The following is a 57671-nucleotide window of genomic DNA, read 5'->3' on the forward strand; positions in this document are numbered from 1 at the left end:
TGTTGGAACGCCTGGTGGCGCATGGCAAGAAACCGGAGTTCACCTATTTTCACAAGTGGCGTGAAGGCGACATGGTGCTGTGGGACAACTGGCGAGCCATGCACTGCACAACGGGCACCAAACCCGGCATCAAGCGTGTCATTAACCGCACCACGATCGAAGGTGATATTACCCTGGGCCGTTCCCTCACCTCAGAATGAAATAGTCATCGGTCGCCAGCCAGCCCTGAGGGAGAGGCAAATGCTCTCCGGGGCGTGACTGGCTCGGGATTCAGAAGCGCCGGACCATCACCCGCACTTGGAGTCGCCGCAGTTCAGGCAGGTCAGGCAGCCGTCCATCATGATGGCAGCCTTCACACTGCATTTGCGGCACAGTTCAGAGCTGGCGGGGAATTCGGCGCCGGCGCCGTCATCACCTGTCTTGGCGGCATACTCGGCCTTCTTTTCTTCCAGGATCTTCTTCTGGTGATCGGTCAGCCCCGGCTGTTCCAGCAGGCCGATATTCTGCAGGTGATCCTCGATGGCCCAGCCAATTTCGGCCACCAGTGACGGCATGAAGCGGCCGCCGGACTTGAAATAGCCGCCCTGCGGGTCAAATACCGCTTTCATCTCTTCCACCAGGAAGGTGCAGTCGCCGCCCTTGCGGAACACCGCCGAGATCACCCGCGTCAGGGCCACAATCCACTGGAAGTGGTCCATGTTCTTGGAGTTGATGAAAATCTCGAAGGGGCGACGCAACTCGTGGTCGGTGCCCGGGTTGAGAATGATATCGTTGATCGTCACGTACAGGGCGTGATCCGACAGCGGCGTCTTGATCTTGTAGGTGGCGCCCGCCAGTTGCTCGGGGCGAGACACCTTCTCGTGCATCTGCACGATGTTGCTTTCTATTTCCGCCTGTTTCTCTTCTTCGGTCTTCACCTGGAAGCCGACGATTTTTTTATCGATTTTCTTGCTCATTGCATTTTACCTGTCACTTCATGTCATTCCCGCCGGGGGCGGGAACTCAAAAATCCCTGGGTTCTGGCTGCAAGTTCACTGGATTCCGCGATGGCGGACCACCGCCCACGCGGGCATGACGCCGGCACGGCGTGCAACCAGTATCAGAACTTGCCGTAGTACCCCTCCTTCAGCGCGTCGAACAGGTTCGCCGCAGTGTGCTTCTCGCCGTCGTACTCCACTTCCTCGTTACCTTTCAGCTCGATGGTGGATCCGTCTTCCAGCGTAAACACGTAATTGGTGTTTTCCAGGTCCTCTTCCTTCACCAGCACACCCTGGAACGCCTCGGGGTTGAAACGGAAGGTGGTGCAGCCTTTCAAGCCCTGCGCGGCGGCATAGAGGTAAGTGTCCTTGAACTCGTCGTAGGCGAAGTCCGTGGGCACGTTGATGGTCTTGGAAATCGAGGAATCCACCCACTTCTGGGCCGCAGCCTGCACGTCCACGTGCTGCTTCGGGGTCACTGTGTCGGCGGCGATGAAGTAATCCGGCAGCGCCTCGCCCTCCTCCTGGGAGAACGGCATCGCCCGCGGGTTGATCAGTTCGCGATAGGCCAGCAGCTCATAGGAGAACACATCCACTTTCTCCTTCGACTTCTTGCCCTCGCGGATCACGTTGCGGCTGTAGTGGTGCGCGAAGCTGGGCTCGATGCCGTTACTGGCGTTGTTGGCCAGCGACAGGGAAATCGTTCCCGTTGGCGCAATCGAGGAATGGTGGGTGAAGCGCGCGCCTTCCTGGATAATCGAGTTCACCAGCTCCGGTTCTTCCTGCGCCAGCGTCTGCATGTAGTGGCTGTACTTGGCGTGCAGGACGCGCCCGGCAATTTTGTCACCGACCTTGATGCCATCGGCGGCCATCTCGGGACGGCGGCGCAGCATCTCGCCGGTCACTTCAAACTCTTCGTCCATGATCGGCGCCGGGCCTTTCTCACGCGCCAGCTCCAGGCCAACTTTCCAGCCGGATACCGCCATTTCCCTGGCCACCTGCTCGGTAAACTGCAGTGAGTCTTTTTCACCGTACTTCATACGCAGCATGGCCATGGTGGAACCGAGGCCAAGGAAGCCCATGCCGTGACGGCGCTTGCGGGTGATCTCACCGCGCTGCTGCTCCAGCGGCAGGCCGTTGATCTCCACCACGTTGTCCAGCATGCGGGTGAACACGGCCACCACCTCGCGGTACTCTTCCCAGTCGAAGTGGGCGTTCTCGGTGAAGGGCTCGCGCACGAAACGGGTCAGGTTGACGGAACCCAGCAGGCAGCTGCCATAGGGCGGCAGCGGCTGTTCGCCACAGGGGTTGGTGGCGCGGACGTTCTCGCAGAACCAGTTGTTGTTCTTCTCATTGACCTCGTCGATGAGGATGAATCCCGGCTCGGCGTAGTCGTAGGTGGAGCTCATGATCGCGTTCCACAGCTTGGTGGCGCGAATGCGCTGGTACACCCGGCAGGCCACGCGGCCCTTGTCGTCTGCGACGTAACCGTCGGTCACCGGGAACGGACGCCAGATGATTTCCATCTCCGGGTCCAGGTCACGGTTGCCGTATTCTTTTGGCGTTACCGGGAACGACAGCGGCCACTCGGCGTCTTCGCGCACGGCCTTGATGAAGTCCTCGGTGATCAGCAGCGACAGGTTGAACTGGCGCAGGCGGCCGTCTTCGCGCTTGGCTTTCACAAAGTCGAACACGTCCGGGTGATGCACATCGAAAGTCGCCATCTGTGCGCCGCGACGCCCGCCCGCAGACGACACCGTGAAGCACATCTTGTCGAAGATATCCATGAACGACATGGGGCCGGAAGTATAGGCGCCGGCGCCGGACACAAACGCACCACGGGGCCGCAGGGTGGAAAACTCGTAGCCAATGCCACAGCCCGCCTTGAGGGTGAGGCCCGCCTCGAGGTTGCGCTGCAGGATGCCATCCATGGAGTCGGCAATCGTGCCGGAGACCGTACAGTTGATGGTGGAGGTGGAGGGCTTGTGCGCCTGGGCGCCTGCGTTGGAAACGATGCGACCGGCCGGGATGGCACCGCGCTTGAGGGCCCAGACAAAACGCTGTTCCCATTCCTGGCGCTTGCTTTCATCCTCGACTTCAGCGAGCGCGCGCGCCACACGGTAATAGGTGCCGTCGATATCGGCATCCACCGCGTTCCCCTGGCCGTCTTTGAGTCGGTATTTTTTATCCCAGATGTCCAGGGATGCACCCTGAAATTCGATATTGATGCCGCGAACAGCGGTCTCCTGCTTGGCTGCTGGTTCCAAAATGTGCCCCTTGTACGTCAGAAATGCGACCGAAAGTCGGTCGCGAAGCTTGTTGTTAGACCCAGTATTTATACCTACATATCGGCGCGATAACAACGCTGAGGCACAATATATTGTGAATTTTTTCGTTTAGAGCCCAAATGATCCGACGCCGCTGCGGGTTCCGACGGGCCCTGAAATTCACCCCTGGTGATTGACCACCGCAACACAATTGGCACACGGGGTAATTGAGTACTTACCAGCGTGGCATCTGGAAGCGGCAGCCGCCGGCACATGTTGACGCCGTCACTTTCTGGCGGCGGATCGCTCCCGCTACAACAGGGCGATAGTCACCACCACCATCGCGGCAAACCCCAGCACCAGGACCAGCGCGTAGCTGATATAGACCAGCAAGGCCTTGCCCACGGCACCCCACCAGCCGGAGCCATAGCAGCGGCGAAACGCCAGGGGCAGGTAGACCAGCAGACCAATCATCAGCAGGTCCTCAACTTTCACGCCGGACACCTCCAGTACCGCCGTGAACAGGTAGAACAGGTAGGCGAAGGAATGGTAATGCAGTGCGAACACCAGGTGCTGCAGGTAGTGAAAGGGCGACAGCAGGTACACCAGTTGCACCAGCAGCGCGAACACCGGCAGCAGCAGGAACATCACCTGGGGCAGGTATTCCACCACGGTCGCGACGAAGTCCGCCGGGTCTTTTAGCAGCCTGCCGGTGTTGCTCTCCAGGCGCTGCTCCAGGTCCTTGAGCCACTGCGGGCTGTCCTCTTGGGCAAGACCAATCTGCAGGTCCAGGTCATTGGGATCGACGGCGCTGTCCTCGGCGTCCGCGGAATCTGTATCGATGGTAACCACCACGGCCTCATCCCCATTCGCGGCCTTGTCATCGCTGAGTCTGATGGTGTCGGGGATAAACAGCGACAACACCAGGAAGGTGATGAAACTGATCACCAGGTAGAGGCGCAGGGGCGGCAGGTAGCGGGCGCGCCGGCCGGCAATAAATTCGGCGGTCAGGAACCCGGGGCGGAACAGCAGGAACAACAGCGTGCGCCAGAGCCGGGAATCAAAATCCAGCAGGTCGCCGGTCAGTTCCCCCGCCAGATCGAAGAAACGCCGGTCCGAGCGGCCCTCGCGCTGCCCACAGTGGCCACAGTACTCCCCGGTGAGGGGGTGATAGCAGTTGCGGCAGTGGCGGCGACCCTGGCTCATGGCGCTTTCCGTTGCGGTTAAATCCTGAGCATATACACTCACTACAGGCGGGGCCACTCTTTGCGCCCGAGAGCAGCACCACAGCAGCGAGAACAGTTTGAAACTTTCCAACTTCGGCCAGAAATTCGCAGGCACATCCGGCATCGTCGAATTGATGGACGACCTCGGCAGCGCGCTGAACGAGAATCCGGACATGATTTTCATGGGCGGAGGCAATCCCGGGCGCCTGCTGGAGGTAGAGGCGGTGTTCCAGCAGCGGCTGGAAGCCATCATGGCAGACCCCGCCCAGCGCCATAGCCTGTTCGGCATCTACCAGTCACCGCAGGGTGACCGCGAGTTCCGCCAGCGGGTGGCGCGCTATTTACAGCAACAGTTCGGCTGGCCGCTCAGCGAACGCAACATCGCGGTGAGCAACGGCAGCCAGTCGGCCTTCTTCGTGCTGTTCAATATGCTCGCCGGCGACATGCCTGACGGCAGCACCCGGCAGATACACCTGCCGCTGGCACCGGAATACATCGGTTACGCCGATGCCGGCCTGCGCGACAACTTTTTCAGCGCCACCCGGCCCAGCATCGAGCGACTGGACGAGCACCTGTTCAAATACCACGTGGATTTCTCGCACCTGGACCCGGGTGCGGAGACGGCCGCCCTGTGCATCTCCCGGCCCACCAATCCCACCGGCAATGTGCTGACCGACGACGAGGTCGCGCACCTGGACGAGATTGCCCGCGCAGTGGACGTACCGCTGATCATCGACGGCGCCTACGGCCTGCCCTTCCCCAATATCCTGTTCACCCCCGCCACGCCGCACTGGAACAGCAATACCATCCTGGTGCTGAGCCTGTCCAAACTGGGCCTGCCGGGCGTGCGCACCGGGATACTCGTCGCCGGGGAGGAGGTCATCGAGGCCTTTACCAATGCCAATACCATCGTCAGCCTGGCCTGCGGCACCCTGGGCCCGGCCCTGGCCAAAGCACTCTTCGACAGCGGCGAGATCGCCAGTATCACCCGCGACTACGTGACCCCGTTTTACCGTGAGCGCTCGCTGCAGGCGGTCGCCTGGTTCAGCGAGGCGCTGGGCGACCTGCCCTGGCATGTGCACAAACCGGAAGGCGCCATATTCCTGTGGCTGTGGTTCGACGGCCTGCCTATCAGCAGCCGGGCGCTTTACCAGCGCCTGAAACAGCGCGGCGTGCTGGTGGTGCCGGGCGAGCACTTCTTTGTTGGCGTGACCGATGACTGGCGCCACCGGCAGGAATGTATCCGCGTGTCCTACGCACAGGACAGCGCCAAAGTGCGTGAAGGCATCGGCATTATTGCCGAGGAAGTCAGGCGCGCGTACAACGAGGCGTGAACAGCCGACAGAACCTGTTCTATGCTTTCAGGTCATACACTGTGATCCCATATAGATATACCAAGGAAAGACCATGCCCCGCTTGCTGCTCTATATCATCGCTGTACCGCTGGTGCTCATCATTGCGGCGGCCATCCTTGTCCCCCTGCTGCTGGATGAGGAAAAAATCCTCGCGCTCGCGGCCAGCCAGGTAAAACAACAGACCGGCGCCACACTGAGCGTTACCGGGGCTAGCAGCATCAGCCTGCTGCCGCGCCTCGGCGTCAGCCTGGAGCAGGTGTCACTGACCATGCCGGATGAAACACAGGGAGCTATCCAGGCGGCGGCACTGAACATCGGCGTGCAGGTATTACCCTTGCTGCGGGGCAACGTCGCCATCGACAACATCGCCCTGCGCGGGGTGGTGGCCAGGATTGTCACCGAACCGGCGGAGCCACCGGTTGATACCACCACCATGAGCAAAGCCGAGCTGGAGGCGTTTTATGCGCGCCGGCAGGCGAAGCGGGACAAGGACGGTGCTGCCGCCGGCGCCGATGCGGCGCTGGCAGTCCCGCTTGCCCTGGAGGTCGCCAGCCTGAGCATCACCGATTCACGCCTCGAGATCGGCGAGGCGGGCAGCGAACCGGATGTGATCACTATCGTTGCCCTCAAGGGCAAGCACCTCAACCTCGATGGCCGCCCCATGCCGCTGCAGGCGACCCTGGTGCTGCCCGGGGAACCACCTGTGGAGATCGATCTGGACGGCACGGTCACGCTGAGCCAGCAGACACAAAAACTGGGCATTACCGAACTGGCGGTCACGGCTACCGGGGTGCTCGAAAGTGCCATCAAGCTGTCCACCTCGGGTGAGGTCGACATCAGCCGGCAGATCGCCGACCTGCAGTTGCTGGCCGATATCGGCAGTGCGCGCGCCGAGGGGCAATTGCGCTACGCCAGCCATGAGAGCCCACAAATCGATGCCACCCTGCAGCTCAACCAGTTCACCCCTGCCCTGCTCGCGCTGGCGGGACCGGACGCGGCCGCCAGTGAGCCCGCTGGCGGCGTTGACGCGGGCGACGGGGAGGCGGAGGACGTTACCCTGCCCCTCAATGCACTGCGCGCCATGGATACCCGGGCCACGCTCAATATTGACGAGGTACTGTGGGGCGCGCACCGCGTAACCGGCCTGGAGGCGAAGTTACGCGTGGTTGATGGCGCCGCCATCCTGCCCCGTGTCACCGGCACGGTACACGGTGGCAAACTGTCTATGAAGGCCAACCTGAATGCCAGGCAACCGGTGGCAAGGCTGAATACCCAGGGCAGCCTCGAGGGTGTGGATATCAGCGCGGCCCTGGCCGCCGCCGAGGTGGACCCGATCCTTGCCGGCACCGCCTCACTGACCTGGAAACTGCACGGGCAGGGCAACACCAGCAACCGCCTGGTCAACACCCTGCGCGGCCCCATCGACCTGCAGACCGAGAACGCGGTACTGCAGGACATGGGTGTGGAAAAGATGCTGTGCGAAGCCGTGGCGCTGGTCAACCAGGAGGCGCTGAGCAGCGAATTCCCCGAGGACAGCGCCTTCGAGGCGCTGTCGGTCAACATTGAAATGGGCCAGGGCAAGGCCACGCTGAAACCCCTGCGCGCCAAACTTGCTGACATGCGCTTGCTCGGCAAGGGAGCGCTGGACATCAACAGTATGGATTTCGACGTCACTTTTACCGCGAAACTGCTACCCGGCCTGGCCAAACGCGACCCGGCCTGCCGCGTCAACGAGCGCATCATGGCGATCGACTGGCCGGTGTCCTGCAAGGGTAATGTGACCGGCGAGCCCGGTGACTGGTGCGCCGTCGACAGCGGTGACATCGTCGAGGACCTGGCCGAATACGAACTCAAGCGCAAGGCGCAGAAAGAGGTCGAGGAGAAGTTCGGCGAGGAAGCCGGCGAGGTGCTGAAGAAACTGCTGGGGAACTAGGCCTTTGCGAACTGCCCGAGGCCATGCCTTCAGTGCAAGGCCTTGAGCGACTTGCGGTAAGCGGCCGGCGCGAGCCCCGTCTCCCTGCGAAAGGCGCGGGCAAAATTGGAATCGTCGGTGTAGGCCAACTCCGCCGCGAGTTCCGCCACAGATATTTCCGAGTTAGCCAGCCAATCTCGCGCGTGCCGCATCCGCAGCGCGGTCAGGAGGCTCGAGAAACTCGTCCCCGACTCAGCCAGTCGCCGCTGGAACTGGCGTCGGCTCATGCCCGCCGCTTCAGCGGCAATATCGATGCTGGTGATACCTTCCCCAAGCAATGCCTCAAGCAGACGCTCCGCCGAGCCGGCAAAGCTCGTCGGAAACAGCGGCGGCGGAGCGCCAACTGTGCCGGCAGCTTGCCCTGGCCGCGTGATGGATGCGGCATTGGGTAAGCAAAGGGTTTCTCGCGGCAGCGTAAAATAGGAATGGGGCAGACCGTAGCGCACCCGGCCCGGAAACTGTGCAGCGCGGCTACCTAACAATGCGTCCGTGCCCCGGCGCAGGCCGATTTCATCTGGCCACCAGTCCGCGCCGAGCATTTTCTGCAACGTGCCAATGGTCACCATCAGCACGTAGCTATCGGCCACCGCCCCACCAATCCCCGCGCATTCAGCCAGCACCTGGTTGACCCGTATCGACGTGCCTTCTGAGGCCAGCCAGATACTGAGGCCCTGGTTCTCCATGGTGGTGACGCGACTGGCACCGGTGACCAGGTACTCGCGCACCGTGGCGGCGAGCTGCAGGGTCTGGCCGTAGCCACCCAGGCTGAACGATGTTACACGGGCCGCTGCCTGGGGACCGAGATCGGACATATCCTCATGTCGTGCGACCAGTTCCAGGAAGCGATAAGTGGACGGCAGACTGATAAGCCCTGCGGGCTTTGCCAACTCACGCTGGGGCACTCGCGCGCGATCCAGCCATCGCCCCGTCTGCACCCCGGCATGATCGAGAAAACCCAGAATGGGTTGTAGCGACCCTGCGCGCATCAAGGGTATCGGTGGCGATAGCACACGCTTTCGGGCGAAGCCCCTGTCTGTTTTTTGAGCCAAATCAACACTTCCCAAAGTAGTCACACATTAGGGCTGGTCAAAGCCGTCATCTGGCACGAATTGACCGGAAAGCACTATAGCTTTGTACCATACTTGCGGCGCAAAACCATTGATTCATTGATGTCAGGCCGCAAGGCTGGCAGTTCGGATTGACATGGTCGTCCTGGCTGAATCCCAGTCTCCGCTCACCCTGGTGGCTCAGCAATCGTTGACACGGGCTGGCTATCCGCATGCCGGCAGAGCAAAAAGACGCATGGTAAGGCACTCTAAATGTTCAGGAGACTATTGATGTACAAGCCTTTTCTGGTATTCACGCTGCTGGCTCTGCCGCTTGTCTCAAGCGCCAATGACAGCAGCGCCGACCTCGCACAGGAACTGACCAATCCCATCGCCGACCTGATCACGGTGCCGATCCAGATGAACATAGACCGGGACATCGGTCCGGCCGATGGCACCAAGATCACCACCAACGTGCAACCGGTGATTCCCTTCGACATCAACGAGGACTGGGGCCTGATCACCCGCACCATCGTGCCGGTGATCCACCAGGACGACGTCTTCGCCGGCAAAGGCTCGCAGTTCGGGCTGGGTGATATCAACATGAGCCTGTTCTTCTCACCGAAACAGCCCACGGCCAGCGGCATCACCTGGGGCGCGGGCCCTGTCGTCCTGCTGCCTACGGCAACCGACTCCAAGCTGGGCGCCAAGAAATGGGGCGCTGGCCCGGCCGCGGTTGGGCTGGTGCTGAGAGGCCCGTGGACGGTCGGCATGCTGGCCAATCATATCTGGTCGTTCGCCGGCGACGACGATCGCCCGGACATCAACAACACCTTCGTCCAGCCCTTCGCGGCCTACACCTGGCCGAGCGCCTGGACCGCATCGCTGCAGACCGAGACCAGCTACAACTGGGAAAGCGAGCAATGGTCGGTGCCGGTCAATGTCGCACTCTCCAGGCTCGTCATGTTCGGTAGGCTGCCGGTCAGCCTGCAGGGCGGTGTCGGCTACTGGCTCGAGTCCCCCGACAGCGGGCCCGAGGGTTTCCGTTTCCGCCTGCAGGCGAACATCGTGTTACCGAGGTAAAGCGCTGATTCCTTGGTGCAGTCCAGTTTGTTTTCCAACCAGGCTTATCGAACCGATCTAGAAGGAGCACGCCCAATGAAGCATTTCAACGCACTTAAGATCATCATCTGCATAACAGCGGCGATCGCCATCGGCGGATGCCAGAATACGACCGCAGCCGAAGCGGTCGCCCTCACGCCGGGGGATGCCCGCGCCATCGCCAAAGAGGCCTACCTCTACGCCAATCCGATGGTGGACAACTACCGCGTCTTCTATGGCTCCTTCGTGGACGAGACGGATCCGGAATACAAGACGCCGATCAACCAGCTCGTTAACCTGGCGCGGGTCTACACGCACGAGGACCGGGCCGTGCAGACGCCAAATTCGGACACCCCGTATAGCTGGCTGGCCCTGGACCTGCGCGCGGAACCCTTTGTGTTGACGGTGCCGCCGATTGAAAAGCGACGCTATTTCAGCATCCAGCTCATCGATCTCTACACCCACAACTTTGCCTACATCGGCAGCCGGGCTACCGGCAACGATGGCGGACATTTCCTGATCGCGGGGCCTGGATGGCAGGGTGAAGTACCGCAGGGCATCAGCAAAGTGATTCGGGCGGAAACGGAGCTGGTGATCGCCATCTACCGGACGCAACTGTTCAATCCGGCCGACATGGAGAAGGTGAAAGCCATTCAGGCCGCTTACGAGGTGCAGCCATTATCCGCGTTTCTCGACCGGCCAGCGCCCGAAGCCGCACCCGCCATCGACTTCATCGCGCCGTTGACGCGCGAGCAGATCATCCGGTCGCCCGAGGTATTCAAACAGTTGAATTTCGTGCTCCAGTTCGCCCCCATTCACCCCTCCGAGGAGGAACTGATGGCGCGTTTTGGCCGACTCGGGATCGGTGCCGGTAAGACCTTCGATTGGGACGCATTCTCGCCCGATGTCCAGGAGGCCATCGGGCAGGGCATGGCCGATGCCTGGGGCGACTTCGCGGCGGCGAAGGCGCGGGCCGATGCGGGCGAGGTCGGTTCCGGAGACGTATTCGGCACCAGGCAGCATCTGCAGAACAACTATCTCTACCGCATGACCGGCGCCGTTCTGGGCATCTGGGGCAACAGCGAGGCGGAGGCGATCTATCCGTCCTACTACGTGGACACCAAAGGGCAGAAACTGGACGGCGTTCACCGCTATACCCTGCGCTTTGCCCCGGGCGAGTTGCCGCCCGTCCATTCGTTCTGGTCTCTGACCATGTACGAATTGCCGGAGAGCCTGCTGGTGGAAAACCCCATCAACCGTTACCTGCTTAACTCACCGATGCTCGATGATTTCGTGCGAGACGATGACGGCGGGATTACGCTCTACCTGCAGCACGACTCGCCGGGTGACGACCTGGAACCCAACTGGCTGCCGGCTCCGAAGGGGCCGTTCTCCACCGTCATGCGTCTCTACTGGCCGAAAGAAGAAGCCCTGGACGGGACCTGGAAGCTGCCGCAGCTGGAACGAGTCGAGTAATGCATACGCCAACGAGAATCACCACGAGGAAAAGCTCATGAAAAAGCTACTTTTGACAGCACTGTTGCTCCCGGGCCTCGCGTTCGCCGAGGACATCACCATCCAGAACCTGATGCGCGCCGAATCCGACACCATGTTCCGTTTGAGCATGAAGCAAAACAACATCGGCATCGGCGAGCTCTTCCACGAGCGCGAGGTCGCCTCCGCCAACGCACCGCAGACGGTGATCCGGCCCAACCAGGACACCCTGTACTCCGCCGCAATCGCCGACCTGTCGAAGCCGGTGACCGTGACGCTGCCGCAAGGGGACAAGCGATTTCAGTCAGTGCTGGTGATAAGCCAGGACCACTACAATTTCGCCTATGCATCGCCCGGCAGCTATGAGCTGACCGAGGACGAGGTCGGCACGCGCTTCGCGATGCTGCTGTTCCGCACCTTCGTCGACGCGGGTGATCCCGACGATGCCGCGCGAGCACACGCGGTGCAGGACGGCATCGTCGTCGAGGGCGGTGGCAAGGGCCCCTTCGAGGCTCCGGACTGGGATCTCGAGACCCTCGCCGCGGCGCGCAAGGCGGTCAACGACCTCGCCGCGGCCGTCGGCCTTGAATCCAGCACGTCCTTTGGCCGACGCGGCGAGATAGACCCGCTTGGCCACCTGATCGGCATGGCTGGCTGGGCCGGGCAACCGGCCAGGATGGCGGAAGGCATCGTCGACAGCGTCGATCTGAACGACGGCGAAACGCCCCACGTGGTCAAGGTCCGTGACGTGCCGGTGGACGCCTTCTGGTCGATAACGGTCTACGATGCCGACGGCTTCCTCGCACCCAACGAACTCAACCGCAACAGCTACAACAACACCTCGGCCACGCCGAACGACGATGGCTCGTTCACGATCCATTTCGGTGCCTGCGAGGACGGGCGGATCAACTGCATCCCGATCACGGCCGAATGGAGCTACACGATCCGCCTCTACCAGCCGCGCGAGGAGATCCTCGACGGCAGCTGGACCTTCCCGGCCATCGTGCCGGCGGACTGAACTGCGTCGGTAGCGCCCGGAATGGCAAGAGCGCATTGAGCCGTTCGACCAGCTCCTGGACGAGGCGGCCTCGATCGTCATCTGGTCCTGGATGGCATTGATTACCTTCACGTCCTCAGGATCATCCGCGTCTACCAGCGCGCGCATCTAGACGATCACATAAGGCGTATCCAAGGTATCCATGTTGAGTGCGTAAGTGCTGCCACCATGGAAAACCTTATTAATGAAGTGATCCTGGTTGACGATCATCGCGGACATTTACCAGATGACGGAGCTTTTGCACGTGAAAAGGCCCGTATACTGAGTTAGCATGCGCAACTCATATTCAAGCACAAGAAGGTTATGTCGATGCGTTCCAGCGTCACCTTGCTCGCAGGCCTGTTTGGCCTGGTTTCCGTCGCCGCCCTGGCCGAAGACGATGTGGCGTCACGCTTCTTCACCGCCAAGCACGTTATCGGCATTGGCGCTGCCCATCAGGAGGCCGACGCTGCCATCCGCGCCAGCGTCGCCAACCTGCCGGAGGTGGAAGTTGACCTCGACGACCTGGGCATGGGAGACGATTACACCAGCTGGTCGCTGGAATACCGCTGGCGGTTTGCACCCAAGTGGATGTTGTCGGCCATGGCCTACACCTTCGATGAAGACGGTCGTCGCGGCGTGGAGCGCGATTTCAACTTCGACGGCGTGGTGTTCAAGGCCGGCGCCTCGGTGGACACCGAGCTCAGTATCGACACCTACATTGTCGACGTGGTCTACGAGGTCTACCAGAGCGAGCAGCTGGAAATCATGCTCGGCGGCGGGCTGCACGCCTTCGACCTGGAGACGAGCATTACCGGGCGCGCGTTTATCGGCGATATCGAGCGGGAGCGCACCACCGGCACCAGCGAGCTGTTGGCGCCCCTGCCCAACCTGCGAGCGCAGGCCCTGTACCAGATCAGTGACCACTGGGGCGCCTATATTGCCGCGGGCTGGCTCAGCGCCAGCTATGAAGATTTCGACGGCGACTTCGCCTACCTCCACGCCCGCGCCGGCTACTGGTTCAATGAGCACTGGGCCGCCTCCCTGGGCTACCAGTGGGTCGATATCGACCTGACCCAGGAAAAGTCCCGGGATCGTGAAACGCAACTGGATGCCACATTCCGGGGACCCACGCTGCAGTTGCTGTATCGTTTTTAAACGTGGTTCAGCGGCGACAGGCCGGCCACGTTGCCGGCCCGTTGCGCGTCAAAACATTCATCTAAATCAATGTCCGGTCCTTGCGGATGCTGCACACTAGGCGCGCATCCAGAGAAGGATTGGCGTGTCCAAGACCCTGAAAAAACTGTTCACCGCAATGCTCGGCAGCCTGCGCGACCTGTTGCCGATCATTCTCGTCATCCTGTTTTTCCAGTTTGCCGTACTCGGGCAACCCCTGCCCAATGTCATACAGATACTACTGGGTGTGGTGTTTGTCGTACTGGGCCTCACCTTCTTCATTTTTGGCCTGGAACAGGGCCTGTTTCCCATCGGCGAATCCATGGCCACAGCGCTGGCCCGCAAGGGCAGCCTGTTCTGGTTGATTGCCTTTGCCTTTGCCCTGGGCTTTGGCACCACCGTTGCAGAACCGGCTTTGATCGCCGTGGCGGCGGAAGCGGCGACGGTGGCCGCCGAGGGCGGCATGATCGAAGACAGCAGTGACGCGCGCGAGAACTACGCCAGCGGACTGCGTTACACGGTGGCGCTATCGGTGGGCCTGGCTATCGTCATCGGCGTTATCCGCATACTGCGTGGCTGGCCGGTGCAATGGCTGATTATCGGCGGCTACATCCTGGTGGTCATCATGACCATGTTCGCACCGCGGGAAATCATCGGCATCGCCTATGACTCCGGCGGTGTCACCACGTCCACCATCACCGTACCGCTGGTCACAGCCCTGGGCGTGGGACTGGCCAGCTCTATCCGCGGCCGCAACCCGATGATCGATGGCTTCGGCCTCATTGCTTTCGCCTCCCTTACCCCGATGATCTTCGTCATGGCCTACGGGATGCTGATCTGATGGACATACTCTCCGAGGTATGGAACACCCTGCTTGCCACGATCACCGATGTGCTGCCCATCGCGGCGATCATCTTCGGCTTCCAGTTTGTGGTGCTGCGCCAGAAGCCGGCCAACCTGCCGCAGATACTGTTCGGTTTTCTCTGGGTGCTGATCGGCCTGTCACTGTTCCTGCTCGGGCTGGAGTGGTGCCTGTTCCCGCTGGGGCGCCTGATGGCGGGGCAGCTCACCGACCCGACGTTTATCCTCGCAGGCCTGGAAGCAGGCCAGACCGCGGCGGATATCCGCTGGCAGGATTACTACTGGGTCTACATTTTCGCTTTCATGATCGGCTTCAGCACAACGATTGCCGAGCCCTCACTGATCGCCGTGGCCATCAAGGCCAACCAGGTATCTGCCGGCGCGATTGGCATCTGGGGCCTGCGCATCGCCGTGGCACTCGGTGTGGCTGTGGGTATTTCCCTGGGTTGTTATCGCATCGTCGTCGGCGACCCGATTCACTGGTACATCATCACCGGCTACGTTTTCGTGGTATTGCAGACCGCGGTGGCGCCAAAAATGATCATTCCCCTGGCCTATGACTCTGGCGGCGTGACCACTTCCACCGTCACCGTGCCGCTGGTGGCAGCCCTTGGCCTGGGGCTGTCGGAGACCGTACCGGGACGCAACCCACTTATCGACGGCTTTGGCCTGATCGCCTTTGCCAGCCTGTTTCCCATCCTCTCGGTAATGGCCTACGCGCAGCTTTCGGAACTGCGCTCGGCGCTCGCCCGGAGACGCAGAACGAAAGCGCGTAACAGCGCCTGAGGAGAAACCCATGCACTTCAAGATGATTATCGTATTTGTCGAGGACGACAAAACCGAGGACGTGATGGACGCCGCCCGTGAGGCCGGCGCCACGGGCGCCACGGTAATTACCAATGCCCGTGGCGATGGCCTCAATGTGAGCAAGACATTCCTGGGCCTGTCACTGGAAACACAGCGAGACGTGATCCTGTTCCTGGTGGAGCAGCATCTGTCGCGTCACATACTGGAACGTATTAACGAAGCCGGCGAACTCGACACCAAACCCGGCACCGGCATTGCGTTCCAGGTCGACGTGGAGGATGCCGTCGGGATCATGCACCAGGCGCAGGAAATTTCGCAGGATGTCGAGGAGTTATTGTAATGCCAAAGACGCTGATAAAAGCCCGGGACGTGATGTGCGCAAGCCACCTGGAACTGGACGGACTGGCAACCGTGAGTCAGGCGCTGCAGGCGATGCAAAGCGGGCAGTCCGAGGTTGTGATTGTCAGGAAGCGGGACGAGCACGACGCTTTCGGTATCGTGTTGCTGTCAGATATCGCCAAGAAAGTGCTGGCCCGCGATCGCGCGCCAGAGCGGGTGAATCTCTATGAGATCATGTCCAAGCCGGTAATCCCGGTGGAAGCGGACATGGACGTGCGCTATGTGGCGCGCCTGTTCGACAGCTTTGGGCTGTCCAGCGCACCGGTGGTGGAAAAGGGCGTGGTGATCGGCATCGTCAGCTACCAGGAACTCGTATTCAATGGGCTATACAAACTCATCGAATAAGCGCCGTGGCCTGCGCCGCCGTGTTTGCGTACAGGGGAGGCCTTAACCCTCGTCCTGTTGCCCTGCCTCGGATTCAAGCCAAGTGAGGATGCTGTCGTATTCGGCGTAGCTCAAACACAGGGCAGAGCAGATGCGCTCCCGTGAATGGCCAATCTTGCGCAGGCTCCGGAACAGGCTCACATCCAGGTGGGCCATTGTGACCGGGTCAATGCCCGCGGCAAGCACGCTGCCGATAGAGGTGTTCAGTGCGCCACTGCCGACTCCCGCATTGGCACGATGAGTGTGTGTCGTATTTCGCATATTCAGTCCCTCGCCCCTGGGGGCACAGAGCTACCACTTCGTTATTAGGGTTAACGCCATGTGCTGAACAGCATAGGTGGTGTGGTGGTATGCGGGTAACCGGACAGGCCACAGGTGTGACCGGGTTCGCAATAAATCTGGACTTTTTCGCCAACGGGGCTGGCGGAAAGGCGTTTGCGACCCTCCGCCGCCCTCTCTTCCCGCTGGCGGATTCCCGCTTTACTCGGGCATGTGCGGCTCGTCATCTTCCTCGAGATGGTGCCCGCTCTCTTCCGGCAGGGCGCCGATCTTCTTGACCAGCTGGGCGGCGTGGGAAGCCTCTTCGGCCGCAAATTGCGCGGCAAACTGGCGCGTTTGCGCATCCTCGCTGGTTTGCGCAAACGAGGCGTAAAACTTCTGCGCGGCCCGCTCGTTATCCAGGGCCAGCAACATGGCATCACGCAGACTCATGCGGTAATGCACCGCCTCGTAACTGGCCGCCTCCGGCGATTCCTCGTCCGGCCACTGGAATTCCCAGGCCTTGAGCTCCGGCAACTGATGCTCCGCAGCGATCTCGGCAACCTCGGCCAGGTGCAGCCGTGATTCTTCGGCCATGCGCGCAAAGAACGCCGCCACCTCACTGTTGTGATGTGCCGTCATTGACTCGGCCAGCTCCAGGTAGCGCTCCCGCGCCTCGGACTCCAGCTCGACGGAGTGCGCCAGGAATTCGGCCAGTGATTGTGTGCTCATATCTTGAATCCCAGGGTCAGGTCGTTGGATTTTACATCCGGCGCGGCGGGCGGCCAGGTCTCGCGTTGGGCATTGTATAACACGCCGGTCTGGAAGCCGTCCTCATGCAGGAACAGCCTTGCCGCCTCGTCTGCATCAGCTACCGGCGCTTCCTCGCGTTCATGCACGATGGATTTCCAGTCTGTCTGCTCCGGGCAGAAGGTGATGCACTGTGAGAGCACGTGCACGAAACTGAATCCCGGGTGCTCTACCGCCTCGGCGATCAGCCTCGCTGTCTGGTTCGGATTGCCCGAATAGCCGCGTGCGATCCAGGGCGCGCCGGATGCCAGCGCCAGCGCGGCCGGCTTGAACGGGCGCACACCCGGGCCGTGCGGCGTCAGCTTGCTGTGGTCCCAGTCGGAGGCGGTAGTCGGCGACGCCTGTCCCTTGGTCATGCCGTATACCTCATTGTCCATGGCGATATAGGTCATGTTCACATTGCGGCGACAGGCGTGGATGAAATGGTTGCCGCCGATGGAGAAACCGTCGCCATCACCCCCGAGTGCGATCACAGTCAGGTCCGGTCGCGCCACTTTCAGCCCCTGGGCAATGGCAAGGCCGCGCCCATGCACGCTGTGAAAGCCGTAGCTGTCGACGTAGGCAGGCAATCTCGAGGAGCAACCAATACCGGACACCAGTACCGTGTCATCCTTGTCGATCCCCAGTGCGGCGAAGGCCTTGGTCAGCGCATTGAGCACCGAGAAATGGCCACAGCCCGGGCACCAGATCGGTTTAACGGCGGACTTGTAGTCCCTGGGTTTTAGCTGCAGGGGTTCGTTCATGCTGCTGTCACCTCCTCGATATATTGCGCGATGGCCGCGCCGCTGAGCGGCACCGGGCCGGCGCGGGAGTAACGCTGTACCGGCATCGCAAAATCCATCTGCCCGCGCAGGTAGTGATACAACTGGGCGCCGTGGTTCTGTTCCACCACGCAGACGCGGCTGCAACCGGCGATGGCCGCCTGCAGCTTGTCCACCGGTAGTGGCGCCAGCAGTCGCAGTGAGATAACGCGACTGCCCACACCACGTTCCGCCAGCAGGTCGGCGGCTTCGCCCACCGCCGCGGAGGCGGATCCGAAGCAGACCAGGGCCAGGTCGCCCTCGCCCTCGATGCGCGCCCAGGCGTCACCGTACTCGTAATCCGTAAGCTTGCGTTCGCGTTTGGCCAGTTGCTGCTGGTGGTCGTCATCCCGCGCCGACGGTGTACCGGCCTCGTTGTGCTCCAGGCCATCGGCCGTGAAACGCCGATCGGCATCACCCGGCGTCGCCAGCGTGGAGATGCCATTCTCGGTGAGACGATAGCGCAGGTAGTCGTTGTCGTCGGGTGCGCTCACCGGCGCCAGTGGCGCACAGCGCACCGGCTCGGTGATCACCGCGGTGGACTGGCCGATAAACTGGTCTGACAGCACGATAGCGGCCGTTTGCAGCTGCTGGGCAAGGTATACCGCCCACGCACTGGTGTAGACGCAATCGGCAATATCCAGCGGCGCCAGCACCAGGTGTGGTGCATCACCGTGCAGGCCATACAGGGCTATATTCAGATCACTCTGCTCTGACTTGGTGGGAATGCCCGTGGAGGGCCCACCGCGCATCACATTGAGTATGGTGACCGGCGTTTCACTGGCGACCGCCAGGCCGATGCTCTCCGTCATCAGGGCCAGCCCCGGCCCGGAGGTGGCAGTGAACGCCGGCACGCCGCCAAAGGCGGCACCGATGGTCATGTTGATGGCCGCCAGTTCGTCCTCCGCCTGCACCAGGTTGCCGCCCAGTTGCTCCAGCCCGCCGGCCATCCACTCCAGCACATCGGAGGCCGGCGTGATCGGATAGGCGGCTACAAAGCGCACGCCTGCCTCCAGTGCTCCCAGCCCGGCGGCCTGGTTGCCGCTGATATACCAGCATCCCGCAGTGCCCAGCGCCGGCACCGCCAGTTCTGCCGGTATCGCCTGCTCGCAACCGGCAGTGATACAGGCCTCTGCCGCCGCCTGGTAGGCCGCCGGCTTGCCCGCCAGTTTTTGCCTGGCAAGGCCACCGAGCGTGCCGGCATCCAGACCGAGCAACTGCCCGATGAGGCCCACTGCGAACATATTCACCCTGCCCTCGGCGTGGGCCTGCTCAGCCATGGATTTCATCGGCAGTCGCACCAGCTTCGGCTGCGCGGCCAGCACGCTCTCGGGCACATCGCCCTGCTCCTCGCAGATCACCGTGCAGCCGGGCGCGAGGCGAATTTCATCGCCAAAGCGGTCGTAGTTGTTCCAGTCAAAGGCCAGTAATACCTGGTAGGCGCTGGCAGGGGTGTAGCGTTCGGATTCAGTGAGCTTCAACAGGGCGGCGGATTCGCCACCGCGAATCTGCGGGCCGAAGGCCTTGCGCAGCAGGCCGCGCCCGCCCTCCCTGGCCCATGCCTGCAGCAGCAGTTCACCCACGGATATGACACCGGCGCCCCCGGCACCGGTGATGGCGATACTCAATTCAACTGGTTTCATTATGACTCGCTTATTTTTCTGCTGTCATAGAGTAGCCGCTGGCGGCCGCCACGCCAGCCCTAAATGGCTGAACGTTGTTCTCGCTCAAGGGATTTCCGCAGCAAGCGGTGGACCCGGCCGGGCAATGACCGCGCGCCGCGGGGGCGCGCGCCGGGTAAAGCGCTAGGCTGCCCGCAACGCCCGTCCCAGGGTGCGCTTGCCGAGGACCTCACCAAATTCGCCGTCCTGCCATGCCAGCTCGCCGTTGATGAAGGTGTGCGTGACCACACCGTCCGAGCGGCTGACCATCTGCTCATGTTCAAACAGTTCGCGGTAGATCAGCTTGCGGTTGCTGGCGTCGTCCCAGTTGCGCAATGCCTCGGGGTCAATCATCACGATGTCGGCTTGATCGCCCAACTCCAGCGTGCCCACATCAAGCCCGAAGAATTCTGCCGGTTCGCGCGTGAGCCGCTTTACCATCCTGGCGACGGTGTCCAGCGACTGCTTCTGGGCCAGCTTCAGCGACATCAGGTTGGCGTCGAAGAACGCCATGTTGGTGATATGCGCACCCGAGTCGTTGAACCCGGGCATGGTGCTCTTGTGCAACAGCAGGTCCAGCGTAGCGCGGTTGCCCACGTTGGCCACGTCAACCCAGTAACGGAAGCCCTTGTCGTATTCGCGCATCATGTGCAGCATGAAATCGGCATCATCGCTGGTGGGCCGCGGGAACTTTTCAAAGGCCTCGCGCTCGGCTTCGGAGCGGGCCTCATCGGCCTGGCCGCGCTGGAAGCGCAGCAGGCGATCAAATACCTGCTGCAGGGTCTCACCTTCCCACTCGGGCACCGGCGCGCCGTCAAAGTGCATGCGGAACAGGTCCCTCGGCACCAGGTTATCGGGCAGCCCGATCTTGGTGCGGATACTGGCCAGGCCCTTGTCATCGCGCCCGTGACGCCAGTCTTTGCGGAACTGCTCGACGAAAGCCGGGTCGTTGAGCAGCGCCAGGCGCCCTTCGCGATCGTCGTATTCCTTGGCTATCAGCTGGCAGGTGGAGTCGAGTTCTTCGTACAAAGGACTGACGATGCCATCTGACCAGATACGAAAGCTGGTGCCGAGCGCCTGGAAGTGGATATTGCCCTTGAACAGCTTGCTGTTCATCAGCGAGGCGAAGCCGAGGAAGCCCTTGACCGCCTTGGGCGCCAGCACAAACTCCACCGCCGACAGCGCCGACGTCTTCAGCGTCTTACCAAAGAGGCGGCCGCTGGTGAGCATGAAATACAGGAATGCCTTGATGCGGTGTTCAAGGATCGGCGTGGTCTGCCATACACGGTCGCGACCCCGGACCACCTTCAACAGACGCTTCAACTCGCCGAAGCTGGCGAACTGGGTGGGAATACGCTTGTCGGTGTGGGGGTCGTTGGACAGGTAGTGAAACGGCAGGCCATCGGTACTCATGCCCAGGTAGCCCTGGTCCATGGCCTCAGACAGCAGGCCCTCCATGCGCTGCAATTCTGCCTCGGTGGGTTCGCGGGAGATACTCTGTTCAAGCCCCATCACTTCCACACGCAGCATGGAATGCGGCACGAACACGCCGACATTGGGACCCAGGGGAATGTTGCTGAAGTGATCCATGTACTCACCGGTGGTTTGCCAGTCCACCGCCTGCACACACTTGCGCAATACCGACTTGGGAATATTCTCGACCCGGGTGAAACAGTCCACTATCGGGTCCTGATCGCCTTCCAGCTGGCTACCGAAGCAGGTACCCAGGCTGCAGTTGCCCACCAGCACCGTGGTGGTGCCGTGGCGCACCACTTCCGGCAGGCCGGGTTCCAGGTCCACTTCCAGGTCCAGGTGGGTATGGATGTCGAGCAGGCCCGGCATCAGCCATTTGCCTTTCCCGTCTATTACTTCCGCGGCCATGGACCGGGGCAGGAACATGCCCTTGGCGGCCACGCGCCCGCCTTTAATAGCGATATCCATCTCCCGGGGCTTGTCACCGGTACCGTCGAATACCAGCGCGTTCTGGATCAGGGTGTCCCAGGTTTTTCTGGACATGTATTACCTCCTGCTTACTGCATCACAACTGGACTAATCTTAACCAACTCACGTATATAGCAGAACTACATCCCCGAGGATAGACGCCAGCATGCAGCCCATCCCGTTCGACAACACTTTCGCCCGCCTGCCGGACCAGTTTTATACGCGACTGGCGCCGACTCCGGTCACCCGGCCGGGCCTGGTGCGCGTGAACCGGCCGCTGGCGCAGCAACTGGGCATCGACGCGCAATGGCTGGTCTCCCCGGAAGGTGTGGCCTGCATCGCCGGCAACCAGGTGCCCGCAGGCGCCGAGCCACTGGCGGCGGTGTACGCGGGGCACCAGTTCGGCAGCTACAACCCGCAGCTGGGGGATGGCCGCGCGCTGCTGCTGGGGGAAGTGATAGACCGACAGGGCAGGCGTTTTGACATCCAGCTCAAGGGCTCGGGCCCAACACCCTACTCCCGCGGCGGCGACGGTCGCTCACCGCTGGGACCGGTGTTGCGCGAATACATTGTCAGCGAGGCGATGCATGCGCTGGGCGTACCCACAACGCGTGCGCTGGCGGCAGTCACCACCGGCGAGCGCGTGATGCGGGACATGGCGCTCCCGGGCGCGGTGCTGGCACGGGTCGCCGCCAGCCATATCCGCATCGGCAGCTTCCAGTTCTTCGCCGCCAGGGGTGACCAGGAGGCCTTGCAAGCACTGGTCGCACACTGCCTGCAACGGCACTATCCCGAACAGGCCGACAGCGACAACCCTGCACTGGCGCTGCTGCAGGCGGTTATCGGGGCGCAAGCCAAGCTGATTTCCCGCTGGCAGCTGCTGGGCTTCATCCACGGCGTCATGAACACCGACAACATGCTTATTTGTGGTGAAACCGTGGACTACGGTCCCTGTGCATTCATCGACGATTTCAATCCCAACAAAGTGTTCAGCTCCATCGACCACGGCGGACGCTATGCCTACCGCAACCAGCCAGCGATTGCCCACTGGAACCTGGCAGTCCTGGCACAGTCGCTGTTGCCAGTGCTGGCTGCGGACCAGGACCGGGCCGTTGCCCTGGCCCAGGAGGCGGTGGACGCGTTCCCCGCGCTGTTCGAGGCTGCGCACCTGCAGGGCCTGGCCGCCAAGCTGGGGCTGGCCGAGATTGGCGACGCCGACAAACCGCTGGTGGACGAACTGTTTCAATTGATGAGTGACGGCAACACCGATTTCACGCTCACTTTCCGCCGCCTCTACGATCACGCCAACGGCCCTGCCCGGGATGTTGGCAAGTGGTTCGAACTGCCGGACAGCTTTATCCCGTGGCTGTCGCGCTGGCGCCAGCGCCTGGAGCGCGACTACCTGGCACCCGAGACCCGGGAGCAGCGCATGCGTCGCGCCAACCCGGCTGTCATTCCCCGCAATCACCGGGTCGAGGAAGCCATTCGCGCGGCGGAAGACGAGGCTGACTTCTCGCCCTTCCATACCCTGGTGGACCGGCTGGCAGATCCCTTCGAGCTCGACGCCGATGACGACCGCCTGCTGACACCGCCGACTCCGCAGGAAGTGGTGCAGCGCACCTTCTGCGGCACCTGAACGGCATTGGCAGCACCGGGCGCAGGGGTTATGCTGCAGGTGGATCGTGCATGCATACGATCCTAATAATGACTAACAACCAGTCCGGAGAACCAGCAATGGCAGGATATTTTGAGCTGAAAAAAGCCAAGAACGGAGACTTCTATTTCAACCTGGTGGCCGGCAACGGCCAGGGCATTCTGAAAAGTGAAATGTACTCGAGCAGGAGCGCCGCTGAAAACGGCATCGCGTCGGTACAGAACAACTGCGGTGAAGACAGCCAGTTCGAGTGCAAGGAATCCACCAACGGCAAAGCCTATTTCGTGTTGAAGGCGAAGAACCACCAGGTCATCGGCCAGAGCCAGATGTATGAATCCGAATCCGGCTGCGCCAACGGCATCGAATCAGTGAAGAGCAACGGCTGCACTGATGTGATCAAGGACCTGACCGACGCCTGAACAACGCCGGGCAGGGACGCCCGTCACCCCCGGCGCCGGCGCGCCTGGCGCGCCTGTTTGTACCCGAAGCAGACCGTGCACAGCTGGCGCAAATGGGGCAACAGCTCGAGAGAGCGTGACCAAGGTCGTGCAGAAGTAGTGAAAGCCGTATAATTGCGCCACGTTTCACCCCATCGACCCGAGTCCACGACCTTGAGCACTGAATTTTTCGGCAAAACCCTCTCCGGCCCCTTCACCATCCCTTCCGGTATCGTCACCACCGCCGTACCGATTATCCAGTATATTTTTGACCATATGCCCGAGGTCGGCGTGCTGACCACCAAGAGCATCGGCCTGGAGCCACGGGCAGGCTACCGCGAACCGGTTCTCAGCCAGTATGCCCCCGGCTGCTTCGTCAACGCGGTGGGCCTGACTAATCCCGGGGCAGAGAAATCCGCCGAACTGATGGCTGCGCTGCGGGTGCCGGAGGATCGCTTCCTGCTCACCTCCATTTTCGGCGGCAGCATCGCCGAGTTCGTTGAGGTGGCGAAACTGCTGGCGCCGGTCTCCGACGGCCTGGAGCTCAACCTCTCCTGCCCGCACGCCAAAGGGTACGGCATGGCCATGGGCCAGGACCCGGACATGGTGCGCGAGATCGTCAGTGCGGTGAAGGCCGTGGTGGATATCCCGGTGATTCCCAAGCTCACCCCCAACACCCCCGATATCGCCATGATCGCACGGGCCGCCGAGGCCGGGGGCGCCGACGGCTTCTGCGCCGTCAACACCGTGGGACCGGGCTATACCTCGGCCCATGGCCAGCCGGTGCTGAGCAACGGCGCCGGCGGCATGTCCGGCAAGGGCATTCTGCCCATCGGCCTCAAGTGCGTGAAAGAGGTACGCGAGGCCAGTGCCCTACCGATTATCGGCTGCGGCGGTATCTCCAGCGCCGATGACGTGCGCGCCTTCACCGACGCCGGCGCCGACATCGTTGGCATCGGTTCCGCCCTCATCGGCTTGACCACCGATGAGATCGGCGAATATTTCCGCACCCTGGCAGCGGACCTCGAGCACGACAGGAATCGCGCCGAAACGCACATCCGCTACGACGTGGACATGCACTTCGCACCGGTCACCCTGGTGAAAAACCAACGCGTATGTGAGGACATCACCCTCCTCACCTTTGACCGCAAGATCAACATACAGGCCGGTGAATTCATTTTCCTGTGGGTGCCGGGTGTCGGCGAGAAGCCTTTTTCCGCACTTAACGACGACCCCTTCTCACTGGTCGTGATCGACGTGGGCCAGTTCACCCATGCGCTGATGGACCTGCCCGAGGGCACCGAGTGCTATGTGCGCGGTCCGCATGGCATACCGGTCAACCCACCGGAAGGCGCCAGGGTGATGGCGGTCGCCGGTGGTACCGGCCTGGCGGCGGTGTACCAGGTGGCCAGGGACTTCGGTAACGCCGAGGTGTTTACCGGCGCGCGCACGGCGGAACGCCTGTATTTCCTGGAAGAGTGCCGGCAGATCGCCGAGGTGCATGTGGCCACCGACGATGGCAGCGCGGGCTACCATGGCCTGGTGACCGAACTGTTGCGCCAACGTCTGAAAGGGATGTCGCCCGAAGAACGCGACGCGCTGGTGTTCTATAACTGTGGCCCGGAACCCATGGTGCATGCAGCCGTCGCAGTGCAACGGGAGTTCTGCCGCGACGAGCAGATCTACAGCGCTATCGACTACCTGACCAAGTGCGGTGTGGGCATCTGCGGCGCCTGCGCCGCCCCCGATGGCCGGCGCCTGTGCGTGGACGGCCCGTTCCTGTCAGCCTAGGCGATAAACGCCTCCTGGGCGGCTTTGACCGTGTCAGCGGGGCACGTCACCACCACGACCTGCTCATAGCCCATCTTGACCAACTGTTGCGCCGCCAGCGTGGCGCGGCCACCGCTGGCACAGTGCAGGTAGATGGGATGGGCCTCATCCGGAATCACCTCACCCACCTTCAACTCCAGTACGCCGCGGGGAATATTGACCGAGTGCGGCGCGGTGAGGTGGGCCACTTCCACCGGTTCACGCACATCGACGATGGTACCGCCGTTCTCGCTGATCTCCTGCATGGCAGTATTGGCGTCGACACAGCGCAGGCCCGCGCGGGCCTCGGCAACGAGTTCGGGTACGGTTTTCAACATGATCTTCTCCCTGAGCCTGCATATTAATACATCATAAAACACGAATTTACCCGGGGACGATAGCGGCAAGAGCCCTGGTTGTCCATGCCGAGCGCGCTGATTGCTGGCCCGCTTATAGCGGCCGGCCAGAAGCCGGCAGGCTAAGCCAGCGAGTCCAGCATCTCTTTCTCGAACGCAAGCAGGCCGGCGCCATCACTGTCGCGTACCTTGTTGGCCCAATCCGGGTTGGCAATCATCGCCCTGCCCACGGCGACCAGGTCAAACTCCCCCGCCTCCATGCGCGCGACCAGTTCGTCCAGGCTGGCGGGCTGCCCTTCGTGGAAGGTCACCTCTCCCGGGGCGGGCAGGAAATCGTGGTTCAAGCCAACGCTGCCCACGGTGATCGCCGGTTTGCCGGTTATCTTGCGCGTCCAGCCGGCCAGGTTGAGCTTACTACCCTCGAACTCGGGCTCCCAGAAGCGTCGGGTGGAGCAGTGGAAAATATCCACGCCGGCGTCACTCAGGGGCATCAGGAACGCTTCCAGCTCGGCCGGGGTAGGCGCCAGGCGCGCGCTGTAGTCCTGTTGCTTCCACTGTGACCAGCGCAGAATTACCGGGAAATCCGGCCCCACGGCGGCGCGCACCGCGCGGATGATCTCGATGGCGAAGCGACTGCGGTTCTGCATGGAGCCACCGTACTCATCTTCCCGGACATTGGTGCCCGCCCAGAAGAACTGGTCGATCAGGTACCCGTGGGCACCGTGAATCTCCACGGCGTCACAGCCGATGCGTTTGGCATCCGCCGCACCCCTGGCAAAGGCAGCCACCACCTCGGCGATGTCGTCTTTGGTCATCACGTGGCGATTCACCTTGCCCGGCACGTTCATGCCCGACGGTGCGTAGCCGTTCACCTCGCCCTCTGGCAGGGTGCCGGATTTGCGCATACCACCCACATGCCACAACTGGGGCGCGATGCGGCCGCCCTCCTCATGCACCGCGTCCACCACGCGCTGCCAGGCGGCGAGGCGCTCCTCGCCGTGGAAATAGGGCACATCGGGATAGCCATTGGCGGCGATGTGGTCCACGCAGGTGCCCTCGGTGATGATGAGCCCGGCACCGCCCGCTGCCCTGCGGCGGTAATACTCGACGTTGGCGTCATTGGGAATATTGCCCGGGCTCTGGTTGCGGGTCATGGGTGCCATGACGATACGATTGGCCAGCTTGAGGCTGCCAAGGGAGAAGGGGCGGAACAGAATACTGTTGTCAGTCATGGGGTTATCCGGTCTGGTGAAAGGCTGCGCGCTATTCTATTTCAAGCCCGCGGAAGGCGCACCGACATTCTTTCCCGCGCCTTAGTCGCCATGGTGTGATCCAAAACACAACTGCAAGCGTTATCATAGGCTACGCCCCCAATGTGAGACCCGCCAGTGGATCGAGTACGCCTGAGTTTTGAACTGAATGGACAGCGACAGGAGCTGTCGATCGAAAGCGATACACCCCTGCTCTGGGTGCTGCGCGACGTGCTCAATATGAATGGCACCAAGTTCGGGTGTGGCATGGGGCTGTGCGGTGCCTGTACCGTGCATATCGATGGCGAACCGGTGCGCAGCTGCTCGATGCCTATCAACGCGGTGGCCAACCGCCGTGTCACCACCATTGAGGGGCTGGCGGCCGATGGTAAGCATCCGCTGCAGCGGGCCTGGGTCGCGGAGAATGTGCCGCAATGTGGCTACTGCCAGTCCGGCCAGATCATGTCGGCGGCCGCCCTGCTGAGCAAAAACCCCGATCCCACCGATGCCGATATCGACAGCGCCATGTCCGGCAACCTGTGTCGATGCGGCACCTACGGGCGTATTCGCAAAGCCATCAAGAGCGCCTCGAAGAATGCCTCAAAGAGCGTCGCGGGCCTTGCAGTCAACAGCTGGGAACCCGGGGAGAGCGCATCATGAGCCTGTCCAGGCGGGAATTTATCCGCAATTTCTCTATTGCCGGCGGCGGCCTCACCCTCGGTTTCACGCTGAATGCCATCGCCGGGCCCACTGCCGCGGGCGACCTGCAGCCCAACGCCTTCCTGCGCATCACGCCGCAGGGAGAGATTATCGTGCAGATACACAAGGTAGAGATGGGACAGGGTACCGTCACCGGACTGGTTACCCTGATTGCCGAGGAGCTGGAAGCTGACCCGGCGAGCGTGCGCTACGAAATGGCGCCCGTGGACGACGCCTTCACTGACCCCGAATACCGCATGCAGATTACCGGCGGCAGCAACGCCATCCGGGTTTATTACCGGCCCCTGCGCGAAACCGGCGCTGCGGCCAGGGCGATGCTGCTGGCCGCAGCCAGCGCGCGCAGCGGCCTGCCGACAGCGCAGTTGCAGGCCGAGCGCGGCCGCATCACCAGCGCCGACGGGCGCTTCGCCTACAACTACGGTGAACTGGCTGCCGAGGCCGGCAAGTTGCCGGTACCGGAAAACCCGCCGCTCAAAGCTGCGGCTGATTTTCGCCTGATCGGCAAACTTGACCAGCGCCTGGATACACCGCCCAAAGTGAATGGCAGCGCCCGCTTCGGTATCGACGCGCCCCTGCCGGAGACACTCGTGGCCGTGGTCGTACGCCCTCCCGTGGCCCGGGGGGCGATGACCGGCTATGACGACAGCAAGGCCAGGGACCTGCCCGGCGTGCACAGTATCGTAGCCATCGACGCCGGCGTTGCCGTGGTTGCCAGCAACTACTGGCGCGCGCGCAAGGCCGCCGAGGCGGTCACACTGCAGTGGGAGGCCGGGGATTCAGCACTGACCGACAGCGACGCCATCGACGCCGCCCTGACCGACGCACTCAATGGCGACAGCTTCGCCACCATTCGCGATGACGGTGAAGCCCCCGAGGCAGCCCCGGCACAGGCACTGGACGCGGAATACAGCGTGCCTTTCCTGGCCCACGCTACCATGGAACCCATGAACGCCACGGTGGACCCGATTTCCAGGGAAGTCTGGGTGGGGACCCAGGCGCCGGACATAACCAGCAGCTTCGCCGCGCTGGGCCTGGGCGTCGAGGCCGACGAGATCACCGTGCACAACCAGTTTCTCGGTGGCGGATTTGGCCGCCGCTCCATGCCCGACCATGTGCTGGAGGCGGCACAGGTGGCCGCGGCGGTGGGCAAGCGCGTCAAGCTGGTATGGAGCCGTGAGGACGACACCCAGCACGATTTCTATCGCCCGCCCATGAAATCACGCCTCAGCGCCGGCCTCGACCAGAGCGGCCAGGTAGTCAGCTGGCGCCACCGCCTGGCCGGCCCCAGCCTGATGCAATCCACCGTGGACGCCATGGCGCCGGCGATCATGCCCGGCTGGATTCCCGACTTCCTGATCGACTTCGGTGCCGGGCTGGCGGGCAGGAAAGACAACTCTTCTGTCGAGGGCGCCGACGAACTGCCCTACGCCTTTGGCCACATCCAGGTGGCCTACCGCAACGTGGAAACGCCGGTCCCGCTGGGATTCTGGCGCTCTGTGGGGCACAGCCATACGGCCTTCGTGGTGGAAAGTTTCGTCGATGAACTGGCCCACGCTGCCGGGGTCGACCCGGTCGCGTTCCGACGCCGCTATCTGGCGGCGGACAGTCGCCACCGGCAGGTGCTGGACCGGGTTGCGGAACTGAGCAACTGGGGCAACGCCCCGGCGGGCCACTACCAGGGCGTGGCCGTGCATGAATCCTTTCATACGCTGGTGGCCGAGGTGGTGGAAATTTCCATGCAGGGCAACACGCCAAAACTGGAGCGCGCTTTTTGCGCAGTGCACTGCGGCCGCGCCGTTAACCCGGACGTGGTGCGACAGCAGATGGAAGGCGGCATGGTATTCGGCCTCTGCGCGGCGCTAAAAGGCGAGATCACACTGCGCGACGGCGCAGTGCAACAGGGTAACTTTCACGACTACCCGCTACTGCGCATCAACGAAGTGCCGGAGATAGAGGTCGCCATTATCGACAGTGATGCTGCGCCCACGGGGGTGGGTGAACCGGCCACACCACCAGCGGCCCCTGCACTGGGCAACGCGATTTTTGCCGCCACCGGCCAGCGCCTGCGCCAACTGCCTTTCAAGTTATCATAGGGGCGCCTGCAACAGGTGCGCACTCAGGTCCCCGTATAAGCGCGGGATGATCTGGCGACTGCTGAAATGCCAGTCGTCCCCCGCGCGGGCAAAGGTGTCGCGATAGCAGCCCGCCATCACCGCCTGTAAGGGCAATGCTTCCGTGGCCTGCAGCACGGTGAAGTAGGAGCGTGCGGTGGCGCTGTCGCCATCCACTTCCACCAGCACATTGCTGGTGACGTGATGCGACTGTGGCGTGCCGTCCTCATAAAGGCGCGTGAAGGCGCTGTAGATTTGCACGATGTCATCCGTGCCCTCGCCCTGCACCTCTCCGTCAGGTCCGATAAACCGCGCGTGCTGCAACAGCACGCCGATCGCCGCCAAATCGCCGGCATCAATCAGTTCTGCGTAGCGGTATATCAGGTTTTCAATCTGGCGTTCCGGGGACATCTCCGCCCTCCTCTGTACGATAGTTGTATATCTCTCCCGCCTTTACCCGGGCCATGAACTCGTTGATCTCACGCTTTATTTCCGGCGCGTAGAAGTACAGGCCGAGAATATTGGGCACGGAAATCAGGAACACCATGGCGTCAGAGAAATCCAGCACCGCCTTCAGCTGGATCATACAGCCCAGCGCCAGGAAACCGCAGAACATCAACTTGAACAGGTTCTCACTCACCGGGTGCTCGCTGAACAGGTAGGTCCAGGCCTTGAGCCCATAGTAGGACCAGGCAATCGCCGTGGAAAAGGCAAACAGCAGCGCGGCAATGGCCAATGGGTAAGGTGCCCAGCTGACGTGGTGTTCAAACGCCGCCGAGGTCAGGGCGATGCCTTCCAGCCCCTGGTCCATCAGCCCCGCGGGGTAGGCCGTGACCACGATAACCAGCGAGCTCAGCGTACAGATCACCACCGTATCGATAAACGGCTCCAGCAGGGACACAAACCCCTCAGACGCTGGATGATCCGTTTGCACCGCCGAGTGGGCAATGGGCGCAGACCCCAACCCCGCCTCATTCGAGAACAGGGCGCGTTGAAACCCCACAATGATGGCACCGACCATGCCGCCAGTGGCGCTCTCTACACTGAAGGCACTGCTGATGATCAGGTTGATCGCGGCCGGAATATGCTGCGCACTCATGGCGATGATCACCAGCGCAGAACAGGCGTAGAGCACAGCCATCAGCGGCACAATCTTGCCGGCCACGGCCGCGATAGAGCGAATGCCGCCAATGATGACCGCGCCGACCAGCGAGGCAATGGCCAGGCCAAACAGCCAGCCGCGCTCGGCGAAAAAGCTGTCTTCGCCGCCGGTGATAGTGACGAACTGAACATAGGCCTGGTTGGACTGGAACATGTTGCCGATACCCAGGCAACCGATCACCAGCGCCAGGGCATAGAACTTGCCCAGGCCCTTGCCCAGACGCGGGAAACCCCTTTTGACCAGGTAGTGTTCCAGGTAGTACATCGGTCCACCCGAAACCGAGCCGTCAGGATTATGCTTGCGGTATTTCACCCCGAGGGTGCACTCGACCAGCTTGGTCGACATGGACAGAAAACCCGCCACGATGAGCCAGAACGCGGCACCCGGACCGCCGATGACAATCGCCACCGCCACCCCCCCGATATTGCCAACACCAACCGTACCGGAAACGGCCGTGGCCACCGCCTTGAAGTGAGAAATCTCGCCCGGTGCCGAGACATCATGATAGTCACCGCGCACGAGGCGAAAGGCCAGGGCGAAACCACGGATGTTGATAAAGCCAAGGTAAAGCGTGAAGAAACTGGCCGCGACCGCCAGCCACAGCACGATCCAGGGGACCTGGTAACCGAACAGCGACAACTTGTAGAACACGAACGCCGAGAGCGAGGCCGTGATCGGCGCCATGAATGACTCCACCGCCTGGTCCAGGCCGGCAGCCACCGGGTTGCTGCATAACAGCAATAAAGTGATGACCGAGAGCAGTGCGGCAGGCCGGGTTTTCAGTTTATTCATCAGCTATCTCTCGTCTGGCCACGGTGGCACATCAATGGCATAGCCCGCTCAACCCATCGGATAACGAACCTCCCGGCTTACCTCGTCAATGCGCTGCAGGGTTTCCGCGGACAGTGTCACATCCGCCGCCGCCAGCAACTCGTCTACCTGTTCCACCGTGGTAGCCCCGACTATGGTGGAGGCCACAAAATCGTGTTGTTTGCTCCAGGCCACAGCGAGGGTGACGGGCGACAGGCCAACATCCCTGGCAATAGCCTGGAAACGCCGGGTCGACTCCTCGGCGAGGGGGTTGATAAAACGTTTGACCATATTGCGCTGGCGCTCGTCGCCAGTGAGGTAGTTGGTGAAACGCGCGCCCCCCGGTGTCGCCCCGTCGTTATACTTGCCGCTGAGTACACCACCGGCCAGCGGCGAATACGGCAGCAGGCTGACACCCTCCTGGCGGCAAACCTGTGCCAGTTCGTCCTCAAACCGGCGATTGTTCAGGCTGAAGTTGTTCTGGATCGTCTCATAGCGTGGCAGCCCATGACTGTCGGCCATCCACAGGCTTTTTGTCAGCCCCCAGCTGGTCTCGTTACTGCAGCCGAGCACACGCACCTTGCCGGCGGCTACCAGTTCCTCCAGCGCACGCAGGGTCTCTTCATAGTAGTAGCCGTGATCCGGCCAGTGCGTCTGGTACAGGTCGATGTAATCCGTATCCAGTCGGCGCAGGCTGCCCTCGATCGCGCGCATTATGTGGTGACGGTCCAGGCCTGATTTACTGGCGCGAACCGGAGGAGTGATCCAGCCGTGCGCCGGGCCCGCTACCTTGCTGGCAAGAATAATGGCGTCACGCGACTTGCTCTTCATCCAGCGACCGAAGATTTCCTCGGTCAGCCCCATGTACCGCTCGTGCGGGGGAACCGGATACACCTCCGCCGTATCGTAGAAGTCCACCCCGGCGTCGAAGGCCTTGTCGAGTATGGCAAAGGCCGTCTTCTCGTCGGCCTGGCTGCCAAAGGTCATGGTGCCCATACAGATGTCAGTGACCACAATGCCGCTGCGCCCCAGGCGATTCTTATTCATAGGATGAGAGTCCGTTCAGGATGATTCAAGTTCCCGGCCACGCAGGACCAGCACAGGTTTTTTACCCACGCGTCTGCCCCGAACATAACTTGTGACGTCACCACATGCAACGGCAGCGGCAGCCTGGCAGGCGATGAGCAAGCCTGGTAAGACCTGTCAGTTGAGTGGGCCAGGGGGCTCTTTTGCAAAATTTGTCCACGGTCCGAAGTCAGCACAACAATGGCAAGCTTGACCCGGTTGGTGCCAACACCCAACGAACAGGTACTTCAGGGGCGCGGGAACAGCACCGGCGTGGTGTCGAGGTATTGTTGGTAGCCTGCGTCATCTCCCCACTTTTGCCTGGCCTTTTTTTCCAGCAAAGGGATGCCGCTGACCCGTGTCAGCAGCAGGAACACGAACACCGGCGACACCAGCGTCACCAGCTGCCAACCCTGCAATGCGGGTAGCGCGAGCATGGCTACGCCGGACCATAGCATGATCTCACCGAGATAATTGGGGTGGCGTGAATACCGCCACAAACCTGTGCATATAAACTGGCCACTGCCGTGTTTACGGCGCAAGCGCCGCTTCTGCGCGTCGGCCACGACCTCGATAACAAACCCACTCAGCCACAGGCCCGCGCCCACGATATCCAAAGGGGTCAGTGGCGCGCTTTGTTTGCCGCTCATGGCAGCCAATGCACAACCGGCAGTCACCAGTACCCATAAGCCCTGCAGACTCCAGGTGAGGAAAAACCGCAGCGGCACCGGTTTTATCGCATCGAAGCGCGAATCGGAGCCGTCTGCCAGTATGCGGGAAAACAGGAAGGTGCCGAGCCGGATCGCCCATACCAGCACGCAGGTTGCCAGCAGTAGTGATCGCGCATCCATAGCGCCGGTGAGCCACAGGGCCAGCAGCGTGGCACCGATAAAGCCGAGGCTGCCGGTGAGGTCGTAGAAACGCTCTGTCTGCAGCAGGTAGGCGGGCACAAAAGCCGCCCACTGCAGAGCAAACGCGAGCAGGGCACACCAGGCAAACACGGGCAGGGCGCCAGCCCAGGTGCCCTGCTGACTGCCGGCCAGGGTCAACAACAGGGCCAGCAGGTAAACGCCGGTCAGGGCACGCATGCAGGTAAGCTGCCAGTCGTCGTCAGCGCGCAGCCTGGCAACATGGCCGGCACGGAAAGCTGAAGCAAGATGACATCACAGGTAGTACAACAACACATAGATCGACAACAGCACGGCGATCCAGAGCGCGGTCGTACCGGTGGCCCAGGAGCGGGCAAAGACGGCGCGCTCCTGGCTGTCGGCGGTATGCGGCTGGCCGAGATAACGAGCGGTCATGCGCCCGGCAAACTGCCTGGCCCGCTCCCGGGTGCGGTCGAACATCGCGCCCAGGGCATCGAGCCCGCGCAGGACCCACCGCAGCAGCACCATGCCGGCACGACGCCACAACCAGTCCACGTCGAGGCTGATAGTTTGCGTGCGTTTCATCAGCGGCAGCAACACAAAGAAAGCGAGTCCCGAGAACAACAATAGCTGGAGATAGAAAAGTACTTTACCCGCCTTGTAGGGCACGTACTCCACCGGATACGGCAGCAGGTCGTAGAGCAATTCCGGGTACACGCCAAGCAGGATACACAGGCCGGCAAACAGCACCATGGCCAGGCCCATATTCCAGGGCGCATCCTTGGGGCGCAGGCCGGAGTCGCGCTGGAAAAACACGAACCAGGGAAACTTGATGCCCGCATGCAGGAAGACACCCGCTGAGGCCGCGGTCAGCAGCATGTATACCACCACCAGGCTCTCGTCGATGGCGGCCTGCGAGATCATGCTCTTGGTCGTAAAGCCCGAAGTGAGCGGAAAGCTGGAGATCGCCAGGGCGCCGATTATGCCGCAGACCGTGGTCAGTGGCATGGTCCGAAACAGCCCTCCGAGTTCCGAACACTTGTGTTTACCGGTGCGGTAGATCACCACGCCGGCGCTCATGAACAACAGTGCCTTGTAGATAATGTGCGCGAAGGCATGCGCCGCAGCGCCGTTCAGCGCCATCTGTGTGCCGATGCCCACGGCGCAAACCATAAAGCCCACCTGGTTGACGATAGAATAGGCGAGGATGCGTCGCGCGTCGTTTTCCAGCAGCGCATAAATGATGCCGTACATCACCATGAACAGGCCCACACCCACCAGTACCGGCTCGCCCGGGAACAGCAGGATGAGCGCCAGCACCGCGGTCTTGGTTGTGAACGCCGAGAGGAAGACCGATCCGGTGGCGCTGGACTCGGGGTAGGCATCCGCCAACCACGCCGACACCGGGGGCGCTGCAGCATTAATCAGGATACCGATGAGAATCATCCAGGTGCTAAAGTCATGGGCCAGCATGGGCTGTATCTGGATGGATCCGGTGCCAACCACTACACCTTCTATGCCCACCTTTAATACAACTCCGCCAAGCAGGTGCATGATCGCGTAGCGTATCCCGGCAGCGCGCGCGGCCGCTGTGCCGCCGCACCAGACCACCACTGTGGAAAACAGCGCCATCAGTTCCCAGTACAGGAACAGGGTGATGAGGTCGCCGGCAAAGCAGACGCCCACCGCGCCTGCGGCATAGGCAAATGCCGCTGCGAGTTCGTACCAGCGCGCGAGTCGATAGGCATACAGGCCACCGACAAAGACCATGATCGCGAACACCGTGGCGAACAGCCGCCGCAGTGGCGAGCCCTCAACCGGTTCGATCTGGTAGGAGAGGAACTTCACCGTGCCCTGCACGCCGTCCGGCACCTGCCACACGGCCCAGAGCGTGATCAGGGGCGCCAGCAGCACCACTGCCGTGCGCGCATGGCCCCGGGTCAGCCCGATCAGCACAGCCGCGAGCAACAGGATCAGCGCCGGCGAGAGCATTTCAAGCGCCATCAGTATGCTCCCCGGTTTCACTCTGGGCCATTTCGTCCAGGGTGTCTGCCTTGCTGTAATAGTCGTCCGGGCGCTTGAGCAATACGCCCAGCGCCTTGGCTACCAACACCATCAACAGGCAGCTGGCAAAACCGTAGACCGCGCCAAAGCCGAACCAGTCATCCACGCTGAAGTAACCCTTGATAGGCACCACGAACTCGGCCAGCACCACCAGCGCCAGCACCGCGATAAAACCGATCCAGAGCTTGCGGATCGTCGCCGGCCTGACCAGCCAGTGCAGTTGTTCGTCGACGTTGCGCATCAGGTGAGTCCTCTCACAACCTGGCTTTCGAGTTCAATGACAGGACCATTGAACAGGAAGAAGCCCAGCGTCAGCAGGGCGGTGACACAGAGCGCCAGTACCGCGGCAAAGGGGGCTTCGCCATGAGGTTTGGCATCCGCTTCTTCCCGTTCAAACCAGGCCATGTACAGGATAGGCAGGAAATACGCCGCGTTGAGCACGGTGCTGGCAATTATGGTGAACAGTGCCACCAGGTTTTCCGCCTCGAAGGCGCCGGCGAGGATGTACCACTTGGAGACAAAGCCACCGGTAGGCGGCACGCCGATCATACTCAGCGCGCCGATGGAGAAAGCGGCCATGGTCCAGGGCATGCGTCGGCCGATACCGCGCAGCTGGTAAATTTCCGTTTTCTTCGAGGCCACGTAAATAGCACCGGCGGCAAAGAACAGGGTGATCTTGCCGAAGGCGTGGGCCACCATATGTATGGCTGCCCCAACCTCTGCGTGTGGCTTGAGAATGGCCGCCGCCATGACCACATAGGACAGCTGCGCGATGGTGGAATAGGCCAGCAGCCGCTTGATATTGGTCTGTCGCAGGGCAACCAGGCTCGCCACGATAATGGTGAAAGCCGCCGGGTACATCAGCCAGGCGGAGCTGGGCGAGGCAAACAGGAACTCAACGCCGAAGATATAGACGATAACCTTGGTGATGGTAAACACACCGGCCTTCACCACGGCCACCGCGTGCAATAAAGCGCTCACCGGCGTGGGCGCCACCATGGCCGCCGGCAACCAGCGATGTACCGGCATTACCGCGGCCTTGGCGATACCAAACACGAACAGCCCCAGCAGCAGCCCCACTTCCGGCTCGGCCACCTTGCCCTCGAGAATACCGCCCAGCACGAAGTCGCCGGTACCGGCGGCGGTATAGACCCAGATAATCGCCGGCAGGAACAGGCCGATGGAGGTGCTGAGCAGGATGCCCAGGTAAACCCGCGCTGAGCGCACCGTGGCCGCATCACCCTTGTGTGATACCAGCGGGTAGGTCGACAGCGTCAGCGCCTCGTAAAACAGGAACAGGGTGAACAGGTTGCCTGCGAAGGCAACGCCCATGGTGGCGGCCAGTGCCAGCGCGAAACAGACATAGAAACGGGTCTGGTGCTTTTCGCCGTTGCCGCGCATGTAGCCAATGGAGTACACGGAATTGATCAGCCACAGGCCGGATGCCAGCGCGGCGAACAACATCCCCAGCGGTTCAACCCTGAAAGCGATGGACAGGCCGGGCATGACCTCACCCACGGTCACCGCCGGGCGACCGTCAGCCATCAGCGTGGGCAGCATGCCCCAGACCACCCAGATCAACGCCGCGGAAGTTACCAGGGTCATTGTCTCGCGCAGGTTGGGACCAATGCGCCCCGCCAGGGCAATCGCCAGCGCACCCGCCAGTGGCAGGACGATAGCGACGAGGATGGCAGTTTCCGCGTTCACGGCATCCCCCCGAGCAGCGCCGCAGCACTACCTTCAGCCAGGGTCAGCGGAATGGCGGGCGCCAGGCCAAATGCGATATTCAGCAGTGCCACCAGCCAGGTCATCAGCAACAGTTGCAGCGGCGCTTCGACAATACCTGTCTCCTCGGTGGCGGGCGCCTGGAAGTAGAGCGTCTCCACGATCCTCCACACATACACCACAGCCATCAGCGAGCTGACCAGGATTACGATGACCAGCGTCCAGCCCCAGGGCCCCGCATCCAGTGCGGCGGTGATCAGCAGCCACTTGCTGATAAAGCCGGCGGTGCCGGGCACGCCAATCAGGCTCAAGCCACATAGCACCAGGGCGGCACAGGTCCACGGCATCCGCGCGGCGGCGCCACCAAGCTGGCTCAGGCGCAGGTCGCGGTAGTGGTATGCGAGACACGCCACGGCAAGGAACAAACCGCCCTTGGCGAGGGCGTGATTGAACATGTGCATGGCGCCGGCGGTGATACCGGCCTGGCTGACGAAGCTGGCCCCCAGCAGTATGTAGCCGATCTGCGCCACCGAGGAGGTACCCAGCAGGCGCTTGAGATTGCCCTCGAACATGGCCACCGCGGAGGCCACCAGTATGCCGAGCACCGCCAGCGGCATAGCGAACATGGCGAACTGGATGACGTGGTCCGAAAGCTTGTCCTGGAACACCATGGAGTCGAAGCGGATCAGGACATACAGCGCCACCTTGGTGGCACAGGCGGCGAGGAATACGGTCACCATGTGCGGCGCATGGGTATAGGCATTGGGCAGCCACACATGCAGGGGGAATACGGCCGCCTTCAAGGCCAGTCCGATGGTGATGAACCCGGCAGCCACCAGTATCGGGTTGAGGTCGACCACATCGCCAATCCGCGCCTGCATGTCGGCGAGATTGAGCGTTCCTGTCATCATGTAGACCAGGCCCACACCGATCAGGTAGAAGGTGGCGCCAATAGTGCCCATGATCAGGTACTTGAATACCGCGGGCAGGGCGCGCCGGTCGGGCCCACCGGCAATCAGGATATAGCTGGCCAGCGAGGATATCTCCATGAACACGAAGATATTGAAGGCGTCAGCGGACACCACGATACCCGCCAACCCGGCCAGGCCCAGCAGCCAGGCGGCGTAGAACAGTGGCTGGCGTTCCTCCTCGATCTGTTTATCAACGCTTGGTCTCGCCGCCAGCAGGGCCGCGGCACCGGCACCGGTTACCAGCAACAGCACCAGCGCGCTGAAGTCGTCCACCGCCAGGGCAATACCATAGGGCGCGGGCCATCCGCCCATGGCATAGGTTTGGGTCTCGCCGCCCAGCACCGCCATGGCCAGCGCCACGGCGATGGCAAAACTCACCAGCCCGGCAGCGGTGGCACCGGCCCAGGCCAGGCCGCGTGGCTGTAACAGCACTACCAGTGGTGCCGACAACATCGGCACAACCACCTGCAGCGCGGGGAGATGATCGACAAGATTCATAGTTTCAGTCAGCGCCCAGAATCTCGTGTTCTTCGATAGTGCCGTATGCTTCCCGGATTCGCACCACAATGGCCAGCCCCAGGGCCAGCGTGGAGACCCCGACAACAATGGCGGTGAGTATCAGTACCTGCGGCAGGGGATTGGAGAAGATCTGGTTTTCCACACCGGCCTGTATGATCGGGGCCGTGCCACCCTCCACCTTGTCCATGGTGATATACAGCAGGAATACCGCCGACTGGAAAATGGACAGGCCGATCAGTTTCTTGATCAGGTTATTCTTGCTGATAACCGCATACAAACCCACCATCAGCACCACGGCGAAAACCCAGTAATTGTAATAGCCGAGCAAATCCAGCAACTTCATGGGCGCCCCTCCCGCGCGGCAAAGGCATGAAATATGGACAGCAGCGCTCCACACACCGCCATACCCACACCCGCCTCGATAACGATAATCCCCATCTGCTGCCCGAACACCGGGTCAGCGGCGAGCACGGAGTAATCCAGGAACGCACCGCCCATCAACATACACACCACGCCGACGGCACCGAACAGCAGTGCACCACCGACCACCAGGCCCAGCAGAACGGAGCGCGGCACCGCCCTCAGGGCTTCCGCCTCACCCTCAAGCAGGGCGTAGAGGATGACACCGGTGGCAATAATAGCGCCGGCCTGGAAGCCGCCGCCGGGGCCGTATTCACCATGAAACTGGACATACAGCCCGAACAACACAATAAAAGGAACCAGCAGCCGACCCACCACCTGCGGAATCAGGTGGTGGCGCAGGCCCGAGGGTTCCGCCGGTAGTTCGGCGGCTGGCCCCGGCGGGCGTACACCGAGAATGAACAGGACACCGATACAGGCGGCGAACACCACAAAGACCTCGCCAAGCGTGTCGTAACCGCGAAAACTGCTGAGCACCGCGGTGACCACGTTGGGGATATCCATATACTCCGGTGTTTTTTCCAGGTACCAGGGCGCCACGTGCTGGTGTACCGGTGCGTCGGGGTCGCCGAGGCGGGGTTTATCGAACGTCGCGTAGATGATCAGCACCGCCAGCACACCAACCGTGCCCAGTGGCAGCAGCCGGGAGCCCAGCCGTGGCTGTTCAACATCCCCGGCCAGGGCCAGGGCACTGAGGAAGATCACCGTGGTCACACCAGCGCCCACTGCGGCCTCCGTCAATGCCACATCCGCGGCGTCGAGGATAAAAAAGTTGGCCGCCATCAACAGGCTGAAGATAGAGGTCAGCATCACCGCTACGAACAGGTTGGTGGTACGCACGATGGCCACCGCAGTGATGACCAGCAGCGTCAACAGGAACAGGGCGAAGACGTAGATCATTGCACGCCACCACTGGCACCGCGATCCCGCTCGACCCCTGAGTCGGGCTTCATGCCGGAAAGCAGCGCGGCATTGGCCAGGGCGTAGGTCGCAGTGGGACCGGTCAACAGCAGGAACAGCATGATCGCAAACAACTTCATCGTGGGCAGGGAAAAGCCGGACTGCAGCATCATGCCGGTGAATATCAGCAGGGTGGCCATGGTGTCAGTCAGGCTGGCGGCGTGAATTCGGGTGTAGAAATTTGGCAGGCGCAGGCCGCCGATACCACCGATCAGTACACAGGCCCCGCCCAGGGCCAGCAGCACCCAGCTGATTACATCCAGCACCACGTCAATCATTGTCGGCGCCCTGCTGCTTGCGGGAACGATCCTGGAAAAACTCGAGCACAGCAAGGATCCCGACAACGTTGATCAGCGCGTAGGCCAGGGCAAGATCGAGAAAGTCCGGCCGCCCGTAAAGGAAAGCAATGACGGACAACAGCAGCACCGTCTTGGTGCCAAAGACGTTGACCGCCAGCACCCGGTCGTAAACAGTCGGCCCCAGCAGTGCGCGCACCAGCGCCAGCACCATGGTGACCAGGATGGCTATGGATACCAGGATATACATGCTCAGTTACGCTCCAGGGCAGCAGCCCGCCGACTGACCTCGCCAGCCTGCAACTCGCGCGCGGTGTCGCGAGTCAGGCAGTGCACCAGCAGCTTGCCCTCATGCAGGTCCAGGGTCACGGTGCCAGGCGAGAGCGTAATGGAGTTCCCGAGTATGACCTGGCCGGCTTCGCTGTCTGCCTGCGAGGCCAGTTCCACCAGCGTGGGGCTGATGGGCATAGAGGGTTTCAGTATTATCCGCGCCACTTCCACGCTGGAACGCGCTATCTCACGCAGCAGCCACCACCAGTAGCCTGGCAGGCGCGGCAACAGGGACATCATGGCCTGGTTGCGAAAGAAGCCCATACGCAGGGCCATGTACACACTCAACAGGCAGGAGAATACGCCCAGCCCCAGCAGCAGCGGCTTGTAGAGACCGGACCACAGCACCCACGATACTGCGAGCACCAGCAATAGCAACAACACGGCTGGAAGCTGCGCCTCACCGTGCTGCGACATAGCCCTGCCTGCGTGATTGCCGGAGTGCTTGCAGCTCACCTCAGAAACACCCTTATTTACTGTTATCAAATACGAGGAGCTATTATGGCCGAATTAACTCCCGGCACAAGCACGGAGGAAGCGCGAGTACGGTAAAGCGCCCAAACCACTGGCTGGCCGCGCAACTCTAAGCTATAAATCAGGATTGATGACAACACGGCAACCACAAGGAACTGGCATGAATACACTTTCCGATACCGCAAAATCCGGCGCTCGCAGCGCCACATGGCTGGGCATCGCCGTACTGGTATTGGGCATACTCGCCCTCGGCATGCCATTCCTGACTGGCGTCGCGATCACCATCAGCATCGGGGTAATACTGATCGCCACGGGTATCGCACAAGTGGTGTTTGCTTTTGAGTCCGACTCCTTCGGCCGCGGCGCCCTGCGTTTTGGCTTCGGCGTGCTGGCGGGACTCGCAGGCATTTCGCTGGTGACCCAGCCCGGCGCGGGCCTGGCCACCATCACGCTGTTCCTCGCTGCCTGGTTCTTTGTCGACGGCGTGTTTGCCATTATCACCGGATTGTCATGGCGCCCTGAAAAAGGCTGGGGCCTGATGCTCTTCAACGGGGTCATCAGCATCATCCTCGGCGCGATGATTTACCGCCAGTTCCCGGTTTCGGCGACATGGCTGGTGGGCCTGCTGGTGGGTATCCGGCTGCTGCTGGCGGGCTGGACCATGATCGCCCTGGGGGCGGCGGGCCGCACAGTAGCCAGGAAATTGGACCAAGGCGGCAACTAACCTGTGGTGGGACAGTCACCCGGTAACCGGGGTATGGCCAAGCCTAACTTTTCTCTGCCAAACTCGGCGCGGCCTGACCACCAAACAACTTGTCATACACTCGCGCCAGAGTGCGCCGCACTGCCTTGCCGGAAAGCGCAAAACCGGACACCAGGGCCTCGAACTCAACCTGGGACATTCTCTCGTTATCAAGGATACGATTCAGTGAGTACGGGTTATCCTCAGGAAAAACCAGCCCGCGATCACAGGTAGTGGCTGACTCTATGCCAAAACTGGCCAGAGTCGCCCAGTGCTGCTCGGACCACATACCATATGGATAGCAGAAATGCGTAGGCCTGCGCCCCGTGACTTTTTCGATCTGGCTGATGTTTTCGGCCATATCCTGCCCTGCAGGGCCCGCCTCTTCAGGCAACCCCGGAAAACGGTGAAGATGCGAGTGCAACTCGATGCTCACACCAGCCTGCTCCAGTTCCTTCGCTTCTTCTTCACTGACAAGGTTTAGTGCCCTGCTGCTAACGAGGCTTTCGTAATCCTGCCCTACCAACTCGGCAAGTCGCATGCAAAGCTGAATGCGCTCTTCCTCGGAGTCGAGTGCTTCACCGTAGGCCACTATTTTTCGTTGCACCCAGTCCAGGTCCTTCGACATTTTGCTCGCCGGATAATCCACCGCGCCAAGGCCCGGAACAGCGAGCGCTGAAAGATCGACCTCCCCGGGCTCCGCTTTCCAGAGCAGGTAGCCGACAAGATAGTTGAACAGGGGATAACCGTTCACAAAGGCGTGGGTGATCAGGTAAACAGTTGCCGGAAAGCCATATCGAGCAAGGTGAGGTAAGGCTTTTGAATAGGTCGTGTAGTAGCCATCGTCAAACGTGATCACCACCGGCGATTGGGGCAGGCTGCCGTCCCGCAGGCCTGACAACGCACTCTCCAGGGACAGCACACTGTATGCATGCCGCTGCAGATACGCCATGCGCTTCTCAAATGTATCGACTGAGACAAACAGATTCGGGCGCCAAAGATGCTCATCGGTAGTGGATAGCCCATGAAAACAGAGGATTCTCAATCCATCGCGAGTCGAATACCGGGCGAGGCGAAACAGTCCGAGATACTTGCAGACAGTGAGAAACGTCGTTTTTCCAATACCCGACAGTTTTATAGCCCCTTAAAACTTCATGTTGTTATGTGAACCACGTCGAGAACAGGGCTTTAGGCCCCACTCCGCCTTATCACCTCGAGAGAATAGTGGGCGACGGTAATCTTTGCAATTGGCGGGATAGCGCCAGAAGTGATGGCAGCCATCAGATTGTTGACGATGTGACACCGGTCACAAAATTTACCCTGTGCCTGTCATGGAATATCAACAGCAAGTGGATCACTGCCTATCAATCAGGACGAGGCGAACGACTTATTGCTTGCTAACGCGCCGTGAACAGCAAATGATTGCCCCTCTACGGGCAATTATTTGTCACCGGGACACGACCGTATCGATTAGCAAAGCAATGAACCGCCATATACCAACCGTTGTCTTTCATGCAAGGCTTACTACACACCGGAAAAATGGGCTCCTGTCACCCAACGGTAGCAGCGTGCCTCAGCCTTGCGATCTCCTCATCGCTATAGCCCAGCTCACCAAGAATCTCGTTGCTGTGCGCGCCCAGGGCAGGACTGGGAAAGCCGCATCCCGATGGCGTCTTGCTGAAGTGCACCGGGTTCTGTGGTTCCAGCATGGCGCCCGCAAGCGGATGCTCGCTCTCCACGAACAAACCGTTCGCCCGCATCTGCGGATTGTCAGGCAACTCCGCCAGCGTATAGGCCCTGGCGCAGGGGACGTCGCCGGCCTCGAGCCTGGCCAGGGTCTCATCCACATCGAGTTCCAACGCGTTTTCCAGGATCTGGTTACTGATATCCACCACCACGTCTTGATTGGTGGCGCGGTCGATCAGGGTCGCCACCCGCGGGTCACTGGAATCCACGCCAAAAGCAGCGCACCAGTTGTGAAAATCCGAGTCCGATACCGGAGCGGCCTGGGCGTAACCGTTCTTGAACTTGATCAGCCGCGGATCAGCAGAAGCCTGCAGCCCGAGACTGGCCTCCTCAGACCTGAACTGCGCAGTGCCGGACTTGTCCACCCAGAGAAAGCTGGCGACGGCATCCGCCATGGCCAACTGCACGTGCTGCCCGCCTGCCCCGCGCTCACGCGCCAACAGCGCCGCAGTGATCGCCTGGCAGGCCATGTGCGCGGTCAGTTTGTCCGCGAATAATTGCTGGTACTGGGAAGGCTCACCTATTCTCGGGTCTGTCTGGCTCATGGCGGCCCCGGCAAAGGCCTGCACGACATTGTCATAAGCGGCCTTCTTTGACATCGGACCCTCGTGCCCAAAACCGGTAACCGACAGATAGACCAGTTGCGGATTGATGGCCGAGAGCGTGGCGTAGTCAGCCTGCAGCCTTTCCACTACCCCCGGGCGGAAGTTATGAATAATCACGTCGACTTCCTTCACCAGGCGGTGCAGCACTTCTATGCCGGCATCGGACTTGAGGTTTAGCGCAATACTGCGCTTGCCGCGGTTCACGTTCTGGTAGAGCGCGCCGACGCCATTGCAATTGGCGCCTATGTAACGCATCAAGTCACCCATGCCGGGCGTCTCGACCTTGATCACGCTTGCGCCCTGGTCTGCGAGCACACCGGCCGCCAGCGGCGCCGCGATCATCGTGCCGATATCCAGAACCTTTATACCCTGCATCGGCCCATCGCCCGGGGTAGCTGTTTCGGTCTTGGTCATGTGCTGTATGCCCTACTGGTTTTTCATCGGCAATCGAACCGTGGCCTTGCCGGGCGAGGTGACACCGGCCTGGTCGTTCTCCAGGAAAATATCCAGGTCGACCAGGGCCCGATCGCCTTCCAGCCGCTTGCCGGTCACGTTGGCGTAGGCGCGCACGGAGGTGCCGCTGAAGTTCATGCCGCGCATCTGGAAGCTGAGCTTCTCAACCCAGCCACTGCGCCCGGCCCAGTCCGTGAGCAGCCTGCCCAGCATGCCCGTGGTCCAGCCCGTATTGTAGAAGATGCCCGGCATGCCGCTGTCGCGCGCATAGTCGACGTCATGGTGCACCCGGTTCCAGTCCTGTGAACCGCTCACCTGCAATGCCATTTCAGTCCAATCGAGGTTTTTGTTGAAGCCCGCCAACTCATCACCCACGCTGACATCTTCCCAGAATCGCTCTGCCAGGTAGTCGATTTCACCACTGTGCTTTTCGGTCATGCGCCCTCCCCTGTTTGTACATCGCGCTCGGCATCCCGACTGACCTGCTCCGGGGAGCGATGAATAAGCATGGTGTTGCGCCACCTGGCCACCTCGCGCTCATGTTGATTGAAAAACGTGGTTTCAGTGACGATCCAGATCGCGTGTGGGTCCAGCTTGATGGGCTTCTTGAATACGTCGGCAATCCGCAATTCCAGCCGCAGCCGGTCACCCACGCGGACGGGCTCGAGAAATTCCCACTGCACTTCCATATTGATGCCGCGATCACCGGGCGTGGGCACCCCGAAGCTGAAAACGGCGGTTGTCTCGGCGTCTGTACCGGAGGCCTCGTTGGGCGGCCAGGGGCCGCTGGCGGCAAAGTAGGCCGGGAGCATTGACGGCGGCATGATCACCCCGGCGTAAGGTCCCTCCGCGGCCACATCCGGATCAAGGAAGGCCGGGTTAAGGTCACCGACCATGTGGCAATGGCGGCGAATAGGATCGAATTCCACCGGGTAGCGGCCCTTCGCCTCACTGATCAGCCTGCCGATCCATTCAGCTCGGACAGCATCAAGATCGTAGTCGTCGGGATGGGTATTGCTCATTGGGTACCTGCTGTCGTCAACAAACTGTGTACAGCACAGCATAGTGTGGGGAGATGGCGGGCGACACAAGACCGTCTTGCTGCGAACCCGCGCGGGGGAGATTTTGTTAAACCGCTGCTTCTCGATAGCGTGTCTTCGCCCTGATATGGAAAAGGGACGCCGCATTGGAGAATGGAGAATGCGTTGCACGCTCGGCATCAACCAGAAAGGGTTCTCAGCGAGCCTTCTCTACAAGTGGTTCACACGCTTGCTGAATTTCACCGGCGCTGCCGGGAACAGCCATCCTGTTCCTCTGTACCGGCCTGGATAGAACTGGTTTTACCAAGCCCGGCATCCCTCAAGCTCGCGCATGATGCCGCTAGGTTTCTGTACTAGCCTGAACAGCCTCCTCGCCATGTTCAGCTCTGGCACTGCTCTCTACTTGCCGATAAAAGTAAACCATGAGCACAAGAAAAATGAAGGCTGAAAGCGATTCATATATTTCCTTCGATGCTGCGTAATAATGCGCACTGTGACCCCTTGGCAGAATAACTGAATCGAGGCTCTTGAAAGTCAACCAGTTCACCGCAAAGAAAACTCCGATAGCAATGGGCGGGATCGGCAAGCGAATTTTAGTAGCCAGACGATTTAATGCATCAAAGTTGAAAACCAATAACGGCAGAATGATACACCACGATGCCCAGAACAATTTGTAAAGGAAATTAATGGTCAGCAGTTTCTCAAGGCCTTGCTTATAGGTTTTGTCAAAATTAGCGCTATTGAATATTTCGATATTGTGAAGATTGAATTCTCCCTGGACGTTCATCTCCTTCATTGCTGCCGGCGTTTCAAAGTTGAAGATACGCTGCCCCCAACTCACTTCTTCTCCTGCTCCCAGAAAGAAGACCAGACACAGAAGAAGAAAAAAGATGTTTCGAGTCCTCAGGAAAATAAAAAGTGCGACTATCGAAGTAAGAAAAAAACAGAGAGCGCCCAGATTTTCGACAATACTATCCTCGCGACCGAATAGATCCCCGACCGTATAAGCGTCATACACGATATAAACGGAGTAGGATGCGATAATCCCCAGCAGAATAACCATAACGTACGGTTTTAACTGGATAATTTGTTTGTACAACAGTTCCAAATTTCGTCGAGTCATATCCATATATCAATACAATCCATTTTATTTACTGCAGTCCTGATCGGTCACGGCAAGCCAGGGTGATCGTAGAACTGATGCTTGCGTATCCACACCGGTCACACTTTGGTCTGGTTTAAGGACAAACCGCATGCTGGTATTTAAGTACCGACCAATGGTGAGAACAGCGAGCAGCAGGGGATGTTTTACTTATTCTCTTATCAAATTGCCCGGTTGCCCGAGGCTATCCAGCCACTCGATGGCACCATCGTAATGATAGTAGACGCTAGCAGATTCCTGCCCGAACTTAAAGTATTACAAAAACAGAATATTAAACCAGCACTTTCTGTTGTCGAAAGCACCTTCTTCTTGTGTGAAGCACCTTTGGGCCACAGCGAACCGCGGAGAAACTGCGGTATCGTAAACAATATGTTCTCGTCCATTGGTGAGTTTTTCTGTTGCCTTCACGATAGCTCAATGAGAAAGACGAATAGTACTTCGGCATACGGAGCCACAGTCCCGACTCGCAATACAGTCTCCAACATGCAATAGGCGCGATGCTTGATGCAGGCTGCCGCCCCTTCTACTCAGCGACCACACCAGCAGCCAAACCGCAGGAAGCCGGACTCCCGGAAAAATATGCGATTCTGTCAACAGGGAGAGAGGAATATCCAATCTCAGTAGTTCCTTGATATGGCCTATAATAACAAGCTAACTTTCTTGCAGAGGGTTTTCGGCAACGGCCCGATAGACTGCTCAAATGGACATCACCCGAAGGACATTGGTCAGATCCACCCTACTTGCTGCTGGCTGGGCCAGCAGCGGCCACTTACTGAGTGCCTGCTCCAATTCAGCGGACTATGCAACCACGCCACTTTCGAATATGGAGAACATTGGCGCACTTCTGGCTGAGGATCGCAATGGAATACGACTTCCTCCGGGCTTTAGCTCCAAAGTCATCGCCCAATCTGGACAACCGGTCATAGCGGGCGACCCATTCCTCTGGGGCGCATCCCCTGACGGGGGAGCCTGCTTCGCCCAGCAAGACGGCAGCTGGATTTACGTATGCAATAACGAACTGGGGGGTAATGCAGGCGGCGTTTCAGCCATCCATTTCGATAGGACTGGCGCGCCACAGTCAGCCTACCCGATTCTTACTGGCACCAGCCGGAATTGTGCAGGCGGTAAACTCCCGTATGGCAGGTGGCTCTCGTGTGAAGAAACACCGACCGGCCAAGTCTACGAATGCGACCCCACCGGTAAAAAGCCCGCGATTGTTCGCCCACTTCTTGGCGTCTTCAGACATGAAGCCGCGGCTTATGACCTTGAAAACCATCATATATACCTGACGGAAGACAGGCCTGATGGAAAGCTCTATCGCTTTGTCCCAGGCAATTTCCGCCCAGATGGTTATGCCGACCTTTCTTCGGGACACCTGGAGGTGGCCGAGATCGTCGACGTCGTCACCGGTGCGGCGGTTTGGCACCGATTGCCAGATCCAGAGGCCCACAAAGAGGAAACTCGCTTCCAGGTTGCTGAAGCCACGTCATTCGCTGGCGGTGAAGGCATCGAATATCATGAAGGCAAAGTTTACTTCACCACGAAAATCAGCAATCAAGTTCACGTCTATGACACCCAGAAACAACGTTTTTCAGTGCTCTATGACAAGAAAGAGCACGACCCTGCCATCTTATCCGGCGTGGATAACATACACCTGAACAGTCATGGAGATATCTTTGTGGCTGAAGATGGTGGAGACATGCAGGTCGTCGTTATCACCAAGGGTGGAAACATAAAGCCACTGTTGGAAATACCATCACACAGAGCCTCAGAAATAACCGGACCGGCATTTAGCCCGGACCTGAAGCACTTCTATTTTAGCTCGCAGCGTGGCGCATCCGGTTCTGTTTTTGACGGCACTACCTACCAGATCACCGGGCCGTTTTTTATTAGTAGCTGACGCATTGCGCGCGTTGTAACGAGGCGTAAGCTGCTGATGCCAGGGGAACCACGGGATCTTCGCCCCAGGGAAAAACCTACCGTATTGGCGACTACCTAAAGGCCGGCTCTCGCTAGCGTAACCTCTGCCAAACAATAAAGCCCCCGCGTTGCGGGGGCTTTATTGTTTGGTAGGACTACCCAGATTGATCACAACACCCTTTTGGGGTGTTGTGACCCCTTCGGGGCGCCTTCGCTTTGCTTCGGCGTCTAAACTCTCCCGCCGGGAGAGTTTGTCGAAGGCTGTTCTGCATCTTATGGATACTCAAACCAAACAAAAAAGCCCCCGCGTTGCGGAGGCTTTGTTGTTTGGTAGGACTACCCAGATTCGAACTGGGGACCTCTACCATGTCAAGGTAGCGCTCTAACCAACTGAGCTATAGTCCTGTGGAGGCCGGGGATTATAAGCCCAGCGGTGGAATTGCTCAACACCCGCGAGGGGAATGCTGTGCGCGCCTGGCTGCGCGAGGAGAGGACTGGGGATCGGCATGTGGCAGGACGTGGAGGCAAGCATCAACCAGGCAACGGGGGAGCGGTTCAGGGTCCGGGCCAGCTATCCCGTGGCTGGTGGTTGCATCAATGAAAGCGCTGTTCTCGAGGATGGCGGCAAGCGCTATTTCGTGAAGCGCAATCTTGCGGCGCTGGAGGGCATGTTCCACGCCGAGGCCGCCGCGCTGCGGGAAATCATCGCCACGCATAGCCTGGGTGCGCCAGCGCCTGTCGCCACCGGGTGCGATGGCAAAAACAGCTGGCTGGTACTGGAATACCTCGACCTCACGGGCACCGGCGGCGCCGCCGAGGCCGCCCTGGGACTTGGCCTGGCCCGCATGCACCGGCACCAGGCCGGTGCCTTCGGCTTCCACGACAGCAATTTTATCGGCGCGACCCCGCAGCCAAACAACTGGCACCGAGACTGGGTGGCCTTTTTTGGCGAGCAGCGCCTGCACCACCAGCTGTCCCTGGCAGCGCAGAACGGTGCCGGCCACAGCCTGCTTGATGCCGGCGAGCGGCTGCTGGAACGCCTGCCGGGGTTCTTTGACCGTTATACCCCCCTGCCCTCGCTGCTGCACGGTGACCTGTGGGGCGGCAACTGGGCTGCCGAAGCCGATGGAAATCCGGTGATTTTTGATCCTGCGGCCTACTACGGTGACCGTGAGGCGGACCTGGCCATGACCGAGCTGTTCGGCGGGTTCGGTGATCGTTTTTACCACTCCTACCGTGATGCCTGGGACATTGATCCGGGGTATGCAACCCGTAAAGTGCTGTACAACCTGTATCACATACTCAATCACTTCAACCTGTTCGGCGGCGGCTACGAGCGCCAGGCCCGGGACATGATTGACCGGCTACTGGCCGAGGTATAAGCGCGCATGGAACTGCCGGGCCGCCCCCGGCTGCAGCGTCGGCGCAGCCGGCCGCAATTAACATGAGGTAAAGCCTACACATGAACATAGAACTGACAGCCGCGCACAAGGCGCTGCAGCAGGAAGTCCGGGACTACATGAAAACCGTCATGACCCCGGAGCTGCTGGAAGAAATGAAAGACGACGACCTCAAGGAAGGCGGCGGACCCGAATTTCGCAAACAGTATGCGCGCATGGGTGCCGATGGCTGGATCGGCCTGTCCTGGCCGCGGGAACTGGGCGGCAAGGAACTGTCGCATGTCGAGCAGTATATATTCACTGACGAGGTCATCCGCTCCGGTTTTGCCTACCCGTTTCTCACCACCGAGGCGGTGGCGCCCGTCATTGCCGCCAACGCCAACGCAGCGGTGCGTGAAGAGGTTGTGGGTGGCGTGAAGCGCGGCGAGGTCACCATTGCCATCGGGTATTCCGAACCGACCGCCGGCACGGATCTCGCAAGCCTGCGCACGCGCGCGGAACGCGACGGGGATGACTGGGTGATCAATGGCCAGAAAATGTGGACCAGCCTGGCAAACTATGCCGACTACGTGTGGCTGGCGGCGCGCACGGACCCGCACGCAGAAAAGAAGCACAAGGGCCTGACCATGTTCCTGGTACCGACCAGTTCGCCGGGGTTCTCCTGTACGCCGGTGCGCACCCTCGGCGCGCGCACCAATGCCACCTATTACGAGAATGTGCGCATCCCGGACAGCTACCGTGTAGGCGAGGTCAATGCCGGCTGGAAGCTGATAACCAGCCAGCTTAACGTCGAACGCCTGTCCCTGTTCACCCACGGCCAGGTGGATTCGCTGTACCGCGGTGTCGCCGAATGGGCTGCAGCCACCGAGTCGCCCCGCGGCGGCCGGGTGATCGAACAAGCCTGGGTGCAGCACAACCTGGCGCGGGTAAAAACCGGGCTGGAAGCACTGAAAATCATGTGCTGGAAGCAGGCCTGGTCCATGGACCAGGGGCCGCTGGACATGGCGGATGCATCGACAGCGAAAGTGTACGGCAGCGAATTCTTCGTCGAGCTGTACCGCCTGCTGCTGGAAGTCATGGGCCAGGCCGGCAGCATCGCCGCCGGTTCGCCCGGCGCCATCCTGCAAGGCAAGCTGGAGTTCCGCTGGCGGGTGGGCTCCATCCTGACCTTCGGCGGCGGCGCCAACGAAGTACAACGTGACATTATCGCCATGGCGGGCCTGTGGATGCCGCGCACGCGCTAGGAGAAAACTATGGATTTCAGTATTCCCGAAGAACTCACCAGCGCCCGCGAGCTGGCGCAGCAAATCTTCAACGATTTCACCACCGTCGATCGGCTCAAGAAGATCGAACAGCAGGACCAACGCTTCGATGCCGAGCTGTGGCAGGCGCTCGCCGCGGCGGGCCTGCTGGGGCTGGACATTGAGGAATGCCATGGTGGCACTGACATGGGCTTCTTCGCCCTCAGCGCACTGTGCGAGGAGGCCGGGCGCTGCGTGGCGCCGATTCCGCTGGTGCCGGTACTGGTTGCCGCGGCCGGCACCCTGCGTCGCTTCGGCTCGAACGCCCTGCGCGACCGCTGGTTACCCGCCATAGCCGATGGCTCGGCCTGCATCACCGCGGCGCTGGAAGAATATCAAAACGATGATCCTGCCGCGCCCGCAGCCACCGCCAGCCCACTGGATGGCGGCATGGCCATCAGCGGCACCAGGATCTGCGTCAGCCACGCCAGCTCGGCGGCGCGCATCCTGGTGTCTGCGCGCACCGATGGCGGTGACCTGGTTGTGGCCCTGGTAGACCCCCGGGCAGCCGGCGTTACGCTGACACCGCAAACCGTTACCGGCGGCGACACGTGCCACGAGATGCAGATGGACCAGGTGCAGGTCCCCGCGGAAGACGTCGTCGTTTCCGGCGCGCGCGCCGGCGAGGCCATGCGCTGGGCTGTGCAGGCCACGCGGACCGCGCTGTGCGCCACCGTATTGGGCCTTACGGACAAGATGATGCGCATGACCGGCTCCTATACCACGGAGCGCGAGCAGTTCGGCCGCGCCATCGCCACCTTCCAGGCAGTCAGCCACCGGGTGGCTGACTGCTATATCGACGTGGAATGCCTGCGCCTGGTGACGCACCAGGCCGCCTCGCTGATCGACCAGGGCCGCCCCGCGGAGGAGGCCGTCACCATCGCCAAGATATGGTGCGGCGACACCGCTCACCGGGTCAGCCAGGCCGCCCAGCATTGTCACGGCGGCACCGGCGTGGACCGCGACTACCCGCTGTTTCGCTACTGCATGGCAGCGCGGCAGATTGAATTAACCCTGGGCAACAGCGCCAGCCTGACCGGGCAGCTGGGCGAACAGATCGCAGCAGAATTCCTGGCCACGGCCTGAACGGGCTCCGGGCGCGACCTGCGGCGACGATTTCAGCGCAGCATCGCCGTGGGGAAATAGCTGTAACAGTCCAGCAGTACTGCGGCGGCTCCGCGCGCATCGCCGTTGGCGCGCAGCAATGTGGCCTGCAACTGGCACGCGGTCTTCTGCCATGGCACGGCTTCGCGCACCGCGCGCACTGTTTCCAATGACCTGTCATAGTCGCCACGGCGGTACATCACCATCGCCCGCGTGAGCTGGCGCACCGGCGAAGTCGGCGGGGCGATGGCCTCATCGGGCAACTTCACCGTGGTGCGCGCCGCCAGCCAGGATACCGAGTCCTGGTACAGCGGCCGCCAGCGACCTGTGGCCAGCAGTTCCTGCAGCTTGGCCTGGCCACCGCGCTGTGCATACGGCCACAGCATGAACTGGGCCCCGCTGCTCTCTACCGTTTCCACCCAGCCCGGTGCGCCACCCAGCACGCCCACGTAGTGGTAATAGTTTTCCGCGTTGTAGACCGTATCAGCGCGGCCATCGATGTAGACCCTGAGCTCACCATCGCTGCGCCAGTGCAGGTAACCGCCCCAGTTGTAGTAGGCGTAAACATTGCCGCTCAGGCCATTGGCCTGCATAAAACTGACCGTGTCCTCCGGGTAGTTGTACTCCGCGGTCAGGTAATGGAAAGCCGGCGCAGCCTGCAGGGGATAAGGCGCCAGTCGCAGCAGGGCAAAAACCAGCGCTACCGCGGCCACGGCAAAGCGCAGCGCCGGGATGCGCACCTGGCTGAAAAAAGCAGCGAGCAAGGGCGCCAGCAGCAGTGCCAGCGAAATCGCATAAATTGGAATAAAACGGCGCGAGGTCAGCGCCATGGCCAGGGTCAGCCCCGTCAACAGCAGCCCTTCCCAGGGTACGCCGGTTACCCGCCGCACCGAGGGCAAACAGTACAGCAGGCCAGCCAGTGGCGCCCACATGAAGTAGAAGAACAACGGCGAGCGAATCCCGCCCTCGGCGAAAGGCGACAACCATTCCCCGAGGCCACGATACGGTGAGCTGTCATCGAAGGCGTAAACCAGTGGATAGAGAAAGGTCTTGAAACCTGAGGGATTCAGCAAACAGACCGCCGCGCACAGCAGGCCTGTCACCACTGCAACGCGCAGCCCGGGCAGGCTGAACCGGCGCCATGGAAACAGCAGGATGGCCAGCGCCATCAGCCCGAAAAAGAAGCCACCATGCAGGTTCACCCATAACAGGAACAGCGGCAGCAGCCACCGGCGAGGGGGCGAGCGCTCCAGCGCCATGTATAGCAGCAGGCAGTAAAACAGCAGCGTATACAGGTGTGGCCTGACATCGATAAACGGGGCCGCTATGGCCGCGGCAAGGCCGGCGGCAATAAAGGCGGCGATGGCATCACCGGACTGCCGCTGCAGTGTCACCTGCAACACCAGGAAAGTGCAGACCACCACCAGCCACTTCCAATAGACGATGCTCTCCACGCCGAACAGGGAAACCCAGCCGTAGTAGAGCAGGTCCGCAAACCACTCGTGATTCAGCCAGTCTTCGCCATGGCGGGAAAAGGACCAGTCATCCACCATCCATGCACTGCCGGTCTGCACCAGTTCGCGCCCGGCGGCGAGGTGCCACCACATGTCTGAACCCGCCATTTCCGTGTAACCGTAAGACAGGTAGAGCAGCGCGCCGGCGAGCAGCAACAACAGGCTGAGTGGTCTGGTCAGGGATGCGGTCACGGCCTGCAAGAATCTAATTCCGTTCCTGCCGGGCGGAACCTGCACCGCCGGCAGGATGATAGCCCTTGAGAAAATACAGTGCCCTGCCCTTGCTCTCCTGGTAGGTGCGCGCCAGGTATTCGCCGATAATGCCCAGGCAGATCAGCTGCACCCCGCCCAGGAACAGGATGATAATCACCAGCGACGGATACCCCGGAACCGGGTTACCGTACAGCAGGGTACGAATCAGCATGAAAGCGCCGTAAAGAAAAGCCAGACTCGAGGTGACCAGGCCGAGATAGGTAGCCATTTTCAGCGGGGCAGCCGAGAAGGACGTAATACCCTCGAGGGCCAGGTTCCACAGGCGCGGATAGGTCCACTTGCTCTGGCCTGCCGCCCGCGGTTGCCGCACATACTCGATGCCCTTCTGCGGAAAACCGATCCAGGCGTAGAGCCCTTTCATGTAACGATGACGCTCGGGCAGGGCATTGAGTGCCGCCACCGCACGCCGGCTGAGCAGGCGAAAATCCCCCACATTACGCGGGATTTCCACTTCACTGAGATATGCCAGCAGGCGATAAAACAGGCCGGCGGAGTGGCGTTTCACCGCGCTCTCGCCACGCCGCGCCACGCGCTGCCCGTAGACCACATCGTAACCCCGGCGCCACTCGGCGATGAACCGGGGAATCAGCTCGGGCGGATCCTGCAGGTCGGCGTCGATGACGACGACGGCGTCGGCATCGGCGTGATCCAACCCGGCAGACAGCGCGACCTCGCGCCCGAAGTTGCGGCTCAGTTCCAGCACAGCGACATGCGGGTCACCGTCGCGCAAGCGCTGTAGCTGGTCCAGGAAGGCGGTATCGCTGCCGTCATCCACGTAGAGCACCTGGTACGGCATATCGCAGTCAGCAAGCACTGCGCTGAGTCGCTGGTGAAATACTTCCAGCACCGCCGTCTCGTTATACACGGGCACTACTACCGCCAGGGTTTCTGACACGCTTCGTTCCTCTCATGTTTGCGCCGGGATGCCATAGCTGGCGGCCCTGCCCGCACAGTATCACAGCTGCGACGGAGGCCGGACACTTTGGAGGCGCGCCTCACTCGCGCACCCGCAGCAAAATGATGTCGCCAACGAACAACTGGAAATTGCCATAAAAGGCACGGTGCAGCAGCAGTTCAGGCATGAAATGCTGCAACCGCCAGGTATGCTCCGGGGCAAGGTAGGGATGCTGGCCGGCGATCGCCTGACGGTAGAACCTCGCGTATTGCGGGCGAGTCTTGATCAGTCTGTCCAGCTGATCCACCCGCGGCCCGTTCAGCTCATTGGCGAAGGCGGTGTCGTACCAGTTTTCACTGAGCAGGAGATACTCCGCTCGCCGCAAAGGTTGCGCGGCCCCGGCGGCATACTCCGGGCGGAACAGCACCGCACCGCTACCGGCAGGCGGGTTCACATAATAGGTATGGAACACCCTGGCGCCGGGGTGCCCGGCAAACCAGGCGCGCAGTGCCTGGCGCGGGTCGCGGTGATAGTCCGACACCATGTCCCAGGCGAGCAGTGCCGGCCACAGCAGGAACAGCACCAGAAACCAGGGGCGCCGCGCCCAAGGAGTGGCGTACAGGCCCATGGCGGCGAACAGGGCCGCCGCCGGCACCAGCGGCAGGTAATGCCGGTAGTAGGTCACCGGAGCCAGGAATGCCATATACAACAGAAACACAGCCACCGGCAGCAGGCACAGCCAGACGCGCGCGTTGTCCCGGTCTGCCAGCATGGCGCGCAAGCCGGCGGGAATAAACAGGCTGGCGGGAATACCCAGCGCCAGCACCAGCAGCAGCGGCAGGTTCAACAGGTTGCGCAGCCACTTGTTTTCGGCGATGGCCCCGTAACCGGCACCAAAGCGGCTGTGCAGGCTGCCCGCCGTATAGGCTTGCACCAGTTCCAGCTGCGCAAAACACCACAGCAGCAGCGGCAGCGCGGCCCACAGCAGCGCGGTACCCCGGGCCAACCGGCGCCAGGGCAGCAGCAGGTAATACGCCACCAGCAACCAGCCGATACCCCAGGGCTGGTATGCCGTGTTACAGACCGTTGCCAGCCAGACACACAGCAACAGCACGGGCGCCAGGAAACGCCCCGGCCCGCAACCTCCGCCCAGCACCTGCCACGCTTTCACCGGCAGTACTGACAGTGCGGCGGCAAAAGCAAACACCCAGTACTTGGCCCACACCGCAAATGCCAGCAGGGGCAGGCACAGCACCAGGCCAGCCGCTCTGCCGCGGCGCAATGACGTGGCCAGGGCGGCGAGAAACAGGTAGATAAAGAACGTGGAGGCGGCATCCACGGTGCCGCTGTGTGACTGGCTGATATGAAATCCCGACACCGCCAACAGGCTGGCGGCCGTCCACGCCACCGCGGGTTGCGACGGAAATAGCTGCAGACACAGCACCGCGAGCGCGACCACGGTCAGGGCGCCCAGCACTGCAGACCAGGAGCGCGCCACCATGATGTGTCCGGCACTGTGGCAATAGGCCTTCACCAGTTCCGGTTTACCGCGGACACCCTCCGGGGGAGGCATACCCAGGGCAGACGCGATCGATATCGTTTGCCAGCCTACCAGGGATGAATAGGAAAACCCGTCCAGTGCCGCGCGACAGGACCCGGCCTCGTCGAAATTGACCAGTGTGAAACTGCCCGGCCCATCCCAACCCCAGCCCTGTGTTTGCGCTGAATACAAACGCGGCAGCAACGCCAGCAAGAACAGGGCGACCAGTATTAACACTTGCGGCAGGGCGCGTTCAGGCAACGCTGCGTCCATCAGGCTCGGGCTGGCTTATTGGTGAGCCTCCAGTATCGTGGCGCCCCGCGCAGAAATAAAGCGGTAAACACCCATCGCATCCACTAGCTGCCAGGTGCGCTACAATAAACGCCCCCGCAACAGAGCAGGC

The 57671-nt window shown here is 61.2% G+C and carries 53 protein-coding genes and 1 tRNA gene (1 of these 54 only partly in view); 21 read left to right on the forward strand and 33 right to left on the reverse strand.

The genetic code is table 11. The features are described 5' to 3' along the window. Positions 1 to 200: the 3' end of a TauD/TfdA dioxygenase family protein gene (locus tag F0M18_RS14020; RefSeq protein WP_149612084.1), read on the forward strand. It extends 727 nt beyond the left edge of the window; the window shows 200 of its 927 coding nt (coding positions 728-927); its start codon lies beyond the left edge, outside the window; its stop codon occupies positions 198 to 200. 87 nt (positions 201 to 287) lie between these two features. On the opposite strand, the gene F0M18_RS14025 is transcribed toward F0M18_RS14020, so the two are convergent. The 3 genes from F0M18_RS14025 to F0M18_RS14035 all read right to left on the reverse strand — a co-directional run bounded on the left by F0M18_RS14025 (position 288) and on the right by F0M18_RS14035 (position 4450). After that, positions 288 to 956 carry a TSCPD domain-containing protein gene (locus F0M18_RS14025; protein WP_149612085.1) on the reverse strand — a complete coding sequence of 223 codons (669 nt, stop codon included), beginning with the start codon at positions 954 to 956 and terminating at the stop codon, positions 288 to 290. Between the two features lie 143 nt (positions 957 to 1099). Beyond that, positions 1100 to 3244, reverse strand: a complete 2145-nt coding sequence (locus F0M18_RS14030) for an adenosylcobalamin-dependent ribonucleoside-diphosphate reductase (RefSeq protein ID WP_149612086.1) — start codon at positions 3242 to 3244, stop codon at positions 1100 to 1102. A 312-nt stretch (positions 3245 to 3556) separates the two neighbouring features. Continuing rightward, positions 3557 to 4450, reverse strand: coding sequence for a DUF3667 domain-containing protein (locus tag F0M18_RS14035; protein WP_149612087.1), 894 nt, complete (start codon positions 4448 to 4450; stop codon positions 3557 to 3559). A 97-nt stretch (positions 4451 to 4547) separates the two neighbouring features. Here F0M18_RS14035 and F0M18_RS14040 point away from each other — a divergent pair, with 97 nt between their 5' ends. Both F0M18_RS14040 and F0M18_RS14045 read left to right on the forward strand, forming a co-directional pair. Continuing rightward, positions 4548 to 5804 carry a valine--pyruvate transaminase gene (locus tag F0M18_RS14040; protein ID WP_149612088.1) on the forward strand — a complete coding sequence of 419 codons (1257 nt, stop codon included), beginning with the start codon at positions 4548 to 4550 and terminating at the stop codon, positions 5802 to 5804. Positions 5805 to 5877: 73 nt separating this feature from the next. After that, on the forward strand, positions 5878 to 7758 hold the full coding sequence (locus F0M18_RS14045) for an AsmA family protein (protein ID WP_149612089.1): 1881 nt from the start codon (positions 5878 to 5880) through the stop codon (positions 7756 to 7758). Positions 7759 to 7787: 29 nt separating this feature from the next. Here F0M18_RS14045 and F0M18_RS14050 read toward each other — a convergent pair whose 3' ends face one another. Beyond that, a complete protein-coding gene (locus F0M18_RS14050; protein WP_149612090.1) occupies positions 7788 to 8783 on the reverse strand; it encodes an AraC family transcriptional regulator in 996 nt (331 codons plus the stop codon). A 351-nt stretch (positions 8784 to 9134) separates the two neighbouring features. Here F0M18_RS14050 and F0M18_RS14055 point away from each other — a divergent pair, with 351 nt between their 5' ends. The 8 genes from F0M18_RS14055 to F0M18_RS14090 all read left to right on the forward strand — a co-directional run bounded on the left by F0M18_RS14055 (position 9135) and on the right by F0M18_RS14090 (position 16062). Next, on the forward strand, positions 9135 to 9926 hold the full coding sequence (locus tag F0M18_RS14055) for a transporter (protein ID WP_149612091.1): 792 nt from the start codon (positions 9135 to 9137) through the stop codon (positions 9924 to 9926). A 75-nt stretch (positions 9927 to 10001) separates the two neighbouring features. After that, positions 10002 to 11420, forward strand: a complete 1419-nt coding sequence (locus F0M18_RS14060) for a DUF1254 domain-containing protein (protein WP_149612092.1) — start codon at positions 10002 to 10004, stop codon at positions 11418 to 11420. A gap of 37 nt (positions 11421 to 11457) precedes the next feature. Then, entirely contained in the window at positions 11458 to 12456 is a 999-nt protein-coding gene (locus F0M18_RS14065) for a DUF1214 domain-containing protein (protein ID WP_149612093.1), read from the forward strand. 348 nt (positions 12457 to 12804) lie between these two features. After that, positions 12805 to 13632 (forward strand): hypothetical protein, encoded by an 828-nt coding sequence (locus F0M18_RS14070; protein WP_149612094.1) that lies wholly within the window; start codon positions 12805 to 12807, stop codon positions 13630 to 13632. Positions 13633 to 13756: 124 nt separating this feature from the next. Next, complete coding sequence (locus F0M18_RS14075; protein ID WP_262500958.1) at positions 13757 to 14491, forward strand: DUF1538 domain-containing protein; 735 nt, start codon at positions 13757 to 13759, stop codon at positions 14489 to 14491. After that, positions 14491 to 15297 carry a DUF1538 domain-containing protein gene (locus tag F0M18_RS14080; RefSeq protein ID WP_149612095.1) on the forward strand — a complete coding sequence of 269 codons (807 nt, stop codon included), beginning with the start codon at positions 14491 to 14493 and terminating at the stop codon, positions 15295 to 15297. Before F0M18_RS14075 ends, F0M18_RS14080 begins: the two co-directional genes overlap by 1 nt. A 10-nt stretch (positions 15298 to 15307) precedes the next feature. Then, positions 15308 to 15658 carry a P-II family nitrogen regulator gene (locus F0M18_RS14085; protein WP_149612096.1) on the forward strand — a complete coding sequence of 117 codons (351 nt, stop codon included), beginning with the start codon at positions 15308 to 15310 and terminating at the stop codon, positions 15656 to 15658. After that, entirely contained in the window at positions 15658 to 16062 is a 405-nt protein-coding gene (locus tag F0M18_RS14090; RefSeq protein ID WP_149612097.1) for a CBS domain-containing protein, read from the forward strand. Before F0M18_RS14085 ends, F0M18_RS14090 begins: the two co-directional genes overlap by 1 nt. Before the next feature lie 42 nt (positions 16063 to 16104). On the opposite strand, the gene F0M18_RS14095 is transcribed toward F0M18_RS14090, so the two are convergent. From F0M18_RS14095 to F0M18_RS14115, 5 genes are all read right to left on the reverse strand, one after another. Continuing rightward, complete coding sequence (locus F0M18_RS14095) at positions 16105 to 16362, reverse strand: hypothetical protein (RefSeq protein WP_149612098.1); 258 nt, start codon at positions 16360 to 16362, stop codon at positions 16105 to 16107. Positions 16363 to 16581: 219 nt separating this feature from the next. Then, positions 16582 to 17091, reverse strand: coding sequence for a ferritin-like domain-containing protein (locus F0M18_RS14100; protein WP_149612099.1), 510 nt, complete (start codon positions 17089 to 17091; stop codon positions 16582 to 16584). After that, entirely contained in the window at positions 17088 to 17912 is an 825-nt protein-coding gene (locus F0M18_RS14105) for a 2-oxoacid:ferredoxin oxidoreductase subunit beta (protein WP_149612100.1), read from the reverse strand. The genes F0M18_RS14100 and F0M18_RS14105 overlap by 4 nt, the downstream gene beginning before the upstream one ends. Further along, a complete protein-coding gene (locus tag F0M18_RS14110; RefSeq protein ID WP_149612101.1) occupies positions 17909 to 19612 on the reverse strand; it encodes a 2-oxoacid:acceptor oxidoreductase subunit alpha in 1704 nt (567 codons plus the stop codon). The genes F0M18_RS14105 and F0M18_RS14110 overlap by 4 nt, the downstream gene beginning before the upstream one ends. A 162-nt stretch (positions 19613 to 19774) precedes the next feature. Next, positions 19775 to 21646 (reverse strand): N-acyl-D-amino-acid deacylase family protein, encoded by a 1872-nt coding sequence (locus F0M18_RS14115; protein ID WP_149612102.1) that lies wholly within the window; start codon positions 21644 to 21646, stop codon positions 19775 to 19777. A 91-nt stretch (positions 21647 to 21737) separates the two neighbouring features. Between F0M18_RS14115 and F0M18_RS14120 the strand changes: the two genes are divergently transcribed. The 3 genes from F0M18_RS14120 to F0M18_RS14130 all read left to right on the forward strand — a co-directional run bounded on the left by F0M18_RS14120 (position 21738) and on the right by F0M18_RS14130 (position 25453). After that, positions 21738 to 23207: a protein adenylyltransferase SelO gene (locus tag F0M18_RS14120; RefSeq protein WP_149612103.1), complete on the forward strand. Its 1470-nt coding sequence runs from the start codon at positions 21738 to 21740 to the stop codon at positions 23205 to 23207. A 98-nt stretch (positions 23208 to 23305) separates the two neighbouring features. Further along, positions 23306 to 23644, forward strand: a complete 339-nt coding sequence (locus F0M18_RS14125; RefSeq protein WP_149612104.1) for a YegP family protein — start codon at positions 23306 to 23308, stop codon at positions 23642 to 23644. A gap of 192 nt (positions 23645 to 23836) precedes the next feature. Next, positions 23837 to 25453, forward strand: coding sequence for a tRNA-dihydrouridine synthase (locus F0M18_RS14130; RefSeq protein WP_149612105.1), 1617 nt, complete (start codon positions 23837 to 23839; stop codon positions 25451 to 25453). Here F0M18_RS14130 and F0M18_RS14135 read toward each other — a convergent pair. Beyond that, on the reverse strand, positions 25450 to 25809 hold the full coding sequence (locus F0M18_RS14135; RefSeq protein WP_149612106.1) for a rhodanese-like domain-containing protein: 360 nt from the start codon (positions 25807 to 25809) through the stop codon (positions 25450 to 25452). The two genes, F0M18_RS14130 and F0M18_RS14135, sit on opposite strands and share 4 nt — an antisense overlap. A gap of 140 nt (positions 25810 to 25949) precedes the next feature. Further along, positions 25950 to 27059, reverse strand: coding sequence for an NADH:flavin oxidoreductase (locus F0M18_RS14140; RefSeq protein ID WP_149612107.1), 1110 nt, complete (start codon positions 27057 to 27059; stop codon positions 25950 to 25952). A gap of 156 nt (positions 27060 to 27215) precedes the next feature. Here F0M18_RS14140 and F0M18_RS14145 point away from each other — a divergent pair, with 156 nt between their 5' ends. Both F0M18_RS14145 and F0M18_RS14150 read left to right on the forward strand, forming a co-directional pair. Next, a complete protein-coding gene (locus tag F0M18_RS14145; protein WP_262500959.1) occupies positions 27216 to 27737 on the forward strand; it encodes a (2Fe-2S)-binding protein in 522 nt (173 codons plus the stop codon). After that, positions 27734 to 29890 (forward strand): xanthine dehydrogenase family protein molybdopterin-binding subunit, encoded by a 2157-nt coding sequence (locus F0M18_RS14150; protein ID WP_188109726.1) that lies wholly within the window; start codon positions 27734 to 27736, stop codon positions 29888 to 29890. Before F0M18_RS14145 ends, F0M18_RS14150 begins: the two co-directional genes overlap by 4 nt. Here F0M18_RS14150 and F0M18_RS14155 read toward each other — a convergent pair. The 13 genes from F0M18_RS14155 to F0M18_RS14215 form a co-directional block, all read right to left on the reverse strand. Beyond that, on the reverse strand, positions 29885 to 30319 hold the full coding sequence (locus F0M18_RS14155; RefSeq protein WP_149612109.1) for a nuclear transport factor 2 family protein: 435 nt from the start codon (positions 30317 to 30319) through the stop codon (positions 29885 to 29887). The two genes, F0M18_RS14150 and F0M18_RS14155, sit on opposite strands and share 6 nt — an antisense overlap. Beyond that, positions 30297 to 31862: an alanine/glycine:cation symporter family protein gene (locus tag F0M18_RS14160; protein WP_149612110.1), complete on the reverse strand. Its 1566-nt coding sequence runs from the start codon at positions 31860 to 31862 to the stop codon at positions 30297 to 30299. Before F0M18_RS14160 ends, F0M18_RS14155 begins: the two co-directional genes overlap by 23 nt. Positions 31863 to 31910: 48 nt before the next feature. Then, on the reverse strand, positions 31911 to 32927 hold the full coding sequence (locus tag F0M18_RS14165) for an aldo/keto reductase (protein ID WP_149612111.1): 1017 nt from the start codon (positions 32925 to 32927) through the stop codon (positions 31911 to 31913). 266 nt (positions 32928 to 33193) lie between these two features. Further along, positions 33194 to 34033, reverse strand: a complete 840-nt coding sequence (locus F0M18_RS14170) for a DUF1295 domain-containing protein (RefSeq protein ID WP_149612112.1) — start codon at positions 34031 to 34033, stop codon at positions 33194 to 33196. A gap of 75 nt (positions 34034 to 34108) precedes the next feature. Beyond that, entirely contained in the window at positions 34109 to 35818 is a 1710-nt protein-coding gene (locus F0M18_RS14175) for a Na(+)/H(+) antiporter subunit D (protein ID WP_149612113.1), read from the reverse strand. Then, complete coding sequence (locus F0M18_RS14180; protein ID WP_149612114.1) at positions 35808 to 36119, reverse strand: hypothetical protein; 312 nt, start codon at positions 36117 to 36119, stop codon at positions 35808 to 35810. The genes F0M18_RS14175 and F0M18_RS14180 overlap by 11 nt, the downstream gene beginning before the upstream one ends. Further along, positions 36119 to 37585, reverse strand: coding sequence for a monovalent cation/H+ antiporter subunit D family protein (locus tag F0M18_RS14185; protein ID WP_149612115.1), 1467 nt, complete (start codon positions 37583 to 37585; stop codon positions 36119 to 36121). The genes F0M18_RS14180 and F0M18_RS14185 overlap by 1 nt, the downstream gene beginning before the upstream one ends. Then, positions 37582 to 39072 (reverse strand): monovalent cation/H+ antiporter subunit D family protein, encoded by a 1491-nt coding sequence (locus F0M18_RS14190; RefSeq protein ID WP_149612116.1) that lies wholly within the window; start codon positions 39070 to 39072, stop codon positions 37582 to 37584. Before F0M18_RS14190 ends, F0M18_RS14185 begins: the two co-directional genes overlap by 4 nt. Before the next feature lie 4 nt (positions 39073 to 39076). Next, a complete protein-coding gene (locus F0M18_RS14195) occupies positions 39077 to 39436 on the reverse strand; it encodes a cation:proton antiporter subunit C (RefSeq protein ID WP_149612117.1) in 360 nt (119 codons plus the stop codon). Continuing rightward, the gene (locus F0M18_RS14200; protein WP_149612118.1) at positions 39433 to 40413 is read right to left on the reverse strand and encodes a DUF4040 domain-containing protein; all 981 of its coding nucleotides are present in this window, start codon (positions 40411 to 40413) and stop codon (positions 39433 to 39435) included. Before F0M18_RS14200 ends, F0M18_RS14195 begins: the two co-directional genes overlap by 4 nt. Beyond that, positions 40410 to 40751, reverse strand: a complete 342-nt coding sequence (gene mnhG, locus F0M18_RS14205) for a monovalent cation/H(+) antiporter subunit G (protein WP_149612119.1) — start codon at positions 40749 to 40751, stop codon at positions 40410 to 40412. Before mnhG ends, F0M18_RS14200 begins: the two co-directional genes overlap by 4 nt. Continuing rightward, positions 40744 to 41019: a monovalent cation/H+ antiporter complex subunit F gene (locus F0M18_RS14210; protein WP_262500960.1), complete on the reverse strand. Its 276-nt coding sequence runs from the start codon at positions 41017 to 41019 to the stop codon at positions 40744 to 40746. Before F0M18_RS14210 ends, mnhG begins: the two co-directional genes overlap by 8 nt. A 2-nt stretch (positions 41020 to 41021) precedes the next feature. Then, complete coding sequence (locus F0M18_RS14215; RefSeq protein ID WP_149612120.1) at positions 41022 to 41516, reverse strand: Na+/H+ antiporter subunit E; 495 nt, start codon at positions 41514 to 41516, stop codon at positions 41022 to 41024. Positions 41517 to 41733: 217 nt separating this feature from the next. Between F0M18_RS14215 and F0M18_RS14220 the strand changes: the two genes are divergently transcribed. Then, positions 41734 to 42297, forward strand: coding sequence for an HdeD family acid-resistance protein (locus tag F0M18_RS14220; protein WP_188109727.1), 564 nt, complete (start codon positions 41734 to 41736; stop codon positions 42295 to 42297). 43 nt (positions 42298 to 42340) lie between these two features. Here F0M18_RS14220 and F0M18_RS14225 read toward each other — a convergent pair whose 3' ends face one another. The 5 genes from F0M18_RS14225 to F0M18_RS14245 form a co-directional block, all read right to left on the reverse strand. Then, positions 42341 to 43267, reverse strand: coding sequence for a polysaccharide deacetylase family protein (locus F0M18_RS14225; RefSeq protein WP_149612122.1), 927 nt, complete (start codon positions 43265 to 43267; stop codon positions 42341 to 42343). Between the two features lie 598 nt (positions 43268 to 43865). Then, the gene (locus tag F0M18_RS14230) at positions 43866 to 45080 is read right to left on the reverse strand and encodes a CaiB/BaiF CoA transferase family protein (RefSeq protein ID WP_149612123.1); all 1215 of its coding nucleotides are present in this window, start codon (positions 45078 to 45080) and stop codon (positions 43866 to 43868) included. Positions 45081 to 45092: 12 nt separating this feature from the next. After that, positions 45093 to 45557 carry a hotdog family protein gene (locus F0M18_RS14235; RefSeq protein ID WP_149612124.1) on the reverse strand — a complete coding sequence of 155 codons (465 nt, stop codon included), beginning with the start codon at positions 45555 to 45557 and terminating at the stop codon, positions 45093 to 45095. After that, positions 45554 to 46141, reverse strand: a complete 588-nt coding sequence (locus tag F0M18_RS14240) for a MaoC family dehydratase (RefSeq protein WP_188109728.1) — start codon at positions 46139 to 46141, stop codon at positions 45554 to 45556. Before F0M18_RS14240 ends, F0M18_RS14235 begins: the two co-directional genes overlap by 4 nt. Before the next feature lie 358 nt (positions 46142 to 46499). After that, positions 46500 to 47288 carry a hypothetical protein gene (locus F0M18_RS14245; RefSeq protein ID WP_149612126.1) on the reverse strand — a complete coding sequence of 263 codons (789 nt, stop codon included), beginning with the start codon at positions 47286 to 47288 and terminating at the stop codon, positions 46500 to 46502. Positions 47289 to 48021: 733 nt separating this feature from the next. Between F0M18_RS14245 and F0M18_RS14250 the strand changes: the two genes are divergently transcribed. Further along, positions 48022 to 49221 (forward strand): alkaline phosphatase PhoX, encoded by a 1200-nt coding sequence (locus F0M18_RS14250; protein WP_223177988.1) that lies wholly within the window; start codon positions 48022 to 48024, stop codon positions 49219 to 49221. A 348-nt stretch (positions 49222 to 49569) separates the two neighbouring features. Here the strand turns inward: F0M18_RS14250 and F0M18_RS14255 are convergent. Beyond that, positions 49570 to 49646, reverse strand: a tRNA-Val gene (locus F0M18_RS14255). 101 nt (positions 49647 to 49747) lie between these two features. Between F0M18_RS14255 and F0M18_RS14260 the strand changes: the two genes are divergently transcribed. The 3 genes from F0M18_RS14260 to F0M18_RS14270 all read left to right on the forward strand — a co-directional run bounded on the left by F0M18_RS14260 (position 49748) and on the right by F0M18_RS14270 (position 53028). Continuing rightward, on the forward strand, positions 49748 to 50623 hold the full coding sequence (locus F0M18_RS14260) for a fructosamine kinase family protein (RefSeq protein WP_149612127.1): 876 nt from the start codon (positions 49748 to 49750) through the stop codon (positions 50621 to 50623). 80 nt (positions 50624 to 50703) lie between these two features. Then, positions 50704 to 51885 (forward strand): acyl-CoA dehydrogenase family protein, encoded by a 1182-nt coding sequence (locus F0M18_RS14265; protein WP_149612128.1) that lies wholly within the window; start codon positions 50704 to 50706, stop codon positions 51883 to 51885. 9 nt (positions 51886 to 51894) lie between these two features. After that, positions 51895 to 53028, forward strand: a complete 1134-nt coding sequence (locus tag F0M18_RS14270) for an acyl-CoA dehydrogenase family protein (RefSeq protein ID WP_149612129.1) — start codon at positions 51895 to 51897, stop codon at positions 53026 to 53028. Positions 53029 to 53060: 32 nt separating this feature from the next. Here F0M18_RS14270 and F0M18_RS14275 read toward each other — a convergent pair whose 3' ends face one another. From F0M18_RS14275 to F0M18_RS14285, 3 genes are all read right to left on the reverse strand, one after another. After that, complete coding sequence (locus F0M18_RS14275; RefSeq protein ID WP_149612130.1) at positions 53061 to 54761, reverse strand: hypothetical protein; 1701 nt, start codon at positions 54759 to 54761, stop codon at positions 53061 to 53063. Between the two features lie 4 nt (positions 54762 to 54765). Continuing rightward, positions 54766 to 55728, reverse strand: a complete 963-nt coding sequence (locus F0M18_RS14280) for a glycosyltransferase family 2 protein (protein ID WP_149612131.1) — start codon at positions 55726 to 55728, stop codon at positions 54766 to 54768. A gap of 100 nt (positions 55729 to 55828) precedes the next feature. Beyond that, positions 55829 to 57529: an ArnT family glycosyltransferase gene (locus F0M18_RS14285; protein WP_188109729.1), complete on the reverse strand. Its 1701-nt coding sequence runs from the start codon at positions 57527 to 57529 to the stop codon at positions 55829 to 55831. Positions 57530 to 57671 lie beyond the last annotated feature (142 nt).

The organism is Pseudohalioglobus sediminis, from assembly GCF_008370495.1.
Lineage (GTDB): Bacteria > Pseudomonadota > Gammaproteobacteria > Pseudomonadales > Halieaceae > Halioglobus.

Coding starts and splice junctions, on each gene's coding strand:
- F0M18_RS14230 (WP_149612123.1), bottom strand. CDS start 45,080: ATGACCAAGACCGAAACAGCTACCCCGGGCGATGGGCCGATGCAGGGT.
- F0M18_RS14195 (WP_149612117.1), bottom strand. CDS start 39,436: ATGAAGTTGCTGGATTTGCTCGGCTATTACAATTACTGGGTTTTCGCC.
- F0M18_RS14200 (WP_149612118.1), bottom strand. CDS start 40,413: ATGATCTACGTCTTCGCCCTGTTCCTGTTGACGCTGCTGGTCATCACT.
- F0M18_RS14120 (WP_149612103.1), top strand. CDS start 21,738: ATGCAGCCCATCCCGTTCGACAACACTTTCGCCCGCCTGCCGGACCAG.
- F0M18_RS14100 (WP_149612099.1), bottom strand. CDS start 17,091: ATGAGCACACAATCACTGGCCGAATTCCTGGCGCACTCCGTCGAGCTG.
- F0M18_RS14085 (WP_149612096.1), top strand. CDS start 15,308: ATGCACTTCAAGATGATTATCGTATTTGTCGAGGACGACAAAACCGAG.
- F0M18_RS14050 (WP_149612090.1), bottom strand. CDS start 8,783: ATGCGCGCAGGGTCGCTACAACCCATTCTGGGTTTTCTCGATCATGCC.
- F0M18_RS14060 (WP_149612092.1), top strand. CDS start 10,002: ATGAAGCATTTCAACGCACTTAAGATCATCATCTGCATAACAGCGGCG.
- F0M18_RS14220 (WP_188109727.1), top strand. CDS start 41,734: ATGAATACACTTTCCGATACCGCAAAATCCGGCGCTCGCAGCGCCACA.
- F0M18_RS14260 (WP_149612127.1), top strand. CDS start 49,748: ATGTGGCAGGACGTGGAGGCAAGCATCAACCAGGCAACGGGGGAGCGG.
- F0M18_RS14035 (WP_149612087.1), bottom strand. CDS start 4,450: ATGAGCCAGGGTCGCCGCCACTGCCGCAACTGCTATCACCCCCTCACC.
- F0M18_RS14210 (WP_262500960.1), bottom strand. CDS start 41,019: ATGTATATCCTGGTATCCATAGCCATCCTGGTCACCATGGTGCTGGCG.
- F0M18_RS14150 (WP_188109726.1), top strand. CDS start 27,734: ATGAGCCTGTCCAGGCGGGAATTTATCCGCAATTTCTCTATTGCCGGC.
- F0M18_RS14235 (WP_149612124.1), bottom strand. CDS start 45,557: ATGACCGAAAAGCACAGTGGTGAAATCGACTACCTGGCAGAGCGATTC.
- F0M18_RS14025 (WP_149612085.1), bottom strand. CDS start 956: ATGAGCAAGAAAATCGATAAAAAAATCGTCGGCTTCCAGGTGAAGACC.
- F0M18_RS14115 (WP_149612102.1), bottom strand. CDS start 21,646: ATGTCCAGAAAAACCTGGGACACCCTGATCCAGAACGCGCTGGTATTC.
- F0M18_RS14110 (WP_149612101.1), bottom strand. CDS start 19,612: ATGAAACCAGTTGAATTGAGTATCGCCATCACCGGTGCCGGGGGCGCC.
- F0M18_RS14180 (WP_149612114.1), bottom strand. CDS start 36,119: ATGCGCAACGTCGACGAACAACTGCACTGGCTGGTCAGGCCGGCGACG.
- F0M18_RS14190 (WP_149612116.1), bottom strand. CDS start 39,072: ATGAATCTTGTCGATCATCTCCCCGCGCTGCAGGTGGTTGTGCCGATG.
- F0M18_RS14160 (WP_149612110.1), bottom strand. CDS start 31,862: ATGAATAAACTGAAAACCCGGCCTGCCGCACTGCTCTCGGTCATCACT.
- F0M18_RS14270 (WP_149612129.1), top strand. CDS start 51,895: ATGGATTTCAGTATTCCCGAAGAACTCACCAGCGCCCGCGAGCTGGCG.
- F0M18_RS14165 (WP_149612111.1), bottom strand. CDS start 32,927: ATGAATAAGAATCGCCTGGGGCGCAGCGGCATTGTGGTCACTGACATC.
- F0M18_RS14175 (WP_149612113.1), bottom strand. CDS start 35,818: ATGGCGCTTGAAATGCTCTCGCCGGCGCTGATCCTGTTGCTCGCGGCT.
- F0M18_RS14095 (WP_149612098.1), bottom strand. CDS start 16,362: ATGCGAAATACGACACACACTCATCGTGCCAATGCGGGAGTCGGCAGT.
- F0M18_RS14070 (WP_149612094.1), top strand. CDS start 12,805: ATGCGTTCCAGCGTCACCTTGCTCGCAGGCCTGTTTGGCCTGGTTTCC.
- F0M18_RS14045 (WP_149612089.1), top strand. CDS start 5,878: ATGCCCCGCTTGCTGCTCTATATCATCGCTGTACCGCTGGTGCTCATC.
- F0M18_RS14155 (WP_149612109.1), bottom strand. CDS start 30,319: ATGTCCCCGGAACGCCAGATTGAAAACCTGATATACCGCTACGCAGAA.
- F0M18_RS14245 (WP_149612126.1), bottom strand. CDS start 47,288: ATGGATATGACTCGACGAAATTTGGAACTGTTGTACAAACAAATTATC.
- F0M18_RS14080 (WP_149612095.1), top strand. CDS start 14,491: ATGGACATACTCTCCGAGGTATGGAACACCCTGCTTGCCACGATCACC.
- F0M18_RS14215 (WP_149612120.1), bottom strand. CDS start 41,516: ATGTCGCAGCACGGTGAGGCGCAGCTTCCAGCCGTGTTGTTGCTATTG.
- mnhG (WP_149612119.1), bottom strand. CDS start 40,751: ATGATTGACGTGGTGCTGGATGTAATCAGCTGGGTGCTGCTGGCCCTG.
- F0M18_RS14140 (WP_149612107.1), bottom strand. CDS start 27,059: ATGACTGACAACAGTATTCTGTTCCGCCCCTTCTCCCTTGGCAGCCTC.
- F0M18_RS14250 (WP_223177988.1), top strand. CDS start 48,022: ATGGACATCACCCGAAGGACATTGGTCAGATCCACCCTACTTGCTGCT.
- F0M18_RS14065 (WP_149612093.1), top strand. CDS start 11,458: ATGAAAAAGCTACTTTTGACAGCACTGTTGCTCCCGGGCCTCGCGTTC.
- F0M18_RS14105 (WP_149612100.1), bottom strand. CDS start 17,912: ATGAACGAACCCCTGCAGCTAAAACCCAGGGACTACAAGTCCGCCGTT.
- F0M18_RS14240 (WP_188109728.1), bottom strand. CDS start 46,141: ATGAGCAATACCCATCCCGACGACTACGATCTTGATGCTGTCCGAGCT.
- F0M18_RS14170 (WP_149612112.1), bottom strand. CDS start 34,033: ATGCGTGCCCTGACCGGCGTTTACCTGCTGGCCCTGTTGTTGACCCTG.
- F0M18_RS14135 (WP_149612106.1), bottom strand. CDS start 25,809: ATGTTGAAAACCGTACCCGAACTCGTTGCCGAGGCCCGCGCGGGCCTG.
- F0M18_RS14225 (WP_149612122.1), bottom strand. CDS start 43,267: ATGGCGTATCTGCAGCGGCATGCATACAGTGTGCTGTCCCTGGAGAGT.
- F0M18_RS14090 (WP_149612097.1), top strand. CDS start 15,658: ATGCCAAAGACGCTGATAAAAGCCCGGGACGTGATGTGCGCAAGCCAC.
- F0M18_RS14265 (WP_149612128.1), top strand. CDS start 50,704: ATGAACATAGAACTGACAGCCGCGCACAAGGCGCTGCAGCAGGAAGTC.
- F0M18_RS14125 (WP_149612104.1), top strand. CDS start 23,306: ATGGCAGGATATTTTGAGCTGAAAAAAGCCAAGAACGGAGACTTCTAT.
- F0M18_RS14055 (WP_149612091.1), top strand. CDS start 9,135: ATGTACAAGCCTTTTCTGGTATTCACGCTGCTGGCTCTGCCGCTTGTC.